66 protein-coding genes and 13 pseudogenes (1 of these 79 running past the window's edge) are annotated in these 54482 nt (G+C 46.8%); 48 read left to right on the top strand and 31 right to left on the bottom strand.

Going from position 1 to position 54482, the window contains the following annotated elements; all coding sequences use genetic code 11:
* Both tsaD and JCM11216_RS10145 read right to left on the bottom strand, forming a co-directional pair.
* Positions 1–1017: the 5' portion of a KEOPS complex N(6)-L-threonylcarbamoyladenine synthase Kae1 gene (tsaD, locus tag JCM11216_RS10150; protein WP_054854130.1), read on the bottom strand. The gene continues 63 nt to the left of window position 1, outside the view; only the first 1017 of its 1080 coding nucleotides appear in the window; it begins with the start codon at positions 1015–1017; its stop codon lies off the left edge, out of view.
* Positions 1018–1069: 52 nt separating this feature from the next.
* Positions 1070–1387: a hypothetical protein gene (locus JCM11216_RS10145; protein ID WP_243676001.1), complete on the bottom strand. Its 318-nt coding sequence runs from the start codon at positions 1385–1387 to the stop codon at positions 1070–1072.
* Positions 1388–1492: 105 nt separating this feature from the next.
* Here JCM11216_RS10145 and JCM11216_RS18910 point away from each other — a divergent pair, with 105 nt between their 5' ends.
* The 3 genes from JCM11216_RS18910 to JCM11216_RS10135 all read left to right on the top strand — a co-directional run bounded on the left by JCM11216_RS18910 (position 1493) and on the right by JCM11216_RS10135 (position 2723).
* The gene (locus JCM11216_RS18910) at positions 1493–1657 is read left to right on the top strand and encodes a hypothetical protein (protein ID WP_243676000.1); all 165 of its coding nucleotides are present in this window, start codon (positions 1493–1495) and stop codon (positions 1655–1657) included.
* A gap of 90 nt (positions 1658–1747) precedes the next feature.
* Positions 1748–2059 carry an isochorismatase family cysteine hydrolase gene (locus JCM11216_RS18905; RefSeq protein WP_243675999.1) on the top strand — a complete coding sequence of 104 codons (312 nt, stop codon included), beginning with the start codon at positions 1748–1750 and terminating at the stop codon, positions 2057–2059.
* 97 nt (positions 2060–2156) lie between these two features.
* Positions 2157–2723 carry a tetratricopeptide repeat protein gene (locus JCM11216_RS10135; RefSeq protein ID WP_054854129.1) on the top strand — a complete coding sequence of 189 codons (567 nt, stop codon included), beginning with the start codon at positions 2157–2159 and terminating at the stop codon, positions 2721–2723.
* 174 nt (positions 2724–2897) lie between these two features.
* Here the strand turns inward: JCM11216_RS10135 and JCM11216_RS10130 are convergent.
* The 4 genes and pseudogenes from JCM11216_RS10130 to JCM11216_RS18895 form a co-directional block, all read right to left on the bottom strand.
* Positions 2898–4081 (bottom strand): annotated as a pseudogene (locus tag JCM11216_RS10130) (aminotransferase class III-fold pyridoxal phosphate-dependent enzyme).
* 93 nt (positions 4082–4174) lie between these two features.
* The gene (locus JCM11216_RS10125; RefSeq protein ID WP_243675998.1) at positions 4175–4507 is read right to left on the bottom strand and encodes a hypothetical protein; all 333 of its coding nucleotides are present in this window, start codon (positions 4505–4507) and stop codon (positions 4175–4177) included.
* Positions 4508–4625: 118 nt separating this feature from the next.
* Positions 4626–4814 carry a hypothetical protein gene (locus JCM11216_RS18900; RefSeq protein WP_243675997.1) on the bottom strand — a complete coding sequence of 63 codons (189 nt, stop codon included), beginning with the start codon at positions 4812–4814 and terminating at the stop codon, positions 4626–4628.
* A gap of 69 nt (positions 4815–4883) precedes the next feature.
* Entirely contained in the window at positions 4884–5411 is a 528-nt protein-coding gene (locus JCM11216_RS18895) for a hypothetical protein (RefSeq protein ID WP_243675996.1), read from the bottom strand.
* Positions 5412–5531: 120 nt separating this feature from the next.
* Between JCM11216_RS18895 and JCM11216_RS18890 the strand changes: the two genes are divergently transcribed.
* The 10 genes from JCM11216_RS18890 to JCM11216_RS10080 all read left to right on the top strand — a co-directional run bounded on the left by JCM11216_RS18890 (position 5532) and on the right by JCM11216_RS10080 (position 10552).
* Entirely contained in the window at positions 5532–5975 is a 444-nt protein-coding gene (locus tag JCM11216_RS18890; RefSeq protein WP_243675995.1) for an SDR family NAD(P)-dependent oxidoreductase, read from the top strand.
* The gene (locus JCM11216_RS18885) at positions 5972–6175 is read left to right on the top strand and encodes an SDR family oxidoreductase (protein ID WP_243666012.1); all 204 of its coding nucleotides are present in this window, start codon (positions 5972–5974) and stop codon (positions 6173–6175) included. Before JCM11216_RS18890 ends, JCM11216_RS18885 begins: the two co-directional genes overlap by 4 nt.
* 48 nt (positions 6176–6223) lie before the next feature.
* Positions 6224–6676: an SLC13 family permease gene (locus JCM11216_RS10110; protein ID WP_054854128.1), complete on the top strand. Its 453-nt coding sequence runs from the start codon at positions 6224–6226 to the stop codon at positions 6674–6676.
* Positions 6677–6704: 28 nt separating this feature from the next.
* Positions 6705–7136 carry a hypothetical protein gene (locus tag JCM11216_RS10105; protein WP_054854127.1) on the top strand — a complete coding sequence of 144 codons (432 nt, stop codon included), beginning with the start codon at positions 6705–6707 and terminating at the stop codon, positions 7134–7136.
* 46 nt (positions 7137–7182) lie between these two features.
* On the top strand, positions 7183–7422 hold the full coding sequence (locus JCM11216_RS10100) for a hypothetical protein (protein ID WP_054854126.1): 240 nt from the start codon (positions 7183–7185) through the stop codon (positions 7420–7422).
* A complete protein-coding gene (locus tag JCM11216_RS10095; RefSeq protein WP_054854125.1) occupies positions 7419–7961 on the top strand; it encodes an SLC13 family permease in 543 nt (180 codons plus the stop codon). Before JCM11216_RS10100 ends, JCM11216_RS10095 begins: the two co-directional genes overlap by 4 nt.
* Positions 7939–8493: a DUF3834 domain-containing protein gene (locus JCM11216_RS10090; protein ID WP_243675994.1), complete on the top strand. Its 555-nt coding sequence runs from the start codon at positions 7939–7941 to the stop codon at positions 8491–8493. The genes JCM11216_RS10095 and JCM11216_RS10090 overlap by 23 nt, the downstream gene beginning before the upstream one ends.
* Positions 8484–8666, top strand: coding sequence for a DUF3834 domain-containing protein (locus JCM11216_RS18880; protein WP_243676008.1), 183 nt, complete (start codon positions 8484–8486; stop codon positions 8664–8666). The genes JCM11216_RS10090 and JCM11216_RS18880 overlap by 10 nt, the downstream gene beginning before the upstream one ends.
* On the top strand, positions 8663–9838 hold the full coding sequence (locus tag JCM11216_RS10085; RefSeq protein ID WP_054854124.1) for an MFS transporter: 1176 nt from the start codon (positions 8663–8665) through the stop codon (positions 9836–9838). The genes JCM11216_RS18880 and JCM11216_RS10085 overlap by 4 nt, the downstream gene beginning before the upstream one ends.
* 180 nt (positions 9839–10018) lie before the next feature.
* A complete protein-coding gene (locus tag JCM11216_RS10080; protein ID WP_054854123.1) occupies positions 10019–10552 on the top strand; it encodes a hypothetical protein in 534 nt (177 codons plus the stop codon).
* 201 nt (positions 10553–10753) lie between these two features.
* Here JCM11216_RS10080 and JCM11216_RS10075 read toward each other — a convergent pair whose 3' ends face one another.
* Positions 10754–11764, bottom strand: coding sequence for an ATP-binding protein (locus JCM11216_RS10075; protein WP_054854122.1), 1011 nt, complete (start codon positions 11762–11764; stop codon positions 10754–10756).
* Between the two features lie 70 nt (positions 11765–11834).
* On the opposite strand from JCM11216_RS10075, the pseudogene sfsA reads away from it, so the two are divergent.
* Positions 11835–12535: pseudogene (gene sfsA / locus JCM11216_RS10070) on the top strand (DNA/RNA nuclease SfsA).
* 55 nt (positions 12536–12590) lie between these two features.
* On the opposite strand, the pseudogene gatD reads toward sfsA, so the two are convergent.
* Both gatD and JCM11216_RS10060 read right to left on the bottom strand, forming a co-directional pair.
* A pseudogene (gene gatD, locus JCM11216_RS10065) lies at positions 12591–13936 on the bottom strand (Glu-tRNA(Gln) amidotransferase subunit GatD).
* A gap of 109 nt (positions 13937–14045) precedes the next feature.
* Positions 14046–14624, bottom strand: coding sequence for a hypothetical protein (locus tag JCM11216_RS10060; protein WP_054854121.1), 579 nt, complete (start codon positions 14622–14624; stop codon positions 14046–14048).
* A 107-nt stretch (positions 14625–14731) separates the two neighbouring features.
* On the opposite strand from JCM11216_RS10060, the pseudogene JCM11216_RS10055 reads away from it, so the two are divergent.
* From JCM11216_RS10055 to JCM11216_RS10045, 4 genes and pseudogenes are all read left to right on the top strand, one after another.
* Positions 14732–16097: pseudogene (locus JCM11216_RS10055) on the top strand (molybdopterin-dependent oxidoreductase); the annotation flags it as partial.
* A gap of 159 nt (positions 16098–16256) precedes the next feature.
* Positions 16257–16619, top strand: coding sequence for a molybdopterin dinucleotide binding domain-containing protein (locus JCM11216_RS18875; protein ID WP_243676007.1), 363 nt, complete (start codon positions 16257–16259; stop codon positions 16617–16619).
* 272 nt (positions 16620–16891) lie between these two features.
* Positions 16892–17161, top strand: a complete 270-nt coding sequence (locus JCM11216_RS10050; RefSeq protein WP_054854120.1) for an AbrB/MazE/SpoVT family DNA-binding domain-containing protein — start codon at positions 16892–16894, stop codon at positions 17159–17161.
* The gene (locus JCM11216_RS10045) at positions 17148–17558 is read left to right on the top strand and encodes a type II toxin-antitoxin system VapC family toxin (protein ID WP_054854119.1); all 411 of its coding nucleotides are present in this window, start codon (positions 17148–17150) and stop codon (positions 17556–17558) included. The genes JCM11216_RS10050 and JCM11216_RS10045 overlap by 14 nt, the downstream gene beginning before the upstream one ends.
* 1 nt (position 17559) lies before the next feature.
* Here the strand turns inward: JCM11216_RS10045 and JCM11216_RS10040 are convergent, their stop codons facing one another.
* Positions 17560–17922: a hypothetical protein gene (locus JCM11216_RS10040; RefSeq protein ID WP_054854118.1), complete on the bottom strand. Its 363-nt coding sequence runs from the start codon at positions 17920–17922 to the stop codon at positions 17560–17562.
* Positions 17923–18016: 94 nt separating this feature from the next.
* Between JCM11216_RS10040 and JCM11216_RS18870 the strand changes: the two genes are divergently transcribed.
* The 8 genes from JCM11216_RS18870 to JCM11216_RS18840 all read left to right on the top strand — a co-directional run bounded on the left by JCM11216_RS18870 (position 18017) and on the right by JCM11216_RS18840 (position 22298).
* Positions 18017–18412 carry an NAD(P)H-dependent oxidoreductase subunit E gene (locus JCM11216_RS18870; protein ID WP_243675993.1) on the top strand — a complete coding sequence of 132 codons (396 nt, stop codon included), beginning with the start codon at positions 18017–18019 and terminating at the stop codon, positions 18410–18412.
* The gene (locus tag JCM11216_RS10035) at positions 18307–19578 is read left to right on the top strand and encodes an NADH-ubiquinone oxidoreductase-F iron-sulfur binding region domain-containing protein (protein ID WP_243676006.1); all 1272 of its coding nucleotides are present in this window, start codon (positions 18307–18309) and stop codon (positions 19576–19578) included. The genes JCM11216_RS18870 and JCM11216_RS10035 overlap by 106 nt, the downstream gene beginning before the upstream one ends.
* Positions 19578–20201, top strand: a complete 624-nt coding sequence (locus JCM11216_RS18865) for a 2Fe-2S iron-sulfur cluster-binding protein (RefSeq protein ID WP_243676005.1) — start codon at positions 19578–19580, stop codon at positions 20199–20201. Before JCM11216_RS10035 ends, JCM11216_RS18865 begins: the two co-directional genes overlap by 1 nt.
* Complete coding sequence (locus JCM11216_RS18860; protein WP_243675992.1) at positions 20176–21189, top strand: molybdopterin-dependent oxidoreductase; 1014 nt, start codon at positions 20176–20178, stop codon at positions 21187–21189. Before JCM11216_RS18865 ends, JCM11216_RS18860 begins: the two co-directional genes overlap by 26 nt.
* Positions 21190–21273: 84 nt before the next feature.
* Positions 21274–21729: a molybdopterin-dependent oxidoreductase gene (locus JCM11216_RS18855; protein ID WP_243675991.1), complete on the top strand. Its 456-nt coding sequence runs from the start codon at positions 21274–21276 to the stop codon at positions 21727–21729.
* Positions 21678–21878, top strand: a complete 201-nt coding sequence (locus JCM11216_RS18850) for a hypothetical protein (RefSeq protein ID WP_243675990.1) — start codon at positions 21678–21680, stop codon at positions 21876–21878. Before JCM11216_RS18855 ends, JCM11216_RS18850 begins: the two co-directional genes overlap by 52 nt.
* A complete protein-coding gene (locus tag JCM11216_RS18845) occupies positions 21850–22053 on the top strand; it encodes a hypothetical protein (protein WP_243675989.1) in 204 nt (67 codons plus the stop codon). The genes JCM11216_RS18850 and JCM11216_RS18845 overlap by 29 nt, the downstream gene beginning before the upstream one ends.
* Positions 22050–22298: a molybdopterin dinucleotide binding domain-containing protein gene (locus JCM11216_RS18840; protein ID WP_243675988.1), complete on the top strand. Its 249-nt coding sequence runs from the start codon at positions 22050–22052 to the stop codon at positions 22296–22298. Before JCM11216_RS18845 ends, JCM11216_RS18840 begins: the two co-directional genes overlap by 4 nt.
* A gap of 10 nt (positions 22299–22308) precedes the next feature.
* Here JCM11216_RS18840 and JCM11216_RS10025 read toward each other — a convergent pair whose 3' ends face one another.
* Both JCM11216_RS10025 and JCM11216_RS18835 read right to left on the bottom strand, forming a co-directional pair.
* The gene (locus tag JCM11216_RS10025; RefSeq protein WP_243675987.1) at positions 22309–23040 is read right to left on the bottom strand and encodes a dihydrodipicolinate reductase; all 732 of its coding nucleotides are present in this window, start codon (positions 23038–23040) and stop codon (positions 22309–22311) included.
* Complete coding sequence (locus JCM11216_RS18835) at positions 23040–23303, bottom strand: hypothetical protein (protein WP_243675986.1); 264 nt, start codon at positions 23301–23303, stop codon at positions 23040–23042. The genes JCM11216_RS10025 and JCM11216_RS18835 overlap by 1 nt, the downstream gene beginning before the upstream one ends.
* 368 nt (positions 23304–23671) lie before the next feature.
* On the opposite strand from JCM11216_RS18835, the gene JCM11216_RS10020 reads away from it, so the two are divergent.
* Genes JCM11216_RS10020 through pyrH form a run of 3 tightly spaced genes read left to right on the top strand, consistent with a single transcriptional unit; the run spans position 23672 to position 25140 of the window.
* Positions 23672–23857, top strand: a complete 186-nt coding sequence (locus JCM11216_RS10020) for a chromatin protein Cren7 (protein WP_054854117.1) — start codon at positions 23672–23674, stop codon at positions 23855–23857.
* A gap of 59 nt (positions 23858–23916) precedes the next feature.
* Positions 23917–24435, top strand: a complete 519-nt coding sequence (locus JCM11216_RS10015; protein ID WP_054854116.1) for a hypothetical protein — start codon at positions 23917–23919, stop codon at positions 24433–24435.
* Positions 24436–24462: 27 nt separating this feature from the next.
* Entirely contained in the window at positions 24463–25140 is a 678-nt protein-coding gene (pyrH, locus tag JCM11216_RS10010; protein WP_054854115.1) for a UMP kinase, read from the top strand.
* On the opposite strand, the gene JCM11216_RS10005 is transcribed toward pyrH, so the two are convergent.
* Positions 25084–25704: an HD family hydrolase gene (locus JCM11216_RS10005; protein WP_054854114.1), complete on the bottom strand. Its 621-nt coding sequence runs from the start codon at positions 25702–25704 to the stop codon at positions 25084–25086. The two genes, pyrH and JCM11216_RS10005, sit on opposite strands and share 57 nt — an antisense overlap.
* A gap of 102 nt (positions 25705–25806) precedes the next feature.
* Here JCM11216_RS10005 and rsmA point away from each other — a divergent pair.
* A pseudogene (gene rsmA / locus JCM11216_RS09995) lies at positions 25807–26597 on the top strand (16S rRNA (adenine(1518)-N(6)/adenine(1519)-N(6))-dimethyltransferase RsmA).
* 7 nt (positions 26598–26604) lie between these two features.
* Here rsmA and rnz read toward each other — a convergent pair.
* Entirely contained in the window at positions 26605–27528 is a 924-nt protein-coding gene (gene rnz / locus JCM11216_RS09990; protein ID WP_054854111.1) for a ribonuclease Z, read from the bottom strand.
* 217 nt (positions 27529–27745) lie between these two features.
* Here rnz and JCM11216_RS09985 point away from each other — a divergent pair, with 217 nt between their 5' ends.
* Positions 27746–28339 (top strand): hypothetical protein, encoded by a 594-nt coding sequence (locus JCM11216_RS09985; protein WP_054854110.1) that lies wholly within the window; start codon positions 27746–27748, stop codon positions 28337–28339.
* Here the strand turns inward: JCM11216_RS09985 and JCM11216_RS09980 are convergent.
* Positions 28311–28991 (bottom strand): ArsR family transcriptional regulator, encoded by a 681-nt coding sequence (locus JCM11216_RS09980; RefSeq protein WP_054854109.1) that lies wholly within the window; start codon positions 28989–28991, stop codon positions 28311–28313. The genes JCM11216_RS09985 and JCM11216_RS09980 overlap by 29 nt on opposite strands.
* 98 nt (positions 28992–29089) lie before the next feature.
* Here JCM11216_RS09980 and JCM11216_RS09975 point away from each other — a divergent pair.
* Together JCM11216_RS09975 and JCM11216_RS09970 are read left to right on the top strand one after the other, a co-directional pair.
* A pseudogene (locus tag JCM11216_RS09975) lies at positions 29090–30171 on the top strand (radical SAM protein).
* 90 nt (positions 30172–30261) lie between these two features.
* Positions 30262–31053: a 3-oxoacyl-ACP reductase family protein gene (locus tag JCM11216_RS09970; protein ID WP_054854108.1), complete on the top strand. Its 792-nt coding sequence runs from the start codon at positions 30262–30264 to the stop codon at positions 31051–31053.
* 62 nt (positions 31054–31115) lie between these two features.
* On the opposite strand, the pseudogene tenA reads toward JCM11216_RS09970, so the two are convergent.
* Together tenA and JCM11216_RS09960 are read right to left on the bottom strand one after the other, a co-directional pair.
* A pseudogene (gene tenA / locus JCM11216_RS09965) lies at positions 31116–31792 on the bottom strand (thiaminase II).
* 34 nt (positions 31793–31826) lie between these two features.
* A pseudogene (locus tag JCM11216_RS09960) lies at positions 31827–33692 on the bottom strand (DNA topoisomerase).
* A gap of 337 nt (positions 33693–34029) precedes the next feature.
* On the opposite strand from JCM11216_RS09960, the gene JCM11216_RS18830 reads away from it, so the two are divergent.
* Positions 34030–34497 (top strand): hypothetical protein, encoded by a 468-nt coding sequence (locus JCM11216_RS18830; protein WP_243676010.1) that lies wholly within the window; start codon positions 34030–34032, stop codon positions 34495–34497.
* Here the strand turns inward: JCM11216_RS18830 and JCM11216_RS09950 are convergent.
* Complete coding sequence (locus JCM11216_RS09950; RefSeq protein WP_054854107.1) at positions 34481–36379, bottom strand: ATP-dependent DNA helicase; 1899 nt, start codon at positions 36377–36379, stop codon at positions 34481–34483. The genes JCM11216_RS18830 and JCM11216_RS09950 overlap by 17 nt on opposite strands.
* A gap of 125 nt (positions 36380–36504) precedes the next feature.
* Here JCM11216_RS09950 and JCM11216_RS09945 point away from each other — a divergent pair.
* Together JCM11216_RS09945 and JCM11216_RS09940 are read left to right on the top strand one after the other, a co-directional pair.
* Positions 36505–38033 (top strand): annotated as a pseudogene (locus tag JCM11216_RS09945) (tRNA uridine(34) 5-carboxymethylaminomethyl modification radical SAM/GNAT enzyme Elp3).
* Between the two features lie 2 nt (positions 38034–38035).
* Positions 38036–38842 (top strand): carbon-nitrogen hydrolase family protein, encoded by an 807-nt coding sequence (locus JCM11216_RS09940; protein WP_054854106.1) that lies wholly within the window; start codon positions 38036–38038, stop codon positions 38840–38842.
* Here the strand turns inward: JCM11216_RS09940 and JCM11216_RS09935 are convergent.
* Positions 38839–40085: pseudogene (locus JCM11216_RS09935) on the bottom strand (acyl-CoA dehydrogenase family protein). The gene JCM11216_RS09940 and the pseudogene JCM11216_RS09935 overlap by 4 nt on opposite strands.
* Before the next feature lie 82 nt (positions 40086–40167).
* Between JCM11216_RS09935 and JCM11216_RS09930 the strand changes: the two are divergent.
* Positions 40168–41296 (top strand): annotated as a pseudogene (locus tag JCM11216_RS09930) (VIT1/CCC1 transporter family protein).
* Here JCM11216_RS09930 and JCM11216_RS09925 read toward each other — a convergent pair.
* The gene (locus JCM11216_RS09925; RefSeq protein WP_054854105.1) at positions 41293–41688 is read right to left on the bottom strand and encodes a hypothetical protein; all 396 of its coding nucleotides are present in this window, start codon (positions 41686–41688) and stop codon (positions 41293–41295) included. The pseudogene JCM11216_RS09930 and the gene JCM11216_RS09925 overlap by 4 nt on opposite strands.
* A complete protein-coding gene (locus JCM11216_RS18825) occupies positions 41672–41827 on the bottom strand; it encodes a hypothetical protein (RefSeq protein ID WP_243675985.1) in 156 nt (51 codons plus the stop codon). Before JCM11216_RS18825 ends, JCM11216_RS09925 begins: the two co-directional genes overlap by 17 nt.
* 78 nt (positions 41828–41905) lie before the next feature.
* Here JCM11216_RS18825 and JCM11216_RS09920 point away from each other — a divergent pair, with 78 nt between their 5' ends.
* Complete coding sequence (locus JCM11216_RS09920) at positions 41906–42733, top strand: ATP-binding protein (RefSeq protein WP_054854104.1); 828 nt, start codon at positions 41906–41908, stop codon at positions 42731–42733.
* Complete coding sequence (locus tag JCM11216_RS09915) at positions 42694–43026, top strand: hypothetical protein (RefSeq protein ID WP_243675984.1); 333 nt, start codon at positions 42694–42696, stop codon at positions 43024–43026. Before JCM11216_RS09920 ends, JCM11216_RS09915 begins: the two co-directional genes overlap by 40 nt.
* Positions 43027–43142: 116 nt before the next feature.
* Here the strand turns inward: JCM11216_RS09915 and JCM11216_RS09910 are convergent, their stop codons facing one another.
* The gene (locus tag JCM11216_RS09910; protein WP_054854102.1) at positions 43143–44930 is read right to left on the bottom strand and encodes a urocanate hydratase; all 1788 of its coding nucleotides are present in this window, start codon (positions 44928–44930) and stop codon (positions 43143–43145) included.
* Between the two features lie 347 nt (positions 44931–45277).
* On the opposite strand from JCM11216_RS09910, the gene JCM11216_RS09905 reads away from it, so the two are divergent.
* On the top strand, positions 45278–45526 hold the full coding sequence (locus JCM11216_RS09905; protein WP_054854101.1) for a hypothetical protein: 249 nt from the start codon (positions 45278–45280) through the stop codon (positions 45524–45526).
* A 4-nt stretch (positions 45527–45530) separates the two neighbouring features.
* Here the strand turns inward: JCM11216_RS09905 and JCM11216_RS18820 are convergent, their stop codons facing one another.
* From JCM11216_RS18820 to JCM11216_RS18805, 5 genes are all read right to left on the bottom strand, one after another.
* On the bottom strand, positions 45531–45707 hold the full coding sequence (locus JCM11216_RS18820; protein ID WP_243675983.1) for an SPASM domain-containing protein: 177 nt from the start codon (positions 45705–45707) through the stop codon (positions 45531–45533).
* Positions 45704–46501: a radical SAM protein gene (locus JCM11216_RS09900; RefSeq protein WP_243676004.1), complete on the bottom strand. Its 798-nt coding sequence runs from the start codon at positions 46499–46501 to the stop codon at positions 45704–45706. The genes JCM11216_RS18820 and JCM11216_RS09900 overlap by 4 nt, the downstream gene beginning before the upstream one ends.
* Positions 46502–46617: 116 nt before the next feature.
* A complete protein-coding gene (locus JCM11216_RS18815) occupies positions 46618–47127 on the bottom strand; it encodes a hypothetical protein (RefSeq protein WP_243675982.1) in 510 nt (169 codons plus the stop codon).
* Positions 47112–47810 (bottom strand): putative sulfate exporter family transporter, encoded by a 699-nt coding sequence (locus JCM11216_RS18810; protein ID WP_243675981.1) that lies wholly within the window; start codon positions 47808–47810, stop codon positions 47112–47114. Before JCM11216_RS18810 ends, JCM11216_RS18815 begins: the two co-directional genes overlap by 16 nt.
* A 112-nt stretch (positions 47811–47922) precedes the next feature.
* Positions 47923–48105, bottom strand: coding sequence for a hypothetical protein (locus tag JCM11216_RS18805; RefSeq protein WP_243675980.1), 183 nt, complete (start codon positions 48103–48105; stop codon positions 47923–47925).
* 245 nt (positions 48106–48350) lie between these two features.
* Between JCM11216_RS18805 and JCM11216_RS09890 the strand changes: the two are divergent.
* From JCM11216_RS09890 to JCM11216_RS09880, 4 genes and pseudogenes are all read left to right on the top strand, one after another.
* A pseudogene (locus JCM11216_RS09890) lies at positions 48351–48589 on the top strand (AbrB/MazE/SpoVT family DNA-binding domain-containing protein).
* Entirely contained in the window at positions 48570–48983 is a 414-nt protein-coding gene (locus JCM11216_RS09885) for a PIN domain-containing protein (protein ID WP_054854100.1), read from the top strand. Before JCM11216_RS09890 ends, JCM11216_RS09885 begins: the two are co-directional and overlap by 20 nt.
* Before the next feature lie 11 nt (positions 48984–48994).
* Positions 48995–49360: a hypothetical protein gene (locus JCM11216_RS18800; protein WP_243675979.1), complete on the top strand. Its 366-nt coding sequence runs from the start codon at positions 48995–48997 to the stop codon at positions 49358–49360.
* Complete coding sequence (locus JCM11216_RS09880) at positions 49276–49869, top strand: arginase family protein (RefSeq protein WP_243675978.1); 594 nt, start codon at positions 49276–49278, stop codon at positions 49867–49869. Before JCM11216_RS18800 ends, JCM11216_RS09880 begins: the two co-directional genes overlap by 85 nt.
* Before the next feature lie 152 nt (positions 49870–50021).
* Here JCM11216_RS09880 and JCM11216_RS09875 read toward each other — a convergent pair.
* Positions 50022–50656: pseudogene (locus JCM11216_RS09875) on the bottom strand (superoxide dismutase).
* 67 nt (positions 50657–50723) lie between these two features.
* Here JCM11216_RS09875 and JCM11216_RS18795 point away from each other — a divergent pair.
* From JCM11216_RS18795 to JCM11216_RS18785, 3 genes are all read left to right on the top strand, one after another.
* Positions 50724–50867: a hypothetical protein gene (locus JCM11216_RS18795; protein ID WP_243675977.1), complete on the top strand. Its 144-nt coding sequence runs from the start codon at positions 50724–50726 to the stop codon at positions 50865–50867.
* Positions 50868–50969: 102 nt separating this feature from the next.
* The gene (locus JCM11216_RS18790) at positions 50970–51566 is read left to right on the top strand and encodes a hypothetical protein (RefSeq protein WP_243675976.1); all 597 of its coding nucleotides are present in this window, start codon (positions 50970–50972) and stop codon (positions 51564–51566) included.
* Entirely contained in the window at positions 51490–51729 is a 240-nt protein-coding gene (locus JCM11216_RS18785; RefSeq protein ID WP_243675975.1) for a hypothetical protein, read from the top strand. The genes JCM11216_RS18790 and JCM11216_RS18785 overlap by 77 nt, the downstream gene beginning before the upstream one ends.
* On the opposite strand, the gene JCM11216_RS09865 is transcribed toward JCM11216_RS18785, so the two are convergent.
* The 3 genes from JCM11216_RS09865 to JCM11216_RS09860 all read right to left on the bottom strand — a co-directional run bounded on the left by JCM11216_RS09865 (position 51726) and on the right by JCM11216_RS09860 (position 53784).
* Positions 51726–52016, bottom strand: a complete 291-nt coding sequence (locus tag JCM11216_RS09865; protein ID WP_243675974.1) for a hypothetical protein — start codon at positions 52014–52016, stop codon at positions 51726–51728. The two genes, JCM11216_RS18785 and JCM11216_RS09865, sit on opposite strands and share 4 nt — an antisense overlap.
* A gap of 293 nt (positions 52017–52309) precedes the next feature.
* Positions 52310–52483: a hypothetical protein gene (locus JCM11216_RS18780; protein ID WP_243675973.1), complete on the bottom strand. Its 174-nt coding sequence runs from the start codon at positions 52481–52483 to the stop codon at positions 52310–52312.
* Positions 52441–53784, bottom strand: coding sequence for a hypothetical protein (locus tag JCM11216_RS09860; RefSeq protein WP_243675972.1), 1344 nt, complete (start codon positions 53782–53784; stop codon positions 52441–52443). The genes JCM11216_RS18780 and JCM11216_RS09860 overlap by 43 nt, the downstream gene beginning before the upstream one ends.
* A gap of 153 nt (positions 53785–53937) precedes the next feature.
* On the opposite strand from JCM11216_RS09860, the gene JCM11216_RS09855 reads away from it, so the two are divergent.
* Complete coding sequence (locus JCM11216_RS09855; protein ID WP_243675971.1) at positions 53938–54177, top strand: hypothetical protein; 240 nt, start codon at positions 53938–53940, stop codon at positions 54175–54177.
* The last annotated feature ends 305 nt before the right edge of the window (positions 54178–54482 follow it).

The following is a 54482-nucleotide window of genomic DNA, read 5'->3' as shown; positions in this document are numbered from 1 at the left end:
TTTGTTGAACCAGGGTTCGTTTCCGAACCAGGGTGTTTCTACCTCGTCTAGTCTCCATCTTTGTTTTGTCACTGCTTCGGTTGGGTCTATGGTGATTCCGCCTTTGTAGGCCAGCAGCCCCGTTAGTGCTATCATTCCTCCATTATCCCCCCCTGCGTACTCTGGTGGTACTATGCCTAGTTTGGCGTTGAATTCATTGGCTATCCACTCCATTACGGACCTAAGCCTCCTACTCCTTGCCACGCCGCCGGCCAGTAGTAGTTCCTTCTTGCCCGTTAGTGCGAGCCCCCCCCTCTCGACTACTTCGCCCAGCATTGAGTACGCGGTCTCAACTAGGCTTAGGCACACGTCGGGTAGCGCAACGCCCTTCCTAACGAGCCTTAGGGCCTCCTCGACTAACCCAGAGAAGGATACGTCCTGCCCCCCCTTCACAGTGTACGGCAGTGGTATGTACCTGCTGCCCTTCTCCGCGCACTCCTCTAGGTGCGGCACGCCGGGGTTTGGTAGCCCGATGCTTCTGGCGAAGTAGTCTAGGGCATTGCCTATGGCCATGTCTATCGTCTCGCCGAAGACCCCCCCGTAGGTCCTCCCTGAGTGGGCTATGACCATAGTGTGTCCTCCAGACACGAGTAGGACAAGCGGGTCCCTAAACCTTACGGACCACCTGGCGACCTCGACATGCGCGATGCCGTGGTGCACAGGAACCAGTGGTTTGCCGAACTTAATGGCTATTGCCCTCGCCAGGGTGGCGCCGACCCTAAGGGCTGGGCCTAGTCCTGGGCCCATGGAGAAGGCCACGGCATCGACGTCCCTAATGCCAATGCCGAGTCTCCTTAGGGCTTCGCTGAGTAGTCTTGGCCCCACCGCCACGTGGTGGTCAGCAGCAACTCTCGGGTGTATTCCCACGCCCTGCGGTGGTGTGTATGTGTCATTAATATTTACGAGTATCCCGTCCTCGCTGGCTATCCCAACACCGAAGGTGTGGGCCGTGGATTCAATACCCAGTATGAGTGTCATTAATACACACCCTCCATTATTGATTCAATTACGTCGTCCAGTTCATTATCGGTTAATCCCCCCCGTACCTGTTCACTACGTAATTGATGGTTGAATTAACGGTGTTTTCAAGCCAGCCGCATCCTGGGTCGTAATCATTGCTTAGGGGGATTATGAAGTTGCCTATGAGTTTTACAACCCCGTCTCTTGTTAATTTTTCTATGGTGTTTATGAACTCCGTGCTCGTTAAGACTAGGTCAATGTAGTCCCAGTTGAATGCTTCGTACTCACCTAGTTTATCGATTAGAAAGACTATCTTAGCCAATCTATCAAGGTTTACCTTGCCAAGTCTCCTTAATGCATTAACAACGATGCACTCAATCAAGCTCATGCGCCTAGTGTCCCATTAGTGTTGGGGACTTAGGTAAATTAAACTTACTATGTATGATGCCTTGAGAGCAATGTTTAAATCCTGTTGATTGATGCGTAGTGCCGTATGGTTAGCCCTGACGTACTTAAGGAAGTTCTAAAACCAGGTAATTCCGTACTGGTGGTTTGGGATGTGCACAGGGCATTATTCAACGGCATATTTAATAGGGATGAGTTCCAGAGGGCCTTGGACACGGCAATTAATGCGGCTAGGCGGGTTAATGTGCAATAATCTTCACGAAGATAACGCCTTTCCCAAGGGGCTTTGAGCCTGTTACGGCTAAGATAATGCAGTGGAGGGGGTGGCTTCAGGCCTGAGGAGATGGAGTTGATAGTTCAGCCGCAGCCCAATGACGTGGTCATTAACAAGAATACTTGGTCCCTCTTTGTCGGGACAAACGTGGAATTACTACTCAGGAATTCGGGGAGGTATACGGTTGTTTTCACGGGTATTGCCACGGACATAGGTGTGGAGACCAGTGCTAGGCATGCCTACGCCCTGGGTTTCATACCCGTAATAATCTCAGACGCTGTTTCATCATATGACAGGGAGGCTCATGAGAGGTCGTTGGCCAACATGAGGAGGTTCTTCCCGGTAATTACGGCTGATGAATTGGCCAGGTACTGGTCGTGAATTTCATATTTCACCGGTTTCAAATTGGTTTCTCAATTTCTTTATTTGGCTAATTACCATGGCAAAGATTTATAAGTTCCGGAATTGAATAATAAACGTGGAACAGAAAGAAACCTACGGTACAGCTCAGAGTAATGGGCAGGGACTTAATGAGGCGAGGAGGCATTACTCACGTGGTATCGCCCTTCTAAAGCTGGGCCGCTTTGAGGAGGCTCTGCCCGAGATTGAGAGGGCGCTGGAGTTGGACCCAGGTAATGAGAGATATAGGCTGGCCAAGCTAGCCGTACTAATTGGGCTTGAGAGGTTTGAGGAGGCCGAAAATGAACTAAAGGCTTTATACCTGGGTAGGCAACCAACCCCCCCATTAATGGTTGGTTCAAAGCCAATGAATGGCATTGGGTTTAATGGGAATACTAACAATGTTAAACCCATGATTAATAATACCATTAATAACATTATTAATAAATCAAGGGTCTTGTTAACGAGGGCGCTACGCATTACCCGTGTTTTATTAATTAAGGCAGGTATTATGATAGGAAAATCGCTTGATTGGGCCATGGCCAAGGCACAGTTATACCTGGGTGCTACCAGGGCTCGACTTGCCAAGGCTATTAATTGCGTGAATAGTAATGCCTCTGGTTCATGCAATGGCAGTAATAACTAGGCTTTACTGCGGTATGGCCTATTGATAATACTAAGTTGGGTATCATTTACGTATCACCTCACTTAATAAATTCTTAAATTCCTCCATCAATGCCCTTGCGTGGTCTCCAGTGTGTATCATTGAAGGCAATAGGTGAGCCGTGTGCTCAGTCATGTATAGAATGCCCCCTAGTCCTCATGTATAGGTGCAGTAGCTGTATAGGCCATCATCAATCCTATCAATGTACGCCATCCTGGCATTTATCGGCCTATTCCTCGTGAAGTGAATGCCGAGCATGCTACCGACGCCCGTCACCCAGCAGATCCTGCCGTACTCTTCACAAGCCTTATCCATTTCCCCCCCACGCACCCAATTCCAGAGGTTGTTGAATCCCTCATAGAGCGACTTGTGCCGACTCAAGTAGTCTATCAGTGCGTAGCCTGCGGTGAGTGTTATCCTATTGCCCGTGAATGTACCTCCGTGGAAGCTCCTAGCCCTAGCGCTTGGTTTCTTGACCTGGTTAAGCAGTTCCATTATTTCTGACCTCGAGGCAATGGCGCCGGCCCCCCCTGGATAACCACCACCGACTATCTTCCCCCCCAGCGTCACTATGTCGGCCCTGACATTAAAGAGCTCCTGACCACCACCGAGCGCTAGCCTGAAGCCTGTGATAACCTCGTCAAATATTAGTAGGGCCCCATACTTATCCACGAGTTCCCTAACACCCTTTAAATAGCCGGGCTGGGGGGGCTCTATGCAACCGCCTGAGCCGAGCACGGGCTCCATGATCACCGCAGCCACGTCAAAGCTCCTCAAGGCCTTCTCAAGTGCGTCTAGGTCATTGAATGGGACCACGAGCGTGTACTTAATGTGCTCGGGAGGAAGCCCGAGACTCTCGGGGGGCCCTCAAACGGTGGGTTAACACCAACATGTAAGCCGTCATAGCCACCGTGCCAGCCACCCTCCATCTTAACCACGTACCTACGCCCCGTGTACGCCCTTGCGAGTCTAACGGCGTACATGTTGGCCTCAGTGCCACTGTTCGAGAACCTAACCATCTCGACATTGGGTATAACCTTAGTCAATAACTCCGCGTACTCAACCTCCAGGGTGTTTGGGTATCCCAAATGTGTGCCTCCGTAGGCGGTCTCGTTAACGGCCTTGACCACGAAGTCCGGTGAGTGACCGAGTATGTGGGTGCCATGGCCCATCCAGTAATCCACGTACTCATTACCATCAATATCCCAAACCTTGACGCCGCTGGCTCTCGTTACGTATGTTGGATACGGCGTGAAGTACCTTATTTGGTATGTGGTTCCTCCAGGAAGTACCTTCCTGGCTCTTTCGAATAACTCCCTGGACCTTCCCGTCCTCTCCATGTAAATCTTAGTGTACCTATCAATCAACTCCTGAACCCTGCCAGAAAGAATGCTCATTAGCTTGGGCATTTATTGCTTGGTTATTAAGTGTTGTTATGGGTACTTCGTTAAGAAGCCGTGAACGGTAATTAAGTGAAGTAGTGTATCAATGAGTCTCGTGGATTTATAACCGCATTTCACACATATGAAGTATCTCCTCCTATGGAATGAATTCCTTGAGTACGGCTCAACCCTAACAACGAGCCACTGCCCATACTCCTTAGTCCTGACTATATGCTCATTAAAGCCACTGAAATGCTGGATAAAACCTAGCCTAACCTGGTCGGTGTGAGGCGTAACATACAGCTTAAACTCCTTGCCGGTGAACGGGCATTTAACAACACCGCTGAGGAAGATCCTTCTATCGCTCTTGGCCGCATAAACCACTAGGTCTACGTACTTACCTTAATCTCGGTGCTCCTCCTAAGGCCCAGGATCTCCGCTTGCTCGCTCGTCACGATTATGTACATTAAAATGGGGCTTTAAGCATTACTTTACGGGGGAATCACTGAATCGCCCCCCCATACCTCCTCATCACGCTTAGTATTTCATTAGCATACTTAACAACGTGATCCCTAACCCTAGGCATTAGGCTAATGAATGGATTACCCAGCCTATCAACATCCCTTGCCTGGGACAGTATTATTAGGGATGATGGGGGATCTAATGTCGACCTTAACAACCACGTCTTCACCAACCCTAACCCTGACGATCCCCGTTACCTTACCCTCGGTATAGGTTATGACCTCAATAATACCACCCTCTATGGCTCTGCCACTAGGTTAAGTGTTACGTTATTACCACTGTGTGTTACGTAAATCCTATCACCACCCGAAAGGCTGATGCTCACCTTACCAAGCCTCACGGAGTCGAGAACCCTCCTCCAACCATCACCAACGAGTCTGAGGTACTCATCATGGTTATTGAGCCTCTTCATTAGGTATTGAATTGGGTCCCCGGCCTCGACGCTCTTCACATTAATGTTTAAGTTGACCTCACGCCCAATATTAATGATGAGTTCGTCAAGTCTATCGAGAAGCTCGCTAAAGTAATCCCTATTATTACTAATTATTTGCCTAGCTTCATCGCTATTGATCTCCAGTAACCTCTCCTCATAACTGCCATCCGGCCCAATGCCTATTATGAATACGTACTTATCACTTATTGAGACCTTAGCGTTACTTAATAGTCTACCTCCAACATTAACCGAGTTAAGCGGTGTTAGGAACTCCATTTTATTATTAATGGCTGATTTAATCCTTATAAGCACTCGGGCAATGCTTATGCTCATATGGGCGAATTCAGTAATAAGGTAGTCGTGGTCACGGGTGGTACCCGAGGTATAGGTAGGGCTATTGCCGAGGCATTCCTAAGGAGGGCGCTAGGGTTGCCGTAACCTACGCCAGGAGTGATGATAAGGCCAGGGAACTCGAGAGAATGGGGGATATTGGCGATTAAGTGTGATGTGGCTAATAGGAATGAGGTTAGGAGGGCTGCGGAAATCGTTAGTAATAAGCTTGGTGACGTTAATATACTCATTAATAACGCTGGCGTTATGTATCTAATGCCGTTTGAGTCGTATAATGAGGAGTTGTTTGATAGGATGATGAGCATCAACGTCAAGGGCATCATATACATGGCCCTTGAATTCCTGCCGCAGTTAAAGAGGACGAGGGGGGGTGTTATAATAAACATAGCATCGAACGCGGGCATAGGCACGGCCTTCGAGGGTACGACGTACTACGCAATAACGAAGGCTGCCGTGATAATACTCACGAAGCGCATGGCATTTGAGCTTGGGAGGTACGGTATTAGGGTCAACGCGGTTGCGCCGGGTGGGTTGAGACGGACATGACCACGGCCAATAGGACGCCGGAGGAGGTTGAGAAGACGAAGGCCCTGGTTAGGTCTAGGACGATGCTGAGTACTACTGGCGTGCCTGAGGACATAGCCAATGTGGTGCTCTTCCTAGCCAGTGATAGGGCTAGGTACATCACTGGACAGACAATAGTGGCTGATGGTGGTAGAATTGACTACCTAACCCATGGAATTTAATGAACTAACTCCTTAAATAATTCCCTGCCCTACTTACTCCTCAAACTTATGATTGGTCTCTCATTCATGGAATACTATGTACTGACCGTACTCACATTAGCAATAATACTATTATTAATACGTATCGTTAGGTATGACGTAGTCGGTCTCATAGTCATGGTCTTACTAATCGTTGGCGGTCTCATAAGTCCCGAGAAGGCCCTGGCATTCATCGGCTCCACCACGGTTGTGGTGCTCGGTAGTGTCATGGTGATTAGTAAGGTTCTTGAGGAGTCGGGTTTTCTCGACAAAATGGCTGAGGAGTTGGATAGGGTGTTTAGGAATGAGTACGTGCTCCTGCTCATTATTATGTTGATAGTCTCGTTATTATCGGGTTTCATGAGCGATGTGGCGTTAGTTTCAATTTTCATACCATTCATGTACGCAGTATCGAGAAGCCACAGCAAGAAATTATCTAAGTACCTACTCCCCCCTCTCCTATGCGGCCATTCTCGGTGGTAGGTACACAATATTTGGTACCAGTACGAATTTGATAATTGACCAGCTTTGGTATGAGAGGTTTGGTAGGTATTTACCTATTTTTCAATTCTTAAATATAGGCCTGGCAATAATTTTTGCAAGTATACCAGCATTACTACTGATATACTTATTACTACCGAATAGGGAGAGTGTAATTACTAGCGTTGATGATTTGAAGATTGGTGAATACGTTGTGGAGGCTCAGGTTGGTGAGGATTGTGAATTAATTGGTAAGACTAGGCGTGAGGTTGAGAGGGAGTATGGTATTAAGATAAGGTCCATATTACCGAGAAGGCTATCCAGGTCAGGTAGGATTCATGGTGGAGTTACGTTGATAATGGAGGTTCCCGTTGATAAACTACCAATAATCTCATCGATAAAGGGGCTAGCCTGGTACCTCAATCCACGCAGATTGAGGGTAAGGACATCATTGAGGCGCTAATAACGAGTTCATCAACCTCATTAACTATACGATATCTGATCTAGACGTGTTGAATAAGTACGGCGTTAAGATCGTGGGAATCTCCGCAGGGGGGGATAGGAGGATATACGGTAGAATTTCGCATGCAGTGCTCAGACCTGGTGATGCACTGCTCCTAATGGGCAGTGAGGAGAGTATTGCCAGGTTCATGAGTGATTATGGCTTAGTGCCTCTTAGGACCAGAGGTGCCAAGCTCTTTGATGTTAGGAAGGGTGCCGCGTCTATTGCCGTGTTGGTGGGGGGGTGACGCTCGCATCATTACTAGGTGTAAACATTGCATTGGCGTTTCTCACTGGGGGGGTCATAATACTTATGTTAAGTGGCGCTGTTAATTATAGGAGGATTTACCAATACATTGATTGGTCAGTCCTAGTATTCATAGCATCGTTCCTATCCCTGGGTTATGCAATGAGCAGTAGTGGATTATCAACAGTAATAGCCAGTGTACTCCCTAAGTCACTTATTGTTTTATTCCTAATAACTGCGATCATCGCGAACTTCGTGAATAACGTGAGTGCCGCAACGATAATGACGCCGATAGCCCTCACATACCCGAATCCCCCCCTGCTTGCGGTGACTGTGGTTGCTATGGCATCAACAACCACATTCCTAACGCCCTTTAGCCACCCAGCAAACCTCCTCGTTTACAACCCAGGGAATTATAGGCCCAGGGATTACCTAATAATGGGCACAATATTACTGGTATTAACATTAGTAATAACGCTCCTGTTCACCACGTTGCCTAGGGAAAATACGCCGTTTAATGGAACTGGAACCTGCGGGTAGGTTTTATAGACTAGGTATCTTCTCCGATATCGATATGAAGATCATAGCAGCACCAGGCCCGGTCTCCTACCCATTAATATTAGCTACCAGGGAGTATAGGGATCTCGACCTAGTCTTTGGCAAGGGTAATGAGGAGCCAAGTGCGTATGCGATAGCTGACTCGCTCACGTCATTGGTAAGGAGTGGTTTAAGGATTGATGTTGTGACGGTTAGGCGATTAATGTTTGTCTACCCTGAATTGAGGGGTCCTAGGGTAGCTGTTTGGAGACGTGGTAGTGCGGCTGATGTGCTTATTAGGGCGTTGTTAGACAGGGCTGGTCTAAGGGCTGAACTCGTTTATGCGGATGATTGGCCGTCAGTTCTTAACCTCCTTAACACAGGCTATGCGCAAAGCGCTGTTCTAAACCTTGGGGTTCTCGAGTATAAAGGCGAATTTATGGAGGATTTAGTTGGCGCGCCAGGCGCTGTGGTGCTCAGGTTAATGGTGATCCGCAGTACTTCATCGATGTTTATAGGGCCGGAATTGAAATAGCCAGGAAAAACTTGGAAGATGCCGTTGATTATGTGGCTAATAAGCTACCGATTAAGCTACCGAGGGAGTTTATTAAAAACATATTGACTAGGGTGGAGTATGGTATTTATAGCCCGGGTGATTATAGGGGGGGGTTCGTAGAAGTCGTTAAAAGGTATGGTGGCGGGAAATGACGAGGGGGGGGCAGTACCTGGGCCTTATACAGGCGATCTCAATAATAGTGCCATTGACCATAGCCATTAGGGCATCAAACAACATGCTAATGACGACAATACCACTGATCGCCAGGTATAACTTTCACTTCAGCAATACGCTGGTTGGCGTATTGTCTGCTTTAACATCGTTAATGACCTTCCTGAGTAGTGGCCTGTTGAATTCAAGGTTGAGGGTGTGTCGTAGGAGGATTGTCTTCATAGCGTCATCGGTCCTTTACGCCATTGTATTTCCACTATTTTGGTTATCATCACCACTCACCATATGGGTACTCTCTGCCGCGGCGGGTTTCGTCTTAGGCTTTTTAATGCCTAATGTAATAACCTCGGCAAGCCTACTGCCGGACAGGAGGGCCAGGGAGAGATTACTAAACATATACACGTTGTCCCTGAGCATTAGCCTAATACTGGGTCCAGCCATTGAGTCGTTAATACTGAAGTACTACGGGCTCAGGGAGTCCTTCCTATTCTTCACGGTATTTCCAATACTGGCTCTTGCGATAGCGCCGTTCGTTAAATTCCCCGAAGAGAGTGCTGAGGATAGTGCCGCAGTAAGTACGTCTACGGTAGTATCAAACCCAGGATTCATAGCGGCGGTCCTAAATATAGCCACCTACAACGTTGTCTTCTCCTTCCTAATGGCATTCGGCGGCATCTACGCCAGGGACTCCTTCGGAATTAACTACTCAATGGTCGAGGTCCTCTTCTCGCTGTTCTTCGTAACATCCTTCCTGGGCAGGCTATACCTATCAATTAGGCCTGCAGAGAGGCTGTGGCCGTACATGGCCAGTGCCGTTACCATGACCGTGGCCGGCATATTGCTAATCGTACTTACGAATAATCCACTAATCTATGCAGCAGCCCTATTAATACTGGGTATACCACATGGTACCACGTATCCACTATCTGTTGTATCAATATCGAGGGCCTTTAAACCACAGCATAGGAATGCCGCCAATAGCCTATTCTTCTCATTCATGATGCTCATAGGCATAGTAACACCCACAATAACCGGTTACATAGCAGACTTAATAGGTATTAGGAGCACATTTATCGTGTTGATACCACCAGTGCTGGTCGCGTTATTCTTCCTAAGGAAGTACGTTAAATCAGTGGATAGGCCACGTGAATAGTGAATTCAGCATTTAATTGATGCGTTAAGCTTAGCACTTCATCAATCTTTGTTTATCGTGAAATTGAACAACAAAATACACATTAATAGGCACATCTTTAGTAATACCGTTTTATTTAGTCTGCAGATTCCATAAGTAAAAATATTAAAAACATAAAGAGGTACCTAACATGGTATACCCATGGAGGGAGCTACCCGAAGAACCCTCCTATGGCTTGCCGTTGTTGGCCTACCCACGGTAATCGTCACCATAGCAGTATTCACGGTATTGTACTATATCATACATAACTCCACCCTAGCCAATTACCTATCCATAGCAACCCCCCCAATACTGGTAGGCGGCGCCACTGAGACAATGTATAGGAGGAGGGTTAGAACCTATGGTAGGAGGGTTGCAAGTATCCGTACATTATCGCTGAATATGGATAACCCTGAACCCATCAGCGATGAGGATATTGAAACGTTTGAATCCGCGTTATCCACCGTTAGGAAGGATTCCGAGGACTACGTGAGACTCCACGCCATGCTTGGCCATATGCATTTACACAATGCCGTGACTAAGGGCGATAGGAGGTATTACTTAAAGGCCGTCGATCATTTAAATAAGGCGGAGGAGACGATAAATAGGGTTAATGTTGGTGACGATACTAGGTTAATGGTTAATAGGTTAAGGTCTAGGATTGAGGGGGGGAGTAGGTATAGGTTTGAATCCTAGGAACCAATCTGTTAACCCCCTTTATGGAATCCTCGTTTCCTGATGTCTCACTGCATTAATCCAGGGCCTGGTGACCTTCATTAAGGCTTGGGTGTTGAAACGGCCTGATGCCTGACTCTTTCAAGCATTTAACCATCCTATACTAGTTGCTTAGCTACTCACACTCTTAATTGGGTTAATGGTTAATTAAGCTAAGCCACGTTAAGTAGCCCTCAGTACCCTCTTCACGGCTTCCCTATGTAGTGGTGTTTGCCATGCTACGTACCTGCCTATGCCGAGTTCACTATCCCTCTCTGGTGGTGGCTGGTCTATCCAGAGATCTGGACTCCTGCTTGGTATCCCATAGACTATGAGGTTCCTCTCCACCAGTTCATTAGCCAACTCCCCCCCAGGCCCCCCCTCTATCCATAGGTGATCTGGGTCGTTTAAAGTAGCCTCTAAATCCCTCCTCCACCGCGTTGTGAATTCCTTAGTTATGGCCTTCTCTAGGATTAACTGCTCAACAACCCTATCAACGTTCCAACGCGCTTTATAAAGTATCTCAAGCATCCTTGGATTACCACCGGTTAACCTCCAGGTCTCTTCAAGGCTTGGTTTACTGCCTGGTATTTGATCATATAGTTGCCTAAAGCCTTCCTTACTCATATTCCACATGGGTTTAAACTCAGCCCAATTATGACGACCAACCTCACGTAGACTCATACCCTCGCTAGTGGCTACCACAGTCACCACCCTTTCGTACTCGGCTGGTGGATGTTCCAGTATGCCTAGGAGACCCTTAACATATAAGGCAGCCTTATCAACGCCTATCACTTGAAATGCATCATCAACAATGATGGCTAGTCTAGAGACCCTAGCCTCTATGGCCTCCCTGGCAATGTTGATAATCACCCACACAACCCTACCCCCCCAAGCCTCCTGGGTTAAGGCATCCTTGGCTATGCTAAGGATTCTACTACGTAAGTCAGCAATCCCCCCCAGCTCAGCCCTAATGAAACCGTCAATAGGGTTTACGTATATTACATCAAAACCCCCCCTCCCTCTAAACAACTCAATGGACTCCCTAAGCCATGCTGTCTTACCGCAACCCTCAGGGCCATAAACAACCTGAACAGGAAACGTACCCCTCTCTGCCCAATCCTCAATAACTCTCATTGCCAGTTCCCTATCGGCGAAGTTGATCTCCAGGTCAACAAACCTAACCTTACCCATGGGAAGCTTATGGTTGATTACTTGAATACTTATACTTTTTTAATTTTAATTAATCTAGGCCCAGCGTATCATGGGAGACTTCATAATTAGGAGACCTGATGTTGAGGGGGGGGTCTTTGTGAGGAGGTTGAATAGGTTTGTTGGTGTAGGTGTCATTGGGGGGGGTAGGGAGGAGTTGATCCATATACATGACCCTGGCAGATTAACAGAGCTATTGAGGCCGGGCACTAGATTCTTCGCGTATTCGAAGTCCACGGGTAAGACCAGGTTTTACCTAGTAGCTGTTGATCTTGGTGACGAGTTAGTCCTGGTTAATTCGGCAATGCATAACGACATTGCTGCTTGGTTAATTAGTAGTGGATATGTATTGAATGGTTATGAGGTTGTTAGGAAGGAACCCGGCTTCGGCAATGGCAGGTTCGACCTACTACTTAAATCGCCAAGTGGTGATTATGCCTTTGTTGAGGTTAAGGGTGTAACCCTTGAGGAGGGAGGAATCGCGAAATTCCCCGACGCCCCAACACACGCGGTGCCAGGCATATGCTTGAGTTGGCGAGGGCTGTGGAGCTTGGTTATGAGGCTTACGTACTATTCCTAGTACTTAGGTCGAGGGCCACCTCCTTCATGCCCAATACAGCGCTTGATCCTAGGTTCACGGAATCCCTTAAGTACGCCATTAATCATGGGGTTAGGGCATTGGCTTACAAACTAGTGCTTACAAGGGATTGGGCAATAGCTCCAGTGGGTCAACTTGACGTTAGGATTGATTAAGGTCAGCGAGGGTGATCCCAATCATTGGTCATCTGCCGAAATACTCATTGTAGGATCACTTCCTGGGCAACTCGGGACCTAGTATGTACGTGCCCACGTCACTCCTTGGGTTTAGTTCACCAGCTATTGGCGTTAGCATCAACCTCCTTACCTCACTCATATCCCTGGTTTGCCCCCCCAACACCCAGGAGAGCTTCACGAAAGCGACCTCCGGCATCATATCCTCCGCGGGTATAACACCAAGCTTAAGCAACTCCACGCCCCCCCTCCTATAAACATTGAGGTTAACCCTACCAAATATCGTCTGACTCGTGATCACCACAGGTATGCCACCATCGATAGCCCTCTTTATTGGGTCGAGCAACTCCTCCCTAACGTGTCCGAACCCCCCCGTGCCCTCAATCACAATGCCGTGATAACCCCCCCTATCAATTAAGAAGTGCAGTATCTCTGGGTCCATACCCGGGTAGAACTTGATTAGGGCCGTCTTCTCGTCAAACCTATTCATCAATACGGCATCCTCCACCCTAGACCTGGAGATGTAGTTGTTCGCGTTCAGTATTATTTCGAGCTTATTAATGTCTACGTAGGCTATGGGCCTATCATTAATGCTTATGAACGTATCCCTCCTAGATGTGTGCATCTTCCTAACCCTAGTCCCTCTATGAACCGCTATTAACCCGTCGTTGGTTGATGCATGCATCACCACGTAGGAGCCTGCAAATGGTGCCCTGGCGCTGACGAGCACTGCAGCCAACATATTCTCGAAGGCGTCACTAGACGGCCTATCACTACTCCTCTGTGAGCCAACAAGGACTACTGGGCCTGGGGGGGATTCCTGATCGCGAAGGATAAGGCGGCGGCTGTGTAGTGCATGGTGTCCGTGCCGTGAAGCACTACGACTCCGGAGACGCCGTCGAGGAACGCCCTGTAGGCGGCCTCGGCAATTTCAGCCCACCTCCTCGGTGTCATGTCCTCGCTAAATATGGCCATTAGGTTTAGGAGCTCGATATCCGCTATGCCCTTAACCTCAGGGTACATTGCGTATAGGTCCTCAAGGCTAAAGCTCGGATACACGGCGCCGGTCCTGTAATCCACCTTGGACATTATTGTGCCGCCAGTGGCCACGAGCCTAACCCTGGGAAGGCCCGTTGATTCAGCCTTAACGAACTGGCCAATGGGTATGGATACCGCGCTCTTCGACTCAACATGGCCCCCCCTAACCTCCACCTTCTCGATATTGCTGGCGTGAATGCCCACGTTATACCCATTATCAAGCTTCAAAATCAATACATTAGGATCACCAACGCCAGGCCTAGGCAATACCACGCCGTCTAACACCGTCCCATCCCTAAGGTGAATACGCACCAGGTCAAATTCCTTAATACCCCACTTACTCATTAACTCGCTTAGCACAGGTATCGTGCGCACCCCTGTATTATAAGCGTTAACTAAACAATTAAAGTACGAACCTCGGAATTTTAACCTTTTGGAATTGCGATTTAATCTCTCATACAGGTAATGACAGACCCAGGGCTAAGTCAACCACAGCAGCAATCGTCAGGTACATCAACCACCAACCACCTATGAATTGCCATAATGAAACCAATCTACTTAACGTTGGCGAATTAAGGAACCTTGCAGGCGCCTCAGTGGCGTAGACTAGGACCAGTATTATAAATAGTATCATTACTGGGTAATCATGCACGTAACCAAACACAAAGGCGCCAAGTACGCTTAGCACGAGAAATCCCAACGCCATGAAGGCATCCGGGAGGTTACTTGAGCCAATATACCTCTTCCAACCAAGGGCAAACCAGTGGACTCCATAGGCCGTGAAGGCAACCCCCCCAGCCATGTAGAATACTGATGGTAACTCCCTATAGATTGAAATGGTTACCAATATGTATATCCCTGTTAGAAACTGCATAAAACCCGGCATCCAGAGGCCCCCCCATACCGCAAGAGACTTATTCGTGAGCTCATCAGTTTTTGTCGGGAAAAATAAGCCCATTCCACCATATATTAAGTAACCAATGCCTAAGCCGAAGAACCCCCCCACGGCAACTGGTGGTAGTACACTTGCCACGGTGTTTACGATTTTAACAGCATTTATATACTTTTCTGAGCAAATATAACTTAATGAATGCAAATATAGACATTTTAAATATCTTATGAACGAAATGCTTGACCAGTATGTCTAGGTCTGTGATTACGATATGCCCATACTGCGGTGTTGGATGTGGCATTGAGGTGACTATCGATGATGCTGGAAAAATAATTGGATTTGAGGGTTTTAAAGGTCACCCGGTTTCTCATGGGCATCTATGCGGTAAGGGTGCTTCATCGATAAAGCTCCTTGACATAACTGATAGGTTGTTATACCCAATGAAGAGGGTTAATGGTGAGTTTGTTAGGATATCGTGGAACGAGGCCATTAGTGAAATAGTTCATAAGATGAAGGAGATTAGGGAGAAGTACGGTCCAGAAGCCCTGGCGTTTTATGGTGGCTGTAGAAACACGCTTGAGGAGGTTTACTTATTCCAGAAGTTGGCTAGGGCGCTTGGTACTAACAACGTGGATTCATGCGCGAGGCTTTGCATGATCCATCGGCTAAGGCGCTCAAGGACATGCTCGGCTACGGTGGTAGTGCAAACTCAGTTAATGAAATACCCAAGCAAAAGTCGTTGTGATAACCGGCGAGTCAATAACGGATAGCCACCCAGTGCTTTCCCAATACTTAATCGAGGCTAAGAGGAATGGTACTAAGATAGTGGTCATAGACCCTAGGACAACGGCAACCGCAAAGATGGCGGACCTACACCTCAGGCCAATACCCTCCACGGAGGTTTACCTATTTAACGCTGTGGCTAATTACTTAATTAATAACGAACTCATTGACAGAGACTTCATAATTAATAGGACCGAGAACTTCGAGGAATACGCCAGAGTCGTTAGTAAGTACTCAATTAACGATGCCGAGAAAATCACGGGCATACCTAAGGACTTAATACTCAAGTTCGCACAATCAATAGCTACAAAGCCCGTATTATTCACGTGGGGCCTTGGTATGTCAGAGTCATCGGGAGTTGACGGCATTAAGTCCTACATAGCCCTCGCCTTATTGACGGGTAACATGGGTATTGAGGGCGGCGGCGTCATTGTCTATAGGGGCCAGACGAACGTGCAGGGTTCCGGCGACTTCCTTAAACCCGATGCATTTCCAGGCGGCTTACCTATTAATGAGGAGAATGCCAAGAAGCTTTCCGAGGTGTGGGGTTTCATACCACCAACCAAGCCGGGCCTATCATTAATAGATGCAGTGTATAATGAGAATAGCGGTATTAGGGGCATGTACCTAATGGGCTTTAACATAGTCTCCTCGCTACCCAATAGGCGTAGAGTTGAGGAGTTCCTAAGCAACCTAGACCTATTGGTGGTTCAGGACATAGCCATGAGCGAGACCGCGGAGTTCGCCCACTACGTCCTACCGGCGGCGCTTTGGATCGAGAGAGAAGGCTCCGTACTAAGCCTAGACAGACTGGTCAAGTGGAGACATAAGGTTAGGGACCCGCCTGGCGAGGCTAAACCTGACTATGAAATAATATTCGAGTTAGCCAATGCCTTTGGCCTTAAGGGATTTAGCAACGATCCAAAGGCCGTATTCAATGAAATGCGCCAGGTAGTGCCTATAATGAGGAGCGTGTCGCTTGAGGACGTCATGGACCCAACGAAGGATTCAAGAATACCGGAGAATACGCCGCACCTATACTCCGAGAGGTTCCTAACGCCGAGTGGTAAGGCGAGGTTCTTCGGCGTTGAGTATAAGCCGGTAAACACTGGCGGTAAGAAGTTCATACTGGTTACTGGTAGGAGTGTGCTTAGGTACAACACGGATAATGAGATTAGGAGAATTAGTGGCAAATTCGAGACAAGCATTGCCATAAACCCTGAAGACGCAAAGGCGCTGGGTATACACAACGGCCAATTAGTAAAGCTAGTATCCAACTGCGGTGAGGGTGTTTTCAAGGCGTTGATAAGCAATGATGTACCTAGGGGGCGTGGTCTTCGCATACATGCATGATTCGAGGATAAACTACGTGGTTTGCACAGAGTTTGACCCCCCCTACGTGAAGACGCCGAGGTATAAGGTAACGCCCGTGGACATATTACCAGTTTAGTGAAATTATGAATTGCTGAGAGTACTAGGCCAGGATCGGTATAAGTTGAGAAACTACTTCAATGATTGGCGCATTAAAGCTAAGGATGGGATATAGGTGTTATAAGTAAGTTTTGGACAAGACTTAATAGAAACAGTTAAGTAAATCTTTGAGTTAAAGAGCATTAAAAATAGCTATGGGCAATACTGAGTATAGGGTTAGGGTAAGGCGAGGTCGTGTTACAATACCGAAGGCCATTAGGGAGACCCTAGGTATCAAGGACGGTGATGAATTGGTAATTAAGACCGAGAATAATGAGATAATAATCAAGCCGATATTTAGCGTGAGTATTGAAGAATTCGATAAGAAAATTAAGAAATATTTAGAAACTATTAGGGGCTATGTACATACTAAGCCGAGACTTGGTGAGCTTAGTGGATTAAGCTTAGAGGATGAGTTTGGGTGAGATTTATTATGTTTTGGGTTCTAACGTACTTATATACCTAAACGCTGGTGAGGAAAACGTAATTAAATTCTTTAGGGATCTTCTTATGAGGAAGAATAGGTTATATACTGACGTTTTAGTACTCGATGAGGTTATTTATATTTCGAGGAAGAAGTACGGTATTAGGTATGAGGATACCATTAAATTTCTTGATGACGTAGTATTACCTTATGTAAAGGTTCTTGGCATTGGTTTAATGGAGTATGAAGTATCTAAGAAGTACATTGGTATATTGAAGCCCTCCGACGCTATTCATGTGGCGGTTATGTTGAATAATGGAATGAACGTAATAGTAAGTGAGGATAAGGATTTTGATAAGGTAAATACGGTGAAGAGGGTGTGGCTTGGTAATGAGTAGATTATTGAGTTATGTTTAGTAATATTTTGAAGAGCTTGTTGTCTGTCTCCGAGGGTTGGCGGGTTATTATTACATACTTAAGTCTCGATAATGCATACTCACTGAGTAGGCCGAACCCATCCATGGATATGCAAAGCACCTTATTACCGGCGGCAAGTAGGTAATCAACCTCTGTCTTATCCCTAATACTCCTCAGTAGTACCGTGGTAATGCCATCCACGTGCCTTAACGAGTCATCAACCTGCTTAGTAAGTAGTAATGCGCACTCGCCGGGTCCTAAATCAATGAGTACCTTATTGAGATCTGCGTAATTATTGATCCTAACGATCCTAACCATATCATTAATAACCCATGAACCCAGCATTTAACACCCAATTACTCAAAATAACTGAGCCTAATAACCCACTACACGTTACGATCCCGAAATACCTTTAAAGCCTTGATGGGGGTTTTCCTACATGGATTATAGGACGAGATTACGCGAGGCAAGTAAGGAGATAATTGAAAGAAGAATCACATCCGATGACGAGCTTAGAAAAATAGCCGATAAGTATAACCTACCCCTATCAACGGTTAAGACATTATCCACATTCTATTTCCATGATTACTCAGAGGTCCAGGTATGCATGGGCCTTCCATGCCTATTGAAGGGCGCCAGGGAGGTCGTTAAGGAATTAGAGAGGCGTGGCATTAAGTACTCCATCACGTACTGCCTTGGCTATTGTGACAGGGGGGTCCCGTGGTTAGGATGGGTGATAAGTATTACATGTTCGTTAATGGTGAGTTCAGGGAGATTGAGGAATCACGGGGTGATTACGTTCGGTCTCAATACGAACATCTCGATAAGTACATAGCGAGGGGTGGTTATAAGTACTTTGGGAAATTCCTTAGTGAAGATAATAAGTTCTTCATACTTGAATTACTCGTTAAGGCCGGCCTACTCGGTGGTGGTGCCCTAAGTAGGTTTAAGACCATAGCAAGCAGTGCCAATAGGCCTAAGTACTTGATTGTTAATGGCCATGAGGGTGAGCCTGGCGGCTTTAAAGATAGGTTGATAATGGAGAGAAATACTCATCAACTGCTTGAAGGTGCATTACTATTATCGCTTGCCCTCAATGTTGATGAGGTTATAATCGCGGTCAATGAGAGATTTAGAAATGCTAGGGCCATGATTGAGAAGGCGCTCGGTGAGTTAAGACCGTATTTAACGAGTAAGGGCCTACTTAATAAATTGCCTCCCATTACCGTCCTGCTTGTTGGTTCTCCATACATCGTCGGTGAGGAGACGGCGCTGATAAACTCACTTGAGGGTAATAGGGGGGGTGAGCCCAGGCTAAGGCCTCCTGACCCAACCGAGACTGGCTTGTTCGGTAAGCCCACAGCCGTGATTAACGTGGAGGTCGTTGCTGCGGTTCCCATACTTATTAGCAATTATTATGAGGGTAGGGAGATCGTAATCGAGAAGTACTTCTGCATTACTGGCGATGTGGGTAAGCCTGGCCTTTACAGGGAGAAATTGACTGTGGGTCTCAATGAATTATTAGCGAAGGCGGGGGGGGTTAAGGAGGAGGATGTCAAGGCCGTCTTCGTTGGCGGGGGGGTCTCCTCAGGCCTTGCACATTCATCGAAGATAAGGGTAAGGCTTACACCTGAGGAGACGAGGAAACTCGGCGTCTTCCTAGGGCCTGGCGTAATCATAGCCCTATCCAACAATAGGTGCATTGTCGACGTAATGCTTGAGGTTGAGAGGTTCTTCTCCCATGAGTCATGCGGTAGGTGTGAGCCATGTAGATTGGGTACTAAGGAGTTGGTAGAGGTTCTTGAGAAGGTTAGCATGGGTAAGGCGAGTGAGGAGGACCTTAAGTGGGCTGAGACTGTGGCGAGGACTATGATGGAGACCTCACTCTGCGGTCTCGGCATGTCTGCCGGTAAGGTGTTTCTCGACGCGCTTACCCAGTTTAGGGATGAGTTTGAGGAGCACATAAGGGGTGTCTGTAGGGCTGGTGTTCACTTCAGGTGATGGGTATGGTCAAGGTGCTCCTAAACGGTAAGGAGGTTGAGGCTCTCGAGGGAGAGACTATACTAAACCTGGCCAGGAGGTACGGCATTGAAATACCGACACTGTGTTACTACGAGGGCTTCGCGAATGGTTCCTGCAGGATATGCATCGTCGAAGTTAATGGTAGGTTAATACCATCATGCATAACCAAGGTATCGGAGGGTATGAAGATCGAAACCGAGAGTACGAGGGTTACCGAGGCTAGGAAGACCTTACTAAAGCTCTTACTGAAGAATCATACCCACAGGAGTAAGGAGGAGCAAATGAGGTGTAGAATATGTGAGTACGCGGTTAAGTATGGTCTAGAACCAGCACCGATAATACCGAGCGTTAAGGTCGATGATACACACCCAGCAATATTGTTTAACCCATCAGCCTGCGTAATGTGTAGAAAGTGCGTAATCGCCTGCGGCATTGACCAGAATAACGACGTTATAGCGGTCATAGGTAGGGGATCCGGTACTAGGGTTGGCTTCGACCTTGACACCCCCCCAATGGGTATGTCAAGTTGCGTTAGTTGCGGCGCGTGCGTTGATGCATGCCCAACTGGGGGCGTTAATGGAAAGGGATTGGGTACCCGCTGATAAGGTTATTGAGACCACATGCCCATACTGCGGCACTGGGTGTCAGGTCGAGTATGGAGTTAGGGATGGCAAGGTCGTCTGGGCTAGGGGTGCCTATGGACTTGCAAACGAGGGTAAGCTCTGCGTTAAGGGTAAGTTTGGTTATCAATACGTCAATAGCCCCGAGAGGCTCACGAAACCATTAATTAGGAGGCCCGGCGTCCCTAAGGGCCCATTAAATGGTAGGTCAATACATGAGGTGTTTAGGGAGGCCACGTGGGAGGAGGCTCTAGACCTGGTGGTCAGTAAGATTAAGGAGATCATTAGTAGGTATGGGCCTGCCGCGATTGGGGGTATAATGAGCGATAGAAGCACTAATGAAAGTATTTATGCATTTCAAAAGTTCATGAGGTGCGCCGTCGGTACTGACAGCGTTGATCAATCAGCCACGCTATGTCACGAGCCATCAGCATGGTCATTAGCCACGCAACTTGGCTATGGCGCGGCGACCAACCCCCCCATAAGGGATGTATTAAACTCAAGGACTATAATTGTAGTAGGCTCTAACATGAATGAAACGCACCCAGTCATTGCCGCTTACGTCAAGAGGGCGGCTAAGCAGGGCGCTCACTTAATAGTCGTTAACCCAATACATACGGAGCTAGCCAGGTACGCCGAGTATGAGCTCCTCATTAGGCCTGGTACGGATGTCGTACTATTCTCGGCGATGGCTAAATACATAGTTGATATGGGCTGGTACGATAAGGAGTTCATTAGCAGGTACACCGAGGGCTTTGAGGATTGGGTAAGGAGCCTTGACGCATTTACCCTGGATTTTGCCGAGGAAGTAACTGGAATACCTAAGGTCGTTATCAGGGAGGTTGCTAGGCTTTATGCGCTTGAGAAGCCATCAATGATTATGTGGACCCTTGGCATTACGGAACATGAGAATGGTACAGAAAATGTATCAGCTGATAAACCTGGCATTGTTAACGGGCAATGTTGGTAAGCCAGGCGCAGGTTTAATGCCACTTAGGGGGGGACAAAATAATGTTCAGGGGGGGGAGCTGATGTTGGGTGTGCACCGGGTAGGTTGCCTGGTTATCAACCGTTGATGGATCCGGAGGTTAGGAGGCGCTTTGAGGATGTCTGGAGGTGTAGGTTGCCACTCTTCATTGGTTTTAGGAGTACGGAGATGATTGATATGGCTAGGAGGGGCTTGATTAAGATGCTCTACATAGTTGGTGAGAATAGCGTTAGGTCGCACCCGGACAGTGGGGGGGCTGTTGCTGAGGCGTTGAGTAGGTTGGAGTTCTTGGTTGTTCAGGACATCTTCATGACTGAGACCGCCGAGTATGCTGATGTGGTATTGCCAGCGGCGTCTGCGGCCCTTGAGGATTACGGAACATTCACGAATACGGAGAGGAGGTTGCAATTAACGAGGAAGGTGGTTGATCCGCCAGGTGATGCAAGGCTGATTGGCAGGTCTTTGTTGAGTTGGCTAGGAGGCTTGGTTATGACATGGGCTTTAGGGATAGCTCTGACATAATGAGGGAGATGGCGAGGGTAGCACCGGTATTTAGTGGTTTAAGTCATGAGAGGCTTGAGCGTGAGGGTGGGCTTCAATGGCCGGTACCAAGTGGGTCTAGTCCAGGTACTCCAATACTATATGCCGATGGGTTCCCAAGGGGGGGGTAGGGCTAGGTTTAGGGTGGTTGGTTGGAGGGGGGGCTTTGATGTTGTTATGGGGGGGAGGCTTTACCCGTATTCGTTAATTATTGGTAGGGAGAGGGCGCAGTACCATACCGCGACCATGACTCGAGGTCGCCAGTACTTAAGGTCATTTGGAGGGGGGGGCCTGTTGTTGAGGTGAATCCCGAGGATATGAGGGTTGAGGGTGTTGAGGATGGTGAAATCGTTAGGTTAGTTTCACCGGTTGGTGAGGTGCTGGCTAGGGTTAAGGCGTCGGCTAGAGTTCCAAGGGGGGGTGTGTTATTCACGACCTTCCATTACCCAGAACTTCCGGCAAATGCTTTAGTCCCTGCCGTGTTGAATCCCATTACCAAGACACCTGCGTATAAGGATACCAGGGTACGTATTGAGAAGTTAAAGAGGTGATACCTTAGGACTAGGCCGTGTATGAGTAGTTAATTAAATCCTTGAGTGTGATTAACCCCCCCGGCCTTGCGTTCAAGACCCTTGGTACTAGGTTCACAATCACGGCTGCGGTGGCTGGGTCACCAGGCGTTCCGGTACTCCTCCAAGTGATTGGTGGGTCACCCTCAAGCCTAACCTCCTCAAAGTCCTCACAGCCAACGCAGGCCCTCAACTCAACCCTAACAACCTCCTTACCATTGATGAAGCCGCTTCCATGACCAACAACACCCTTTACCTGCCCGGGCTCTATCTTGAAGTACTGCGTTTCGTAATTTCTCTCCGCAATTAGCGCCTCCTGTCCCTCCTCAACCCTATCCAGTTTAAGTCCTATGATATTGGCCAGGAGCAGTATAGACTCTGCGAAGCCTACGTGGGCCGTTATCTCGCCCTTACTTAACGCATCCGTGAATTGGCCCGGCGTCATGCCCAGGCCAATCTTCTTCTGGAAGGAGTACCTCCTCTTTGAGGCATCTAGGGATCTAATCACGGTGATCTTATCAAGCCTCGTTAATGTAACGGATAACACAGCGGGTAATGCATCAAATACGAAACCTGGATTAACACCAGCCCCCCCAAGTACCGTTACGTCACGGCTTCTCGCATAATTATCAACAAGCTCTGCGAGGTCTGGGTACCTATACCAGGGCCACGCCAGTGTTTCGCATGTTGACACAACGTCAGCGCCGGCCCTAATTGCCTTCATTATCTGTGGGTAGATCCTATCGAAAAAGCTACCCGTTGAGTGTAGGACAACATCAGGTTTGGCATCCTTAAGGGCTTGTCAGCATCACTCTCAACTCTGATGCCCAGGGTTTTACCAAGTCCAATAGCCTCACCGAGGTCCTTACCAACCTTCTGCGGGTCAATATCAATCGCGCCAACTATATCGAAACCTCTGCTGAACGCAACCCGAGCTATTAATTGACCAATGGGACCCACGCCGTAAATCACGGCCCTAATGGTCATTAATTAAGATGTAATTCTTACAGTTTATAATTATTATCACAACACGATGCATCAACGAACATCTCATCCTCTCATCAGTGCTTGGGACCCCCCCTCATCTTATATCAGTATTTTAATAATACCAGGTTTCACAATAATAAAAACTTTCCTAGGTCATATAGTGTTCCGGTGATATTTGTGAATGCCTAAACCTTGATTTACTGCCGCAGTGATTATCGTAAAAAATGCAATTATTAGTATGCAACTATAGCGTATTGTACGTTTTTGTTCTTGTAATTACCCATGTAGAAAGAGCGTTATAAATATTGATTTATGCATTGTTTATGGCTATGATTATTTATTAAGGATAGAATAATAACTAGAGTACGATGGCAGAACTATCAAGTTACATGGAGAGGGAATATGAAGTTGATTGTGACGGTCAGGTAATGAAGCTTAAGCCTATCAAGGTATGGATGCTCGCGCCGAAGGGCAGGAGGGGGGGTGTCATAATAGGGCTCTTCAAATGCCCAAGTGGTAAGGTCGTTAGGAAGGCCATTGGCAAGGCAGAGTAACCAAGCCTGTATTAGTTAATGAGAATACCTTAAAAATAATTAATGCTTTAAACCTAGGAATGCGTAGTTACGACGTTATCGAGGTATTGACTGAGGAGTATAGGTCACGCTTTGTAAAGGTCATGCAGCAAATCTGCAGATGTAAGAGTGAGTATGAGAGGAATAGGGAATTAATGAAAATACTTGCTGTGAGTAATGACGTTGCGGAGTGCATTAAGCAGAGAAGGCCTTGTGATCTAGGGTTTGTTAAGGTTAAAGTCATTAGGAAGCTACTTAATACGCAGGTGGTCATTATGCTTAATAATGAGGAAATAACGATTGACTCGTTCAATAAATTAATTGCATCTGCCAAGTTCTTTAAGGAGTGGTATGATAATGATTGTTCGATGGACTCATACATGCAGCCACTAATAGGCGCTGACCATTACGACCTAATCAAGGAATTCCTTACTAAAAGTCTTGAGAAGTTGCAGTACGTATGCGAAGGCAGAACGCCAAGCCTCAACCTCGGTGATTTGCCGGTTTACGTATCCAACGGCATTACCAGGGCAATAAACGACCTAGTTAAGAAAACTTAAAGAATTCACTAACCAACGGCTTAGTGAATGATGCAGGGACTATTCACGCTTAAGTTAAGCGGTCACTTATTCGATAGCGAGGACTTACTGCCTAAGTACGTGGACTTAATTCGTGATTTTTGGAGGAACGGCTATAAGATGGCTGTGGTAACTGGTGGCGGGTCCTTAGCGCGTAGGTACATAGATATTGGTAGGAAAATGGGTATAAACGAATCACTCCTGGACATGCTCGGCATATCAGCCAGCAGGTTAAACGCCCAGTTATTAGCCGCCGCCCTCAGCGATATCGCCTACCTACCAATACCCACCAACATAGATGAGGTCTTTAGGGCATGGTCAACAGGTAGGTTAGTGATTACGGGCGGTTTTCAACCAGGCCAATCAACAGCCACAGTAGCACTACTCGTGAGTGAGTCCCTAGGTATTAAGAGGCTGATTGATTGTGCAAACGTGGACGCGGTTTATACGAGCGATCCGAGGGTTGACCCCAATGCCAGGAGGCTCGATAGGGTGAGCATTGGTGAGTTAATGGCCATGCTTAAGTCAAGGACGGTGGCTGGTACTTACGACTTACTCGATCCATGGGCATTAAGCATAGCCCAGAGGAGTGGTATTACGATCTACGTGGTTGGTTGTGGCAAGTTGAGTTCATTGAGGAGACTCATTACTGAGGGTGTGAGTGATGGCACGGTCATCACACCATGAAAGGATTGGCTTAACGGTATTACTAATGACCTGTCCAACATCGCCTGTGAACTCACTCAGCAACTTCTCAATTAATTCCTTATAATTAATAATTAGTTCCTTCGTGTCATAACCAGCCCTGGCGTAAATGCACGCCCTAATTAGTGTTGCCAATTTATCCGAGAGATTCACAATTCTACCCTCAATGCTCAGTCCATACCTATACTCACGGAAGTAATTACGTAATTCCTCGGGAAATTGAAGCTCATCGAATAGCCTAGTCTCGATGTCCCTCCAATTACTAATTAATGAACGGGCACTATTACTCACATTGCCTATTAAGGCTTCGTGGGCATCATGAATGAGCGCCATTGATGTGCACTTATCAGCATTGATGTCACTATCTACCTTATGCGCACTATTGCATAGGATCAATGCGAGATAGCTAGTGAGCAGTACGTGATCCCCCCCAACGCTCTCGGCGATGGCTTGGGGGGGAACCCCCCCACGCTGTAGCCACCCAATCCTTGGGATATTAAGTATCGTATTTACGACATTAACCACCCCCCCTATTAATGACGACACCTTGAATGATGTGAGGACCCTACTTAAAAGGTTTTTAGCATTGTTCCATAAAGTGCTTGGGTAATGCTGCCTGATATTGACGTTGTGACTAGGGATGACCTAATGAGATTAATCACTAAGTATAGGTTAAGGCCAATAAAGAGGTTAAGCCAGCACTTTGTAGTTGATCCAACGGTCATAAGAGACATTGTCAAGCATGTACCAGGTGGTTCGAGGGTTCTTGAGGTGGGTACTGGGATTGGCGTACTAACGTATTACCTAGCAGGGTGGCCTCCCAGGTAATTACCATAGAGATTGATGGAAGGCTCGTGAAGATCGCCGAGCGTGTGCTAAGTGGCTTGGGTAACGTATCCGTGATTCAGGGTGATGCCTTAAGGATTCCATGGCCAAGTACTGACGTATTGATTTCCAATGTGCCGTACTCAATAACGTCACCATTAATAATTAGGATAATCAAGGAGAGAATCCCAGTGGCCTTATTAACGATACAACGCGAGGTTGCCGATAGGCTCGTCAGTGGACCTGGTAGTGATAATTATGGCAGGCTAAGCATAATCACCCAATGTAATTACTCCGTGAATGTCCTGAGCACGTACCCACCAGACTCCTTTTATCCAAGCCCTGAGGTCTATTCAACATTAGTGATGATGATTAGGAGGGAGCCCTGTTACAGTGACATAAGGATACTGGAGTCGGTGACGAACTTACTCTTTAGGCATAGGAATAGGATCCTCAGGTGGGTCCTCAATAAGTACCTTGGGCCGGATGCCGTAAATATCGTAATTAACGTGGGTATTGACGTAAACACCCGCATTAGGCAATTGGGAATTAATGAGTTAATTAGGATAGCTGATTTATTGGGACAGTTCATTAATGATACCAACAACCACTAACCCCCTACTATGAAGTGATGACTAGGCTCATCAAATCCCTGGCGGCTATGACGTTTGGAAATACCTTAGAGGCCTCTGCAGCCAATAACCCTGGGTCGGAATACCTATTGCTAATGTGCGTTAGCACCAGCCTCTCAACACCAGCCTCCCTAGCCACCCTAGCCGCGTCCACCGACCTGGAATGGCCCTGACTCCATACTAGGTTTTCGTCCTCAACTGCCGAGAATGTTGATTCATGAATAAGCATTTGCGCCTCCCTGGCAATGTCTATTATGGAATTTGCCGGTGCCGTATCACCGGTATATACAATCTTAATCAAACCGCTACCTCTAACCTCGACCACATCCTCCGGCCTTACGACCCTACCATCATTGAGAACCACGGTCTCACCCATATGAAGTCTCTTCCAAAGCGACACTGGTACGCCCAATTCCTTAGCCTTTCCCGGGTTGAATTTACCAACGTAGGTTCTCCAATTAAGGGAATAGGCACAGTCAGGTACTGTATGTCTTGCCGATGTGCATTGTAAGCTGAAGTTCTCCTCATTAATGACGTCCTTAACGCCACTTAGCGGTTCAATTTCATAAATACGCACATGAAATGGTGGATCACCAACAATTTCCATACTATTCCTTAGGAAGTTGGCAATTCCTGTGGGACCACTTATTATTAGGTCCTCCCTCCTACCGAGCATGGCCATTGTTGCCAGCAGCCCGGGTAATCCAAATACGTGATCACCATGCAAGTGCGTAATGAATACGTGTGTTATCTTTAATGGACTAACGCCAACCTCAAGAAGCCTATATTGAACACCCTCGCCAGCATCAAGTAGTATTCTTCTTAAGCCATCTTCAATTAGTATGGCTGGTAAATACCTATCCCTACCCGGCGTTCCCGCGCCAGTTCCTAGAAACGTAATTCTTATTAGCATTCTCAACCCTGACTAACTTAAGTTATTTAAATAAGGATCCCCCCCTTGGTTTGCTAAAGTGAAATGAGTATTTATGGCATTGATATCGAGGAGTTCACCAAAAACTTTAGGGTAAGTTTCGATAAAGCAGGCTTAGTGATATATGTAATACCGAGGGAAGGCATATCAACATTAACCAGGGGGTAATACCTACCGCTTTAACAACGAGGATGTTCAATTGTACGGTACAAAGGTCATTCTTCACCTACCATGTAGCGGAGTTATTTATGGGAGGTACTTAATATCGAATGGTGATTATATAGAGGGATTATACGTGGTAATTAACGATATGGAGTGCGGCATAGTCGTCTCGTGGTATGAGGAAGGTATAAATACGGAAATGCAGGTGAGGTCTAACGAGGCATTGTTGATAATTATTAAGCTCATGAGATTAAGAAGCCGTAAGGTAAGACCTGATGGTCATGCACTAAGGATTATGAGAGTATTAAACCTTTCAGGTAAATTGCTGTATTCCGATGCTAATCACGAAGTTCAAATATTCGGTGTAGAGAAGGGCTTTGTCCCACAGTCCCAGGGTAATTGTGCGTATGATTTCGTAATTAAGCAATGGAGGCTCATCCTTAATAAGTGCGGCTTTATGACCGAGGTTCTCACCAATACTGATAGTATAGTACTGCTTATTAGTGGTACTGACTCCATAATAATTACCCGGCACTATCCATCACTTAATAAGTGGTATGAGTTGGGCGAGGTCTCAGGCTTCAATAATTACCTCGTTATATTCAAAGGGCTAGATTCGAGTGCTTTATGAAGATTGAGTTTAGGCGTGGGCTGTCGAGCATTATCACGTTGTTCACCATGTTTATCCTAAACTCCTTAAGTATTAACTGCGTATATAGGTACATTAATGCCCTGCCTGCATCATCATAGTCAATACTTATGTGGAATTGCTTCCCAACCCTCTTAATCCAGTCGAGGCATAGTTCGTGAGATGGGCATGAATTTTTACAATCATGGTTTGAGAATGTGGGTGTTAATACAATGAATTTGCGGCCTCTAACGTCTATAAATGCACCGTAGTTGGTGGGTATTATTATCTTCATACCGTGCTCATTAGCCTCAAGTTTAAATCCCAGGTAGACCATGGCCGTCGGTACATAGTAGATCCTGTTGGCCTCTCTACTCAATCCAATGGCCCTAGCCTCATCATCGCTTAACTGTCTGATCCAGCCAAAGTCCTCTAGGGCCTTTACATGCCTATGAACAACACCCTTAAGCATCCCCATTTCCTGGGCCAGTGATGTAACTGTCATGGGCCCCCCCTTACTGAGCATGTCCATTATGCTTATCCTAACGTTATTATTTAGTAATGTGTCGAAGGACTCAATCGGTAAAATGGCCACTGATTTCACGTTTATCCTAAGCATGTCCATCCCCATCACTGCTGTGTTTATTCTAATCATTTTACGTGCACAAAAATGTAACCTCTGAGTTTAAAACCCTATTTTGGTAGATCATAGGGGGGGTTAGTAAGCACTGATTGTATTGGGGGGGATGTTATGTGGAGGGGGGGAGTATTAATGAGATTGAAAGGAAAAGAGAAATAATTAGGATAGATAGGGGTACGCCGCAGGTTGGTGCGCTGGCCTTTGGCATAGTTGATAGGGGCACAAACATAATTGAGGTTAGACCAACAACATTATGCCCACTATCCTGCATATACTGCTCAGTTAATGCAGGGCCTAGGTCAACGAATAGGTGGGCGGAGTTCATCGATGATCCTGAGGCGTTATTAATGGCGTTGGAGGAGGTCGTTAGGTTCAAGGGCACTAGGGATATCGAGGTTCATATTGACGGCATGGGTGAACCAGGTGTTTATCCATACCTCGTGGATCTAGTTCGTGGTATTAAAACAATGGACGGTGTTTCAATGGTGTCAATGCAAACTCGACTGTACATGTTCACCGTAGATGAGCTAAGGGAGTTAGCCAGGGCTGGCTTAGACAGGATAAACCTGAGCATAGACACGCTGAATCCCGGATTAGCCAAGAAGATAAGTGGGGGGCGCCTTGGTACGATATTGATCATGTTAAGGAATTGGTGGTGAAGGCCCTTGAGTTTGGAATTAACGTGATTGCATCACCGGTCTGGTTGCCTGGTATTAATGATGATGACATTATCGAGATCATAAAGTGGGCCAGGGAATTAGGGCTAGGCAGGGGGGGTGAATTACCGCCAGTGCTCATTCAGAAGTACATTCCTCATAAGAGGGGGGGTAGGAAGGTCAGGATTAGGGTAATGACTTGGCAGGAATTCTGGGGGGGGAGAATTAAGAAGCTGGAGGGTGAATTGGGTGTTAGGTTAACGGCTATGAATAATGAACTGAACATACATAAAGCCCCCCCTAAACTGCCGAAGCCGTACAATGTCGGTGACGATGTTAAGGTTAGGATAATTAGTAGGGGGGGGATAATTAGAGGTGAGTTCTTAGGCGTTATTCTACCCCTGAGGGATTCGGCAATACACGATAGGGTTATTACGGTTATAGCCGATCCTCGTATGGAGAAGATGCTCATTGGGAATAATGTTAAGGTTAGAATTATTGAGAATGATAATAACATATATATTGGCAAACTTATTTAACTATGTATATTGCAATATATTAACTATATACTTATAGGTTAGGCTGATTTGAGTAATACTTAATTCACCCTACAGTGCGCATGTTTTGGTATGGTTAAGAGGGTTGCAGTCGTCTCAGGCTCAGGCCGCGGCATTGGTAGAGCCATTGCCGTTAGGTTGGCTAGGGATGGCTTTCGTGTAGTTGTTAATTATAAGAGGCATGATGAGGAGGGTGAGGAAACCATGAAGTTGATTAAGAGTGTTGGTGGTGAGGCTATTATGGTTAAGTCAGACGTGGCCACGGCCGACGGCGCAAAGGTCCTCATTGATGAGGCCGTTAAGCAATGGGGGGGTTCAGTTGACGTTGTAGTTAATAACGCCGGCCTTGGCATAATGAGGCCTTTCGTAGACATTGATGAGGGTCTGTGGGATAAGATCATAAACACGAACCTAAAGTCAGCTTACTTATTGACTAAGTTCGCTGTGCCATATATGGTAAAGAATAATTGGGGCAGGGTCATAAACATGAGTTCCATCGAGGGCATAATGGGCGCCGCCTACAACGTGCCCTATGCGACGGCCAAGGCAGCCCTAATAGGGTTCACTAAGGCCCTGGCCGCCGAGTTGGCACCTTATGGCATAACCGTCAATGCAATAGCCCCCCCTGGCCTGGTAAGGACTAAGATGGGAATGAGCCTACTACAGGTACTTAATGTTAAGGAGGAGGAGTGGGCTAAAACAGGGACATTGACTGGCAAGATAATCGAGCCTGAGGAGGTCGCTGACCTAGTGGCATTCCTCGTGAGTGAATCTGCGAAGAACATAACGGGCCAGATATTCGTAATTGATGCAGGAGCAACTATGCTGCCGGCAGCGAGGCATCTATCAAACATGCCCAGGTAATACCTGCGCTTCCATCGATGGCTTCAGTCTTAAATTACGACAAATTAAAAATAAAGTAATAATCATAATACCCATTGCTCCTGCCTGTATGCCATGTCCCAGAATAGGTACTCGTAGATGCTGGCCTGCCTAAATATACTTAGTAGTTTATCGAAGTCTCTCATTAAGTAATCACCAGCCTTATCTATTACTGCCCTAAGTTCATTAACAATACCCACATACTCCGGGGGGGTTAGGTATACCGAAGCCCAATCCCTATAGGCCTTCACTGGATTCCTCTCTAGTTTGTTGGCGTGGTGTTTAGCAATCTCTAGGTATGTCCAGTAACACGGTAATATCGCCACTAAGCCTCGTATGGACTACCCAAGGCGCAGGTGGTTAGTAGGAAATTCATGTAGGCAGTATTTGTGGGGGGGCTGGGTCTTGATTTAATCACTTCGTTAATGCTTAAACCGAGGGTATTAAGTAATTTATTATAATTTTCGAGTTCCGTGGTCACATCAGCCAGTGCCAGTTCTAGTACCTTCCTCATAATTACGGGATCTTCAAACTTAGACGCAATTAGTGCTTGGCACTTCGTTAGTGTTATTAGGTAATTATAGTCCTGAATAACGTAGAATCTAAACTTATCAAGTGGTAACGAACCAGTGAATAGCTCAGTAACGAATGGGTGATTGAGTATTTTATTCCAAATATCTTCAGCACGGTCTCTAAGCAACTTGGTTATTTGGTTATTCATCACGTATTAATGGCTATAGTACTCAATAAAAATATTACGAAGCCTTACTGCCCATCTTTCTATTGCTTAGTGACTCCTTCAATGCCTTTATGAGCTCCATAGAAACCTCCTTTTGTTTATCCATGAACTTCTCATATATTTTCCGAGCCTCGTTCTTAAATGTAAACAATACATCATCAGGTCTTAATGAACCATTTGTTATCTCCATAAGCGACTTTTCCATTCGTGATCGAAAAAGCGGGTCGATCAGTTCATTGCCTGTCTTGCTTAGAACGTTTATTACGGCCTTACCCAATGGCGTTGGTATACACTGCCTATTCCTAATTCTGAAGTACCCACGTATTACGTTAGTGTGTATATGGTCCTGCATTGTGGCATCGGTGCCAATGCCATACTTCCTCATTAATCTGAGCAGTTCCGACTCGGATAGGTAAGGCGGTGGTTCAGTCTCCCTCTCCTCGACCCAAGCCTTAACAATGCTTAGCTCATCACCAACCCTCACCCTCGGTAATTCCCTCTCACTCGGCTCTCAAATGGGTATATAGTTAGGTAGCCCTTATCGATTATTTTCAAACCATCCACACTGAACCTATGCCCAGAGACGTCGGCAATTATTTTCTGTCTCTCAACACGTGCGGGTGGACTCAACGTCGCTAGGAAGTGCCTAACCACCAGGTCATAGATCTTCCAATACCTTTCATTCTTAAAACGCTTGAGTATCTCCTGTCTCGTGGCACCCCCTAGTTGGGTATATTGGTGGGTGTGCGCCATCATTACTGTCACCGCGTGTCGGCCTAATGCTCATACTAAGTAATGTCTTGGCGTAATTACCGTGCTCACCATGGGTTAATTCAAGGAGTACCTGCCTAAGGCTTAATGTTGGTGGGTAAATCGTTGTCTCCGTCCTTGGATATGAGATGTACCCATGTCTATAGAGCTCCTCGGCAATGTCAAGGGCCGCCTTGGGCCTGGTGTTAAGGAACCTACTGGCCCTCCTCTCAAGTTCTATGGTGTCCAACGGAACTGGCGGCTCTATGAAATCCTCCCTGTAATTGGCAATTACAACCCTGGCCTTAGCCCTACTTCTCACTAGACTTAGTACCTTCTCCGCCTCCTGCCTATCCTTAAAGGTGCCGTCGTGATTAAGCACCACCTTCATGCCATTAACGTCAACCATGACGTGAAGCGTATAGTACTTCTCAGGCCTGAAGTTCTCCCTCTCGAGGGCTCTCTGAACTACCAGGTTAAGTACAGGTGTTTGGCATGGACCGTAACTAAGGAAGCTACCCCTAGCCAGTGCATTCCTATCAGCCTTCTCAACACTTAGGGTCAGCGCCCTCGTGAATACCGCGCCCAATGTCAAGTCTAGGATCATCCTTGTGAAAACCCTCTTGGCAAGTCCAGGGTTTAAATTCGTTGGTGAGTTAAAGGCCTCGATAATGTCGTTCCTAGTTACTGCCGAGAACAAAACCCTCTTGAATATTGCCCTTGGGTTTACATTTCTTATTACCAACATTGCCTCATAGGCTATGGCCTCCCCCCCCTCGGAATCTGCGTCTAAGGCTAGGTAAACAGTACTTGCGTTGGTCCCTAGGCGTGACAGTGCCCTCACGTAACTTATGGTGTCCTCCCTAATCACGAGTATTGGTTCTGTGTCGAATAACTTTGATGGTTCCACTGAGTGCCATTTGTTCAATTCCTCGGGGAAGTCAACGTTCATTATATGGCCCTTAAGGCCAATACTAACCCACTGCTTATTATCCTTCGTGAACCAGTACGTCTTGATGCCATAAATCCTCCTAATGCCTACACTACCCTGGGCTAAGTACTTAGCGATGGCCTTGGCCACCGAATCCTTCTCAGCCACTACCAATGATTCAATGGAGATCAATCCTATCATGAATTCTCTCAAAACATTTATTAACTTATTAATTATAAAGGTAACAATAAATGGTGTCATGAATGAGTGAGAAAAAGCCGGAGGAGAAGCAGGTCAGGAGACCGCCATATCAGCAATACCCAATTTATCCGCCTCCACCGCCACCGCAAATGCCGCCCCCCCCACCGCCCCCCCCAATACGCTCCGCCGCAGTATAGACCTCCTCCGCCACCGCCGTATTCACAGCCCGTACCAACCCCCCCCACCACAACCACCCCCCCCAAGGCAGGTACCGATTACGAGACCCGCAACTCAACAACCTAGGTTTGAGGAGTTAACGCCTAGCCTGAGTAAGTTAGTGCTTTACCTAGGTATACCCTTGTCGTTGATAGCAATCGTATTTGTGATAACGGCCATAGCCATATTCCCTACTACAAGTGATGCTTATGTACCGTACTCCTCAGTAGCATTCATGGCATCCCTAATAACGGTAGCCGCTGCATTGATAGTAAGCTTCATAGCCATGTACCAAATAGCGATGGGGGGGCTTGACAAGAGGTTCGAGTATATAATGAAGATGTTAAGGCAGCAACCAGTAACGCAGGCAGTGTCTGCGCCGACGGGCATGTCGCCAGCAGCTCCAATGGCGCCGCAGTATCAGCCTCAACAAAGTCCTGAGAGAATATTAGCGCCACCCCCCCCAAGACCGCCGCAGGTGAAGCCCCCCCAGCAAATTCAACAACAAACTTCACAGGAGGAAAGCGTAGTTGGCGAAGAACAACAAGCACAGGAGAACTCTGAGGAGAGTCTTAATGGGGGGGAGTAACGCTGAAGTTTAGGACCTCATTAATCAACGCGTCCTCATTAACTATTACGTACTTCCCGAAGTAATCCTCAAAGACCTTGGCAAGCCTTGCCTCCCTGAATCTACGGTCCATGAGCACTACCAACGCCCTATCACTCTCAGACCTAAATGCCCTACCAACTGCCTGCTTAATCCTAACAATGGCGGGCCACTGATACGTCAACTCCCAAGCTAACTTTCTATCGTTAAGCCTGGCCGCAAGTATCTCCATGACATCATCCAGGTAATCATTGGGTTCTGGGTATGGAACACCAACAATTATTATTAAACCAAGCAGGTTCTCACTGCCGAGCCTATACTCAACACCCTCAACGAGTTTACCGCCGGCCACGGCCATTATCAATCTCTTACGGTCATTCCTCAAATCCCTAATTAAGTCATCAATTGAGGTATTACCAAGCTCCATGATATACTTAACACTGGGGGGGCTTAGGTACTTCCTAACGGATTTAAGTACGGCATATGACGGGAATATCGACAGTATTGCCTTATCAAGAGGATACACCTGGTAAACCCTACTAAGTATATTTGCTATCTTTGCATATTCCTCCTCATCCCTCTCCACGTATCTTGTGGTCACGCCGTCATAAATCAACACACCGTAGTTCTCAGACCTTACGTAGTCCCTAAAGCCAATCCTATACTCAACAATGCCCCCCCTGCTTATGCCGAGCATGCTCGTCACGTAATCCCTCGGCGGTAATGTACCACTCATGAGCACAACACCGCCCGCCTCATTAATAACGGGCCCGCTCACCACCGATGGATCAACGCACTTATAGACAAGGGATACGCCCTGCTCATCCCTAGCGAGAAACACACTAAACCCACTTACCCTATTCAGTATTGCTTTGTGGAAGTCCAGTAATCGGGATAGTGGCGTGTATGGTATTGGCACGCCTGCACTCCTTTTCCTTTTGATTATTTCGTAGTAGGCATCCGTTATTGCTTGGAAGTCCTCGAAGAATTGAAGCACATCACCGAGCTCCAGGGATACCATTGTCTCCTCCTCGAGGACCTTACTCAGCTTAACCATGTATGTTTGGAGACCCCCCCTCAGTATCTTGATGGTTCTATTCTTCAATTCCTCATCATCAACAAGCCTCCTAACCTCGTTAATGGAGGCAACCACCGAAGTTAATGGTAAGTCAATACTGTTTAGGCTACTTATCGCGTCTGGTAGGTTATGGGCTTCGTCAATTACTAGTACGGAATTTTTAACATCAATATTCATGGTCTCGGGCTTATTAATACTAAAGATGTAGTAATACGTCATTATGCCAACCCTAGCCCTATCCATGTACATCCTAGAAACCTCGTAGGGGGGGCAAACATTATGTGTGCATAGGGTGGATACGTACTCGTTGACATTACCTACCCCCCCATCCACTATGTTGGGCATTAAATCATTAATATTTATCTTCCTGATATTAGAGTAGTATGGGCACTCACCACTTGATCTTAGGAACTTGCACTCCTCAAGGAATTCCTCATATGGGAGCTTACGAGTACTCACCATGCAACACATATCGGGCCTATTCCTAATTATCACGAAGTCAACGTTGACGCCCCCCCTATCCCTCAACCTACGTAATTCCCTAATTGGCGCCTGCGCCTCATTCTTAGTCCTAATGAGAAAGAGGACCTTGGCATTATCCTCCTCGGCATATGCCAGTGACGCGGCTAGGGCACTCGCTGTTTTACCAACGCCCGTGGGCGCCTCGATAAGTGCGACCTTACCGCCTGACAATGCATCATATATACTCCTGGCTATCTCCCATTGATACTTCCTAAACGTATCGTATGGGAAATACCTCCTAATCAATGCCTCGGTCCCAGACACTTATATACCAGGAATAAACGCCTCTCTTGATTTAAAAACCTATGACGTGATTATTATCGAAATTACTTTGAATTAAATGGCTTGATAAAAGCGTTTTAAATCCCATAAAGCCTTAACTACAGGTAATGGGTAGCGTTAATGTCTTACTCAATAGGTTGAAGCCCACGAGGACCATATCAGGGGGGGTAGTCCCAATTGCCATAATGGTCGAGCCCGTGGCATGCCCATTCAACTGCACGTACTGCCCCGGCGGAAAGAAGACAAACACCCCAAAGAGTTACCTCCCGGACTCACCAGTGGTCCTCAGAGCCGCCCCCCCTCTGAACTACGACCCATACAGGCAAGTCGTGGCTAGGATAAGGCAGTACGAGGCCCTCCATCACCCGGTATCCAAGGTCGAGCTAATTATAATGGGTGGTACAATAACATCACTGCCTGAGTCATACTTAACATGGTTCATTGGTAATGCGTTCAAGGCCATTAATGACTACCCAATGGTAAGCACGGATCCATCGACAGCCCCCCAACATTGAGTATGAGCATAGACGAAATGAGAGAGCCAGGATTAGGGTTGTGGCCCTTGAACTTGAGACAAGGCCTGACTTCGCGAGGCCGAGGCACATAGACCTAATGCTTAGGCTTGGATTTACGAGGGTTGAGATTGGCGTTCAATCGATATATGATGATGTCCTAAGGAGGGTTAAGAGGGGTCACGGTGTTAAGGAGTCCATCGAGCAACGCAGTACCTAAAGGACGCTGCCTACAAGGTCTGCTACCACATAATGCCTGGACTCCCTGGCTCAACACCAGATAGGGATCTCGAGATGGTAAAGACAATATTCAGTGACCCAAACTTCATGCCTGACTGCGTTAAGGTTTACCCAACCTTCGTTGTCAAGGACACGGAATTATACGAGGAGTGGTTAAAGGGCCTATATAGGAGTTATGATGAGGAGACCTGGCATTGGCTCTTGGCCAATATCATGGCATCAATACCCAGGTGGGTCAGGGTCATGAGATTCGGCAGGGACATACCGCTTCACTGGGTTGTTGATGGCCCGAAGATAGGCAACATGAGGGAGGTCGTGCTTAGCGACATGGAGAGACTAGGCCTTAAATGCGTGGAGATTAGGTGCCGTGAGGTTGGTCATAAGTACATAAAGAAGGGCCTGGTGCCAACGCCTAGGAAGTTGGTGATTAATAGGATTGATTACGAAGCATCCGGCGGCCATGAGATCTTCCTGGAGGTAATCGACGATGACGACACGCTCTATGGAATACTGAGACTTAGGATACCAAGCAATAATGCACATAGGCCTGAGATTAGGATTGGTAGGGCAGCCCTAATTAGGGAGTTGCATGTTTATGGGCCTGAGCTACCAATTGGTAGTAGGGCGACGGACCTATTCTGGTGGCAGCACCGTGGTATTGGTAGGGCGTTGATGGCTAGGGCCGAGCACATAGCCTTGAGGAGTTCAATGCCTATAGGATGTTCGTTATATCGGGCGTGGGCGTTAGAGAATACTATAGGAGGCTTGGTTATAGGAAGTACCCAGGTAGTCTCTACATGTTTAAGGACCTTAGAAGGTCAGTATTATCCGAGCATAATATTAACGAGGCCTTTTTAAGCAATGAGGACCTAGTAACGGGTTAATTATGCGCAGTCTCAGGGTGACCATCGCCCAGACTAGGAGATTTAGTAATTATAATGAGGGCATTGAATGGTTAAGGTCTAGGATTAAGGACGTAACAACCGACCTAATAATTCTGCCTGAGAATTGGGTTGGGGTAAGGATATTCAGTAATGAGGAATTCAACGAGTACGTTAGCCTACTCAGGGAACTCGCCAATGAAGTGGGTGCCTTAATAATTGGTGGTGCGGCCTACGTCAGCGTCGATAATAAGAACGTGAGTATATGCCCCCCCATGGTCAATGAAAAGGGGGGGCTAATCAATTATTCAGAGAAGATCTACCCATCCAGGGCAACGGGCGAGAGGATAGGAATAAGTAATGGCAATAGACTTGGCGTTATTAAAATGAACGACTGGCGAATTGGTTGTATAATATGCGTTGATGCTATGTATCCCGAACTAATCAGGCTATTGGCTAAGCACGAAGTAGACCTAGTGGCCAACCCAAGTAGTATAAGTGCTGATAGGGTGTCCCTATGGAGAAGCCTAGGTCTTGTAAGGGCCTTTGAGAACTCGACATACTTCGCCTCGGCCATGGGCACTGGGTATAAATACCCAGATGGACGTGACGTACTCGGCGGCAGCTTTGTAGCGTCACCAAATGGTGAATACAGGTTAGTCGTTGATCTCGGGGGGGTTGAGGGTATATTTACAGCAATAATCAATCATGATGAAATAGAGTATGCGCGGTCTAGAAGGGGGGGCTACATTAACGACTTAAGAAATGAGCTCTTAATAAGTAATATTTTAGTCAATATCGTTGATACTTAGGTTATTGACCTGGCAATATCCTGACTTACAATGCCCTTCTTCATCAGAGTCCTCACCAACTGCCTAAAGGCCACAAGTCTCTGAATGTTGTTCGCGCCCTCGTAAATCTCCGTTATCTTAACATCCCTAAGGAACCTCTCAATGCCAGTCTCATGGATGACGCCGACACCCCCCCCATGTACATCGATAGCCTTGGACACTATCTTCTCGGCAACCTCCGTGGTGTAGAACTTCGCCAAACTAGCCACGTACTTAAACTCCTCCCTACCCTGGTCAGCCAGGTATGCGGCCAGGTATACCAGGTACCTGGCGGTCATCAACTCCGCCATCATCTCGGCAAGGCTGAATTGAATAGCCTCGAAGCTAGCCAGGTACTGACCAAAGGCCGTACGCTGCAGTGAGTACTGGAATGCCTTCTCAAAGGCCGCCTGTGCCATACCGAGTGCCTGGGCCGCAACCCCAACCCTGGTCCTGTCGTAGGTCTCCATGGCTATTATGAAGCCCATGCCAACCTCACCAACCCTATTCGCATCGGGAACCTCAACATCATCAAAAATAACCTCCATCGCATGACTACCCCCCCTCAAACCCCCCCTCTTCTCGAACTTAGCACCTATCTTGAGGCCTGGCGTCCCCCCCTTCTCAACAATGAAGGCTGTTATCCCAAACCAACGCCTATTGGGCTGCGGCTCACTAGTCCTCGCGAAGACCATTATGTAATCAGCAATGTCAGCATTACTAATGAAGATCTTCCTACCATTAATAACCCACCTATCACCCTTCTTAACAGCCCTCGTCTGAATGCCAGCAACGTCCGATCCACAGCATGGCTCCGTCATAGCATGAGCACCAAAGGCCTCACCCCCCCTGGCTATTGGCGGTACATACTTCCTCTTCAACTCATCACTACCAAATAGGAGTAATGGTGTCACGAACAAGTCATTGGTGCCGCGGATAACGGCCAAGGGCGGCGCCACCCTGCTCAACTCCTCCATTAATATCACGGCAGATACGGTATCGCGCCTTGCCCGCCAAGGCTCTCGTCAATCCCAATGCCCCCCCATAAGCCCTGCTCACCCAGCTTCCTCAGTATTTCCCTGGGTACCTCATCCCTATCATCAAACTCAAGCGCATGCGGCGCCACCTCCCTCTCGAGAAACTCCCTAACGCTCTTCCTAAGCATTTCATGCTCCGGCTTAAACATTAATTGATAGTCCTGGAGACTATCCAGTGGGAATACCATACGATGGTTAGCCTCAATCTTGCTTTTATAAATTATCCTAGAATATAGATTTTTAATAGGCAGGTACTTGCGTAGGATTATGATGGAGCTCAGACTCAGCAGGGATGAGATCATTGAGAATTATAGGGACGAGCTAACGGATGCCGAGATCTACGCAGCCTTAGCCAGGATTGAGAACAACAGCAAATTAAGAGAAGAACTACTTAAGTTATCACAATACGAGACCGGCCACGCAGAGTTCTGGAAAGCCGTCGCAGGCCAAGCGGGCATTGATGTTAGTAACGTAAAGCCCTCTAAATTCTCAGTAATATCCTCGGTACTAATCAGGAGGTTATTTGGGCTGGGATTCCTAGTTAAATTGAGGGAAAGCGCCGAGGTCGAGGCGATCAAGAGGTACGGCGAGATGGTTAGGAAGAGGGTGCTCGGTCCGCACACAGACAAGCTCAGGGAGATATTACTTGATGAGGTTTCCCATGAGGAGGTATTTAAGGAGGAGGAGTCGAGGTTCGAGGCCTTCATTGAAAACATTAGGGATGCCATGTACGGAATGAGTGATGGACTAGTGGAGGTACTGGCGGCGGTGGCTGGCTTGGCGCCCGTCGTCGCTGACCCAATGCTCATAACGCTGGCCGGTTTAATAGTTGGCACCGCGGGCACTCTCTCAATGGCCGTGGGAGCCTACATGTCAACAAAGGCCCAGAGGGACATTAGGGAAACCATGCTGTCTAAAATAGACATAGAGCTTGAGAACCTCAACATGGAGGATAGGACGAAGAGAGTTAAGGACGCCCTAAATAAGATGGGCATTGACGAGAAGACAGCCAGCGAGATAGCCCCCTAGCCTATCAACAGACATAAACATTAGTAAGAAAATAACTGAGGTGAGCGAGGTGGGACTGTCGGAGGAGGCACTCGAGAGTCCTGGAAGGTCAGCCCTCTACACGGGCATATTCTACCTAATAGGCGCATTACTCGTCATCGCGCCATTCCCACTGCTTGGTCACGTAATTGGGAATGTAGGCTCATTATACGTATCAATAATGCTCGTGGCCCTTGCACAGGCCATAAGCGGCCTATTAACGGCAATATCAGGGAGTGGCCGCATAGCCCATACAATGGTCATGAACATAGCGCTATCCCTAGGCGCAGCCGCAGCCACATACACAATAGGCACAATAGCGCATCAAATACTGCATATAGCAATAACCTAACCAGGCATGCATGAATTCCTAAAAGCCCTCCCTAACTCATCCCTAAAGCACCAAATGCCATTACCCGCATCAATAATCACTATGCCCAACTCCGTCAAAGCCTTGTCGCTAAGGAGTACGTAATCCACAGACTCAGAAACAATGGGCGTCAACCTAACAATGGGCGTATCCCTATCACTGACCAATACCTTAACGCTGATACTCTCCCTAAAACGATATATTGGGGCAATTCCTGAAGCCGTACGAATGGCATAAACCTCAGCATCACCACCCGATAGGTTAAACCCAAGCCTCTGGGCAACATCAATAGGCATTAATACATCAGGGCCTAAACCTTCAAACCCAGTATTGGCTAGGGCACAAGTAATGACTTCATTATCTCCCTTTCTCATTACGATCCTTAACCAAGTGGTCATCCCTCCTCAAGCCCCCCCTAATATACTCATCATAAGTCCCTAAATAAGCAATATACCTAATATAACCAACAAAACCCTTAACCTCAAGCTTAGGAAGCTCCTTCTTACTACTCATCTGCTGCACAGGTATTACTAAATGCGGATATTTAAAGGCTGACTCATTTCCTAGGTCAGGGATTTAAACACCCCCCCTGTGTATAATACACAGGGTGAGTATTTAGTGTTATTCGACATAGAGCCAAAAACGAGGAGGGAGGACCTCTTCGGCAGAGACAACGAGGTAGATAGCATCCTAAACTTCATAAGGGGTAGGTCAAGGCTCCTTGCAATATACGGAATTAGGCGTGTCGGCAAAACATCGGTGCTAAGGGTTGCCCTAAATGAAGCAAACACACCGTACTGCTACATTGACGCTAGGGCTCTCGAGAATGACTTCACGAAAAGGAGATTCTACCAACTATTATCGAATTGCCTAACTGAGTTATCCATTAAGTGGCGCCTTGAGAATGCCATTAGGAATATCACGAAGATTATTCGAGGCATAAACGTATTAGGTAGCGGCATTGAACTTAATATCGAGGTTGATTGGAGGAGCGTTTACCTAACGGATTTACTAAACGCCTTATCCAAAAACCTAGACCAAATAGTAATAGCAATAGACGAGGCCCAAACCCTCAGGATGCTAAAGGGGGGGTTTGGCAAGATCGACCTCACACAAATACTCGCCTACACATACGATAACCTAAGCAATATTAAGGTAATATTAACAGGCTCCGAAGTTGGACTACTACACGATTTCCTAGGTCTCGAAAACCCCAAGTCACCACTCTACGGAAGATTCATCGAGGAACTAACAATAACCCCATTCAATAGGGACGCATCAATTCAATTCCTAATAACAGGCTTCAGGCAATACGGAATAGAGATAAAAATGAGCGAAATACTCGACGCAGTCGATGAGCTCGATGGCATTGTGGGGGGGTGGTTAACGTACTACGCAATGCCAGGGTACGCGGAATAACAAACATCAATGAGATTTATAGAAGGGCCATGGAACTAATTAATGACGAATTAAGGTCATTATTAAGTAGGTCCACGTACTATGGATTAGCACTTGAAGCAATAGCCAGAGGTAAGAAGCAATTCAGCGAAATCAGGGAATACATAACACTAAAACTCAATAAATACGTGGCACCAGGCGAAATCGAGAGAGTATTAAACAACCTCATGAAAATGAGCATAATAAGTAGGGTCTCACACGGCGAATACGAGATAGCGGACCCAATAATAAGGATGAAATTCAGCCAGATTTAACTACGACTCGCCATGAAAGCCGTAACTAGGTATTAAATGGCGTTCTATAGTTTTGCTTCCTCGCCTCATACTCCTCAAGGTCCTTCTTAACCCTCTCATACGTGAACCTACTAATCCTACCCTCTATACGCCTCCTCAATCACACGCCTACTCTTCTCCTCAAGCCTATCGATGATTGGTATCCTAACACCCTTCTCCCTAGCAACCATTAAGGACTTCGGGTAACCAGCATGGGCATGCCTAACAATGCCAGAACCAGGGTCTACAGTGAAGACCCTGAGAGCCTTCTCCTCAGCAAGCTCAGTACCATCAACAACCATGCCAAAACCAGCATGAATACTTAGGCCAGGGCCCGTGCCACCACCGTGATGGAAGCAAGTCCAGGTTGCGCCAGCAGCAGTGTTTAGCGCGTAGTTCAGTATTGGCCAGTCTCCAATTGCGTCTGAGCCGTCGAGCATTCCCTCGGTCTCCCTATAGGGTGAAGCGACTGATCCGCTGTCTAGGTGGTCTCTGCCGAACCATATTGGCCCACTCAGCTCGCCCTTCCTGACCATCTCGCTAACGATCTTGCCGAATAACGCCCTTTCTCCATAGCCTAGGTAAGCTACCCTGGCGGGTAGTCCCTGGAACTTTACGTACTGGTGAGCTTTCTTGATCCACCTGACGAGCCTTGGGTTCTTCTTCTCAAAGAGAGTTATTAATACGTCGTCCAGCTTGTATATGTCGTTTGGATCACCGACTAGGCTCGTCCACCTGAATGGTCCACGGCCCTCCTCAAATAATGGCCTCATGTACTCCATCTGTCCTGGTATCTTGAATGCATCCTCAACGCCGGCATCGTATGCCTGCTTCCTGAGGTTATTGCCGTACTCGAAGGTCACGGCGCCCCCCCTAGCCTGTAACTGGAGCATTAGTTGTACGTGCTTTTTCATGGTCTCCTTGGCCAGTAGTATGTATTTATCGGGGGGGTCGCTCTTCTTTAATTGTTCGGCTTGCTCGACGGTGAGTCCTTGGGGGGGTACGTAGGAGAGCGGGTCGTGGGCAGGTGTTTGGTCTGTTAGTATGTCGGGGGGGACTATGTTCTCCTTAACCAACTTCTCGAGTAGATCCACGGCATTGGCGAGAACGCCGATACTCGTTGCCTGCCGCCTCTCCTTGGCGTCGAGTGCCATGTCTATGGCCTTGTCTAGGTTGTCTGTCCACGTGTCGAGGTAGCCGGTGTCTATCATCCTCTGTATCATCCTCTTGTCAACATCTGCTATCAAAGCTACGCCACCGAGCATCTTGATGGCCAGTGGCTGTGCGCCGCCCATGTTGCCGAGCCCGGCACTAACCACTAATCTACCCTCTAGCGAGCCGCCGAAGTGCCTATCTGCGGCTGCTCCGATTGTTTCGTAGGTTCCCTGGAGAATACCTTGGGTGCCGATGTATGCCCAGCAGCCGGCTGTCATCTGATGGAAGCTTATCAATCCCTTTGCCTCGAGTTCCCAGAATATCTTCCAGTCGGCCCACTTGGGGGGGACGAGCATGGCGTTGCTCATTAAGACCCTCGGTGTGTGCTTGCTGAGTCTCCAAATGGCCACGGGCTGGCCGCTCTGTATCACCAGTGTGTCCTCACTATCCATCGTGAGTAGGGAGTCCACGATGGCCTCGAAGTCCTCCCACGAGCGGGCGGCCTTACCCGTGCCACCATAGACAATTAGGTTCTTTGGGTCCTTAGCAACCGCGGGATCAAGCACATGGAAGAGCATCCGTAGTGGGCCCTCAAGTTGCCAGTCACGGCTATGTACGTGAAGCTCTGTGCCGGTGATGGCGTGGACGGTCCTGGTTTCAGGGTCATAATAACCGGCCGAGATCAATTCCTCAATGGGTCTGCCTTTGTACTTTTGGGGGGGAACTGACATGTTGATCTAGGTGTGAGTTATTAGTTTGTTGTATTTTTGTTTTTCCGTATTGATGAAACATAGAACTGGTCAATCAGGTTTTTAATACTTGGTTGCTAAATTAATTATTGTGAATAGGATTGGTAGGTTTTACCCTGCCTATAAGCATCCATGGGTGATCGAACTTGGCGGTGAGGATTCGGGTAAGGCTGAGGACGAGGGAGGGAGGAGGTCGTGATAGCCCTGGTTAATAATGGTTTTGAAAGTGATACACCGCAGATATTGTTACCGGTGAATTTGGCCAGGCGCCTTGGGTTGTGGGATAAGGTCTTGGTTGAGTGTAGGATCTAGTTATTTTATTCGGTACTGTGGTCGGCCCAACTAGGCTGTATATGCTGCCTTCGTCGATTTACGTGTCAATACTTGAGGATGGCTATGAAACGTCACCCATACTTTCTGACGCAGTTGTTTCCGATGTTGAGCGTGAGGTCTTGATAAGTGATTATCTTGCTGGTTCCCTGGGCATTATTGTTGAGGATTTTAGGAATGGTGTTTGGAGAATTGGTGGTGATCCCAACGGTAAGGTCAGGAGGAGTTATAAACCGCAGTATTGGTAATGCGTTAAATACCGTATAGTCTATAACACGTGATGCATTGACTCGGTGGCATTAGATCGATATTATAGTTCACAGTAAGTCCCTGGGATCTCCTTCTAATGAATTTAGACCTAAAATCCCTATAATCCTTACTATTCCATATACCAATAATGCCTTCATTATTTATATTTCCAAAAATCACCTTCTTCGTTTTGAAGCACCTACCCATAAAACACCGTGGTATATCGTTGCCCCCCTGACTGGTAGATTCAGGAAGACGCATGGTGAGACGTCGCCATTGACGTTTATGAATATGGTCTCAGTGGGTCTTTCTGGACATTCAACGAGCTCCCAGCAACTCAGTGGGTAGGCGAATACCCTAATGCCTAGCTCCTTAGCTTTCTTTAGCGTGATGTTTATTATGCGTTTGAAGGTTTGTGGTTCTCGTTCAAAGGGGTTCGTAAAGGTTCTCCATGTAAACATACCCTCATTTAATACGTACGATAGATTATCAATAATCACCTCATCAATTCCTAATTTATGGCATAGCTCGATGAAATCAGGTAATTCATGAATATTCATAGATAATGCGATGTAACTCGCAATCACCTTAGTACTGTTCCTTAATCTTTCCCTAATCTTAATGAGCTCTCCTACGTTTTTAACGAGAGTACCAAAGTCGCAGCCAACCCTTATGGCGTTGTGTGTTGATGGTTCAGCCCCCCCTGCGAAGGTTATGGCTATGACGTTAATTCCCAGTGAGATTAACTTACTTGAATAATGCTCATTCAATAATAGTCCATTTGTTGTGAGACCGAAGTCCACCTTTCCCTGAATCTCGTTGATCATATCCATAAGGTTTGGATGTAGAAGTGGTTCGCCCCCCCATCCCTGTAAATGCACGTAGTTTATAGATCCCATACTTAGTAACTCCCTTATTACTTTACGGTATAGCCCTAAGTCCATGAGCCTTGAGATCCAGTCGCTCCTTAGTATTGTCCTTGGGCAGTAAATGCATGATGCATTACATGATGTTGATACCTCAATCTGCGCTATTTGTGGGAGGGAATTAGAATTGGTTTTAATTTTGAGGTTCGTTATTGTTCATCACCTCATTTAGGTGGTGGTAAGCCTGCGAAGAGGGCTATTGATAATGCTAATCCTATTAGTATTATGATTGTTAGTGATACTACGTAAGCGGCTATCATACGCCCCCCCGCCTTTATCTCAGCGAGCGTCTTGAACCTGGTCGTTAGCCCTATTGACATGAAGGTTAGGGCGAAGAAGAAGTACCTAAATAACTCGGTCTGTGGTGTTATGCCGCCGGTCATGAACTTAGATGCCGTGACCGCGCCCACGGCGAAGCCTATGTCCCCCCATAGTATTAACCACGTGGCTAGGTAGCCAAGTACGAACTTTAGGAACCTAAACCAAATCTGGATCATGGGGGGGACTCTTTCTCCAGGTCTTCTTTCAACTTTGGTCACCCATATTACGGCTAATATGAATGCCCATAGACCAATCCAAATATCAATGAACACCTTACTCATGACCGCCGTTGTTAATACCCATGTCTTATAAACGGCGAGACCCGGCTGGGCGCTGATTAGGGCATCAGCCAAGGCACCGCTTGCCGCAGCCGCACCATCGGTCTTAACGGATAGCCCATCCAGGCACCGGCCGCGTATGGCGCCCACTTTAGGAACGTAGCAGCCACGAATGGCAGTATCACCAGCTCCACCGCTGCGAATAGCACAATTATTGACGCCACGGTGGCCGGCACTACCGATGGAGCTCCTATTGCAGCGGCTGTGGCTATGGCCGCCGATACACCGCATATACTAACGCCCGATGCAAGTGTCGCTGCCCACTTATTATCTAATTTAAACACCTTATGGGATACTAGGTATGAGATTGGCCAGTAAATTAGGTAAGCAGCGATGATGGCGATCAGTGATCTCTCGACGAGACCAACGGCTAATGATATGTACCTTAACGATGAAGCACCGACTAAGGCTCCCAGGAGGACTATGGCAGTCTTTATATACCACTCAGTCCTGGCCCCAGTCTCCAGGACTGCTGGTAGTTTCTTGTAAAATATTACATTGGATATGAATAGGCCCACGAGTAGTAGGTAGATTAATATGCCGTCTGCTCCCACGGGTATTGACCAGGTAATGTGAAGCTTCGTGTATTGATCGGGCGTGGCATTGAAATACGCGTATCCAAAGAGCCACCAGAAACCAAAGGTTAGTATGAACATTATTGTGAAGCCTGCCATAAACCTCTTGACGTTATGACCCATTAACCACGCCGCGAATGTTAAAATTACTAATAGGAATAAGTAGAGAAAGAGAACACTAAGTAACGGGCTTAAGCCGGATATGCCTTGGTCATTGTTAATGCCTGTCCAACAATTATAATACTTTTTGATGGGTCCAGCCATGGCGCTGAGACTCTGGTACCCAACCAAGGAGGTAGATGCCATAATAACCAGGTAGTGATAGAAAGAATATAAGGAGGCCAATCCACAGCGCCCACCAATCCTCCTTCTTCCATAGTGGTGACCAATCGATCTTTGCCGTTGCCTGGGTCGCCATATTTATCGAGGCCTATTCGTAAATGTCAAAAATAAGACTTGTTGCACTTACTTATAATATTTATGCGTAGAATAATATTTAAAAATTATAACTAGGTTGATTAAATTATTGATAAAAATTCTTAGAATTATAATAATAAATATAAATTAACTGTAAGGAAGTTAAGAATATTCGGAAATATTCTTGAGCTTTATTTATTTTAACTTAGTAGAAATATTTTTATAGAAGTAATTATTTAGTTTATTGTGAAAACCTTGGTTAAGGTTACTAGGAATTTTCAAGTTACGATACCCGCTAGTGTCAGGGAGAGGCTTGGTATTAGGTTGGTGATTTGTTGAGTGTTGAGGTTGATGGTGATCGTATTATTCTTAGGAAGGTTGTTCAGGAAATACCAATGATTAGGTTGGGTAGGGATTTAACGATTGATGATATTAACAAGCTCATTGAGGAGGGATTGATGAAGAATGTCGGAGGCAGTGATTGATACTAATGCGTTGATATTTTACATAGTTGAGGATTCTAGGGAGCATGCTAGGGCTGTTGAGATTTTAAACAACTTGAATAAGTGGTTCCTACCTCACATTGTTATTTATGAGTTGGCTTGGTTTTTTAGGTCCGTTAATGTGCCGAGGGATCGTGCTATTGATATCTTAAGTAACCTAATTAACTATAGGAAGGTGGTTTTAGTATGTGATAATGACATTGTTAAATGGGTATTGCGTATAATGCGGGATGCTGGCTGGGGGGGGCTTGGTAGTTTTAATGACCTGGTGATACTTGGAACTGCGTATGTACTTGGTAAGCCTTTATTCACGTTTGATGAGGAATTAAGGAGGAGGGCTAAGAGGGTGGGTGTTGAGGTTCTTGGGGGGGTTTAGTTCGTGATGTAGTGCTTTTAATACTATTGGCATTGCTTGATTTTTGTATGCGGTTTGTTAGGGAGTCCATGTATAAGTTCATTAAGGATCCTGGCGATGTTAGGGTTGGCGAGGTCGTGAAGAGGGGGGGCTGGGTAAATGGCGATGTCGGTATTCTCGGTATTCCCTGGGATGGGGGGGCGGTGGGTACAAGACCTGGCTCTAGCTTGCCCCTGCCAGGATTAGGTCCTGGCTTTACTCCTCGCCCTACATCTTTAGGGATGTTTCGATTATTGACCTTGGCGATGTTGATGTGGTTGTTGGTGATCATAATGAGACTTGGCGTAGGGTTGAGGAGACTGTCAATGAGGCGTTGGGGGGGCTCGTTAAGGAGTTGATTGTGATTGGTGGTGATAGCACATCATCCTACGCCACGTTTAGGGGGGGTTTGAGGAGGGCGGTTAATGGTGGGTTGGCATATGTACTGCTTGATGCCCACCCTGATGTTAGGGTTGTTACTGAGGGTTTAACCAGTGGGCAAGTAATTAGGTGGATTAGGGATGTTGATCCTAATGCCTACATAGCCATAATCGGTGTTAGGGCGCACTCAAATGCGCCTTACTTATTTAGTGAGGCTAGGAAATTGGGCGTTAATGTATATACCATTGACCAGGTCGATTCCATGGGCGTTGATGCCGTGATTAACGAGGTCATGAATAATGTTGGCAATAGGACTGTTCACATAAGCATTAATCTCGATGTTGTCGACCCGGCCTTTGCGCCTGGTGTCAATAGTCCGTCACCGGGTGGCTTCACGTCGAGGGAGGTAATTAGGCTTATCCGTGAATTAGGTGTTAGGTTAAGGCCTAGGGTTTTTGATGTTGTTGAGGTGACCCCCGCCCTTTGATGTTAATGATGTGACGAGCATGCTTGCATCGGCAATAATAGTCAATGCCATATGGATTGGTAGGGCGTGATTTTGAAGAAATTGGAAATTGAAAAATAAGAAATTGAAAAATAACTTGATTTTAAAGTCATTAGGAATTAATTATTACTGAATTACTTTATGTATTTCCTAAGTCTATTCTCTGCCTCCTCCCAATTCAATACGTTCCAAATGGCGTCTATGTAGCCATTCCTATTATTCTTGTATTGGAGGTAATACGCATGTTCGAATTCGTCGACTATCAGTATAACTGGTAGTTCTGCGATGTGTTGGTTGTAGTGGTTTTCGAAGGTTGTGAATTCTAGGTTTCCGGTTTCTGGGTCGTAGTATAGTACGGTCCATCCACAGCCGGGTAGTGACCTCATGGTCTCCGTGAAGAGTGCCTTGAACTTGTCGAAACTCCCGAATTGTTTCTTTATTAGGTCGCCGAGGTAGCCGCCTGGTGTTCCTCCACCCTTTCCTGGTGGTGCCATTGAGTGCCAGTATAGGGTGTGGAGTTTGTGACCATTTATATTGAAGAATAGGTTTCTTAGTAGTCCCTGTATGTCATAGCTCGTTACCTCCCCCCCCTTAACGATCTTCTCGAGCCTCTCTATGGTTGCGTTGGCACCGTTTACGTAGCCTTGTGATGCCCGTTATAGTGCACGTCAATTACCTGACCACTTATGTGGGGGGGTTCAAGGGCATTTATTGAATATGGTAGTGGTGGTAGTTCGTATCTTTTGAAGAGTGTTGCGGGAAGACTCATCAAAGACCTTGTTAGGATTGGGCTTATTAAATGTTGTTTTTGCATTATTTTAATTTGGGATAGTGGGGTGCTAACAATTATTTTGGATATTATTGGAGGATTTATTTCTGTGCTTATTGGCAGTTGGTTCTTTACCAATACCATGGAGTACGTAAGTTCCAGGTATAGGTTGGTGCTTCCTTCGTTGGTGCAGTATTATCACCAATTCTAACATCCTTCCCTGAGCTTGTGGTGTTTCTAGTTGCCCTTCTGCTTTATGGTAATGTCTCTGGTGAGGATGTTGCCGTGGGTACGGTAATTGGGGGAACCCTTTGTGGTATCTACTATAATATACCCAATAATCTTTGTTATCGCCATCATCGGGTTTTACCTGCACTACAGGAGTGACATGGTTCTCGAGGTTGATAGGGTATTGGTGGCGCCATTCATTGTGGTCGTAGCGTTTTTCCCTACGGTTCTCCTACCAGCTTTCATGAATTCACCCCCCCAGGTTAGGTTAGTAATAGCGGTTCTTCTACTTGTGATTTACCTATTATATATTTATGTAATGAGGGTTAGGCAGGGCTTGGCTATTGAGGATTACGAGGGACTTTACATGCTCAGGATCATTAGAACATCAAGGCCTGGAGAACAGCTCTTGCTCACAACTCAGCTTGCTATTTCCATAGCTCTGCTATTTGTGGGTTCTAGGGTTATGGTTGAGGGAATAATCGACCTATCACGTAGTCTCATGCTTAATGTAATGGGTTTATCGATAATAATCGTGCCTACGGCTACGGTACTGCCCGAGACAATAACCGCGGCGATATGGACCTTGAGGGGGGCGCGATACAATGGCTATTGCCGCATTAATTGGCGAGAAGGTTCTTTACTCAACCGTGTACCCAGCCATAGCCTTGATCGTCACTAGGTGGTCTTTGGATATTGAGGCTTTAATTAGTGTTATCGTGGTTGAGGCCGTATCCTCCGTAATGCTTTACCATGTCGTTAAGGGGAGGCTTACCTGGGACGTGGCGGTGATTGGGCTTCTTGGTTATATAATCTACATACTCATTTTAATGCATGGTATTTAATGGCCGTGAATTATTACTGGCCCTATCAGCAACATGTCAAGGCCCATTAACATCAATAGTTCGAGCGGTATTAGATTTAGGAGTATTATTAGTGGCATTATCGAAACGTATTGGTTAAGTACATCCTCAAGCTCCTCATCACTCATGTTATTTATTTGGCTGATTATTCTTTCTGATAGACTTTTCAGCTTCTCATAGGCCTTTTGGGCCTCCTCAAGGCCTGTTGGCGTTAAGTCAAAGGCCTCCCTCTTGAGTATAAAGCCCCCCCTCTTAACCCTCGTAATCAATTTATCATGCTCAAGGTACGGTACGTCTCAGTCATTGTGTCCCTAGCCCTTATGGAGGTTATATCGTGATAACGAGGTTAATAGCGGCCCAGTAACTGCACTCAAACTTTATTCAGAGGGTAAAGACGTCCCGCTAGGGCCTGAGGTTAATGTTAATATTGATGAATTATTGACTGGGGGGGACTACACGTAAACCTTTAAATGTTAACAGTGCAATCATGATACGGAGAATTACCCAGTTTAGGTGGGGGGGAATGATGATTTATTGTGCCCGTGGGCCCTGGGCGGGGGGGTTATTGACAGCCTAGATTCGCCATCGCCTTGGCTATTGACCAAGCCCTCTCTGTGTTGTCCTCATTTACTGCTTCCTCATGCATCCTCTTTAATACTTCACATACCTCGCTGACGAGTTCGGGATATTTCCTTATTGCATCCATGCCCATGTAGACTGCATACCTACTACCCACCTCCTTAGCTCAATCTCCTCATAACCTGCGCTCTTCAACTTCATTAAAATCTCCACGGCGTCGTTATAATTACTGCGGCTAATCCTCAACTCCACGTAACCATCTCGATTCGCATATACAGTCATCTTGATGCCGGCGACCTCAATCGACGATCTACCCTTTGGCTTAACCCTCATGTTCGCTAGCGTAATTAATCGCCTAAGCTTATCCGCATCTAACAAGGTGCTCAAGTCCTCAATCAAAGCCTTGATTGAGTGATTATCAAGCATTTTCCTGGCTATCTCAACAGCCTTCGAAGCCCAAACCACGTACGTTACTTCATACCTCTCATCCTTCTTCCTGAACCCGAGGCTCCTCAACCTCTCGATTATGCTGCCCCCCCACAAATCATGCTTCACCCCCCCACCCATTGTAAGAGTGATCCTCCTTTTCTTCCCAATATCCACACTACCATCGCCTAAGATTGCGAATAGTAGGAATAGCGGGAACTCCTCATTACCTAATTCACTAACCTCCTCGGCAGCCATAGCCTTACTCCTAATTACACCCTTATGGCTGATAGCCTTTAAATACCACGTAATGCTTACTTGGTCATTAATGCCCACACTACTTATGTTCATGCTGTTTCTTCCAGGCCAAGCAATTAACCAAGCCACGGATTGCCAAAGCTGGTTAGTACCCATCTCCGGGTAACCCTTATTATCAATTGAACCATCAGTCAACAACAATCCACGTTGCATTGCCCTCAACTTGCCATCACTGAACAGCTTGGGCGTAACGATGTGAAAGCCCCCCCTGAGGCCAGTTAAGTTCATTGTTATTGTCACACCACCTGACCTAGCAACCCTACTTACCTCAATTGTCAAGTTCTTCGTGTATAGGTGTGCTGTGAAGCTCTTATCCTTATTAAATGGGTCACCGCGTATCATGATTGCCACTTTACCTCTCCCCCCCAGCTCCTCAATCAACTCCTCTAGCTCTCGCTTATAGACTTTAAGCCATTTTTCCCTGGCTTGTTCTGCGAGCATCAGCATCTTTCTGCCGACTTTAAGCATTGATTTCCTCAAGTTGGTTATGTTTTCATCATTACTTTCCTTAATTTTCTCCTCAATCTTTTGCAGCCATTCAGTCAACGCCTTGATTGTCTCATCAAATGGCGTTGTTGATTCGTTTAGTAGCGCGTTTCTGTGCTTCTCGACTCTATTCATGAACTCATTGATTAGCCTCATCGCTTCCTCTACGACCCTTGGTTCATTGACTGGATCGCCACATTCAAGCCTCCTCGAGCCCTTGGCCTTCACACCCCCAGCATATTCTTAAGCCGTTAAGAGCCATGAAACATCCATAAGCCTAAATTAACAACCAAACTAATAAATCACTGCCAAACCAGTGCTGAACTAGCTTAAGCAGGCAATTGAATGGAGCCTTGGTCCACGTGGAGGGGGGGCATGAACATGGATTGCGAAGGAGACTATTACCTCGAAGTACTCGATAAAGAAGTCAAGGTAATAAAGCAGGTAAAGCCAATGAGCAATGACCTACTCAAACCAAGGTACAAACTCACTTACGTAATAGTGAGTGAAAGTCCAAAAACCGTCAAGGTTAGGTACGCATGCGGTGATGAGGTTGATGAACAAGAGGTAACATTAAGCAAAACCATGAGGTACATGATCGAGTTGCTTAGGGATTCATGAGGGATGGCCATGGGTTGGTCCCCCCCAGCCACCGAGCTCAGCGACAAGACAAACCAACCGCCAAGAAAGCCATGGAGGGAATACGGCGAAATTAAAAGATGACGTTGATAATGCCTAACAAGCCAAGACACCGGCTCAAGCAAAGGCAACACGCCAAAAACCACAACCCACAGAACAAAAACCCAAACCTAGGGAGTAGAAAACAATATACAATCTTCTGCATAAACAATCACAAATTATTCCTAAGCCAATGAATGCGTAAAGATGAAAATCCCACGCATAGTTAGAAAGCCCAGCACCAGCGG

Source organism: Vulcanisaeta distributa JCM 11216, from assembly GCF_001315985.1.
Classification (GTDB): domain Archaea; phylum Thermoproteota; class Thermoprotei; order Thermoproteales; family Thermocladiaceae; genus Vulcanisaeta; species Vulcanisaeta distributa_E.
Note: the sequence above shows the minus strand (reverse complement) of the source record. Positions and strands in the feature narration are given on the sequence as shown.

What these genes read in the sequence shown, in the direction of transcription:
- JCM11216_RS09980 (WP_054854109.1), bottom strand. Translation starts at nt 28,991, where the DNA reads ATGATTAGAATAAACACAGCAGTGATGGGGATGGACATGCTTAGGATA.
- JCM11216_RS10050 (WP_054854120.1), top strand. Translation starts at nt 16,892, where the DNA reads ATGGGCAATACTGAGTATAGGGTTAGGGTAAGGCGAGGTCGTGTTACA.
- JCM11216_RS18825 (WP_243675985.1), bottom strand. Translation starts at nt 41,827, where the DNA reads ATGAGTAGTAAGAAGGAGCTTCCTAAGCTTGAGGTTAAGGGTTTTGTT.
- JCM11216_RS09910 (WP_054854102.1), bottom strand. Translation starts at nt 44,930, where the DNA reads ATGTCAGTTCCCCCCCAAAAGTACAAAGGCAGACCCATTGAGGAATTG.
- JCM11216_RS18785 (WP_243675975.1), top strand. Translation starts at nt 51,490, where the DNA reads ATGGCTATTGCCGCATTAATTGGCGAGAAGGTTCTTTACTCAACCGTG.
- rnz (WP_054854111.1), bottom strand. Translation starts at nt 27,528, where the DNA reads ATGCTAATAAGAATTACGTTTCTAGGAACTGGCGCGGGAACGCCGGGT.
- JCM11216_RS18805 (WP_243675980.1), bottom strand. Translation starts at nt 48,105, where the DNA reads ATGGCGACCCAGGCAACGGCAAAGATCGATTGGTCACCACTATGGAAG.
- JCM11216_RS18895 (WP_243675996.1), bottom strand. Translation starts at nt 5,411, where the DNA reads ATGAGCATAAGCATTGCCCGAGTGCTTATAAGGATTAAATCAGCCATT.
- JCM11216_RS10110 (WP_054854128.1), top strand. Translation starts at nt 6,224, where the DNA reads ATGATTGGTCTCTCATTCATGGAATACTATGTACTGACCGTACTCACA.
- pyrH (WP_054854115.1), top strand. Translation starts at nt 24,463, where the DNA reads ATGATGCAGGGACTATTCACGCTTAAGTTAAGCGGTCACTTATTCGAT.
- JCM11216_RS10045 (WP_054854119.1), top strand. Translation starts at nt 17,148, where the DNA reads ATGAGTTTGGGTGAGATTTATTATGTTTTGGGTTCTAACGTACTTATA.
- JCM11216_RS10080 (WP_054854123.1), top strand. Translation starts at nt 10,019, where the DNA reads ATGGAGGGAGCTACCCGAAGAACCCTCCTATGGCTTGCCGTTGTTGGC.
- JCM11216_RS18810 (WP_243675981.1), bottom strand. Translation starts at nt 47,810, where the DNA reads ATGGGTCATAACGTCAAGAGGTTTATGGCAGGCTTCACAATAATGTTC.
- JCM11216_RS18865 (WP_243676005.1), top strand. Translation starts at nt 19,578, where the DNA reads ATGGGTATGGTCAAGGTGCTCCTAAACGGTAAGGAGGTTGAGGCTCTC.
- JCM11216_RS18890 (WP_243675995.1), top strand. Translation starts at nt 5,532, where the DNA reads ATGATAAGGCCAGGGAACTCGAGAGAATGGGGGATATTGGCGATTAAG.
- JCM11216_RS18845 (WP_243675989.1), top strand. Translation starts at nt 21,850, where the DNA reads ATGCCGATGGGTTCCCAAGGGGGGGGTAGGGCTAGGTTTAGGGTGGTT.
- JCM11216_RS09940 (WP_054854106.1), top strand. Translation starts at nt 38,036, where the DNA reads ATGCGCAGTCTCAGGGTGACCATCGCCCAGACTAGGAGATTTAGTAAT.
- JCM11216_RS09855 (WP_243675971.1), top strand. Translation starts at nt 53,938, where the DNA reads ATGGATTGCGAAGGAGACTATTACCTCGAAGTACTCGATAAAGAAGTC.
- JCM11216_RS18870 (WP_243675993.1), top strand. Translation starts at nt 18,017, where the DNA reads ATGGATTATAGGACGAGATTACGCGAGGCAAGTAAGGAGATAATTGAA.
- JCM11216_RS10035 (WP_243676006.1), top strand. Translation starts at nt 18,307, where the DNA reads ATGGGTGATAAGTATTACATGTTCGTTAATGGTGAGTTCAGGGAGATT.
- JCM11216_RS18875 (WP_243676007.1), top strand. Translation starts at nt 16,257, where the DNA reads ATGGACCCAACGAAGGATTCAAGAATACCGGAGAATACGCCGCACCTA.
- JCM11216_RS10090 (WP_243675994.1), top strand. Translation starts at nt 7,939, where the DNA reads ATGGAACTGGAACCTGCGGGTAGGTTTTATAGACTAGGTATCTTCTCC.
- JCM11216_RS10085 (WP_054854124.1), top strand. Translation starts at nt 8,663, where the DNA reads ATGACGAGGGGGGGGCAGTACCTGGGCCTTATACAGGCGATCTCAATA.
- JCM11216_RS09970 (WP_054854108.1), top strand. Translation starts at nt 30,262, where the DNA reads ATGGTTAAGAGGGTTGCAGTCGTCTCAGGCTCAGGCCGCGGCATTGGT.
- JCM11216_RS09925 (WP_054854105.1), bottom strand. Translation starts at nt 41,688, where the DNA reads ATGAGAAAGGGAGATAATGAAGTCATTACTTGTGCCCTAGCCAATACT.
- JCM11216_RS09885 (WP_054854100.1), top strand. Translation starts at nt 48,570, where the DNA reads ATGTCGGAGGCAGTGATTGATACTAATGCGTTGATATTTTACATAGTT.
- JCM11216_RS18860 (WP_243675992.1), top strand. Translation starts at nt 20,176, where the DNA reads ATGGAAAGGGATTGGGTACCCGCTGATAAGGTTATTGAGACCACATGC.
- JCM11216_RS18885 (WP_243666012.1), top strand. Translation starts at nt 5,972, where the DNA reads ATGACCACGGCCAATAGGACGCCGGAGGAGGTTGAGAAGACGAAGGCC.
- JCM11216_RS10145 (WP_243676001.1), bottom strand. Translation starts at nt 1,387, where the DNA reads ATGAGCTTGATTGAGTGCATCGTTGTTAATGCATTAAGGAGACTTGGC.
- JCM11216_RS10015 (WP_054854116.1), top strand. Translation starts at nt 23,917, where the DNA reads ATGCGTAGTTACGACGTTATCGAGGTATTGACTGAGGAGTATAGGTCA.
- JCM11216_RS10040 (WP_054854118.1), bottom strand. Translation starts at nt 17,922, where the DNA reads ATGCTGGGTTCATGGGTTATTAATGATATGGTTAGGATCGTTAGGATC.
- JCM11216_RS18835 (WP_243675986.1), bottom strand. Translation starts at nt 23,303, where the DNA reads ATGACCATTAGGGCCGTGATTTACGGCGTGGGTCCCATTGGTCAATTA.
- JCM11216_RS18910 (WP_243676000.1), top strand. Translation starts at nt 1,493, where the DNA reads ATGGTTAGCCCTGACGTACTTAAGGAAGTTCTAAAACCAGGTAATTCC.
- JCM11216_RS18905 (WP_243675999.1), top strand. Translation starts at nt 1,748, where the DNA reads ATGGAGTTGATAGTTCAGCCGCAGCCCAATGACGTGGTCATTAACAAG.
- JCM11216_RS10020 (WP_054854117.1), top strand. Translation starts at nt 23,672, where the DNA reads ATGGCAGAACTATCAAGTTACATGGAGAGGGAATATGAAGTTGATTGT.
- JCM11216_RS10075 (WP_054854122.1), bottom strand. Translation starts at nt 11,764, where the DNA reads ATGGGTAAGGTTAGGTTTGTTGACCTGGAGATCAACTTCGCCGATAGG.
- JCM11216_RS10025 (WP_243675987.1), bottom strand. Translation starts at nt 23,040, where the DNA reads ATGAAGGCAATTAGGGCCGGCGCTGACGTTGTGTCAACATGCGAAACA.